This is a genomic window from Nocardioides taihuensis (genome assembly GCF_042657275.1).
In the GTDB taxonomy this organism is placed as follows: Bacteria; Actinomycetota; Actinomycetes; order Propionibacteriales; family Nocardioidaceae; genus Nocardioides; species Nocardioides taihuensis.
In genome coordinates, this window is sequence record NZ_JBHSKD010000018.1 from 223812 (window position 1) to 280131 (window position 56320).

At 73.4% G+C, this 56320-nt stretch carries 50 protein-coding genes, 1 tRNA gene and 1 pseudogene (1 of these 52 running past the window's edge); 43 read left to right on the forward strand and 9 right to left on the reverse strand.

Features of this window, described 5'->3' with window-relative positions; translation table 11 throughout:
* From ACFPGP_RS14960 to ACFPGP_RS14975, 4 genes are all read left to right on the forward strand, one after another.
* Positions 1–62: the 3' end of a 50S ribosomal protein L25/general stress protein Ctc gene (locus tag ACFPGP_RS14960; RefSeq protein ID WP_378591461.1), read on the forward strand. It extends 625 nt beyond the left edge of the window; only the last 62 of its 687 coding nucleotides appear in the window; its start codon lies off the left edge, out of view; its stop codon occupies positions 60–62.
* Positions 63–160: 98 nt separating this feature from the next.
* On the forward strand, positions 161–757 hold the full coding sequence (gene pth, locus ACFPGP_RS14965; RefSeq protein ID WP_378591463.1) for an aminoacyl-tRNA hydrolase: 597 nt from the start codon (positions 161–163) through the stop codon (positions 755–757).
* Positions 758–783: 26 nt separating this feature from the next.
* Positions 784–1560: a 3'(2'),5'-bisphosphate nucleotidase CysQ gene (locus tag ACFPGP_RS14970; protein WP_378591464.1), complete on the forward strand. Its 777-nt coding sequence runs from the start codon at positions 784–786 to the stop codon at positions 1558–1560.
* Positions 1561–1620: 60 nt separating this feature from the next.
* Positions 1621–2019, forward strand: a complete 399-nt coding sequence (locus tag ACFPGP_RS14975) for a VOC family protein (RefSeq protein WP_378591465.1) — start codon at positions 1621–1623, stop codon at positions 2017–2019.
* Between the two features lie 97 nt (positions 2020–2116).
* Here ACFPGP_RS14975 and ACFPGP_RS14980 read toward each other — a convergent pair whose 3' ends face one another.
* The 3 genes and pseudogenes from ACFPGP_RS14980 to ACFPGP_RS14990 all read right to left on the reverse strand — a co-directional run.
* Positions 2117–3316: a cation:proton antiporter gene (locus ACFPGP_RS14980; RefSeq protein WP_378591529.1), complete on the reverse strand. Its 1200-nt coding sequence runs from the start codon at positions 3314–3316 to the stop codon at positions 2117–2119.
* A gap of 6 nt (positions 3317–3322) precedes the next feature.
* On the reverse strand, positions 3323–4000 hold the full coding sequence (locus tag ACFPGP_RS14985) for a DUF2254 family protein (RefSeq protein WP_378591467.1): 678 nt from the start codon (positions 3998–4000) through the stop codon (positions 3323–3325).
* 115 nt (positions 4001–4115) lie between these two features.
* Positions 4116–4544 (reverse strand): annotated as a pseudogene (locus ACFPGP_RS14990) (DUF2254 family protein); the annotation flags it as partial.
* Positions 4545–4877: 333 nt separating this feature from the next.
* Between ACFPGP_RS14990 and ACFPGP_RS14995 the strand changes: the two are divergent.
* From ACFPGP_RS14995 to ACFPGP_RS15065, 15 genes are all read left to right on the forward strand, one after another.
* Complete coding sequence (locus ACFPGP_RS14995) at positions 4878–6350, forward strand: exopolysaccharide biosynthesis polyprenyl glycosylphosphotransferase (protein WP_378591468.1); 1473 nt, start codon at positions 4878–4880, stop codon at positions 6348–6350.
* Positions 6350–6805: a PssD/Cps14F family polysaccharide biosynthesis glycosyltransferase gene (pssD, locus tag ACFPGP_RS15000; protein WP_378591470.1), complete on the forward strand. Its 456-nt coding sequence runs from the start codon at positions 6350–6352 to the stop codon at positions 6803–6805. Before ACFPGP_RS14995 ends, pssD begins: the two co-directional genes overlap by 1 nt.
* Positions 6802–7473: a glycosyltransferase gene (locus tag ACFPGP_RS15005; RefSeq protein WP_378591472.1), complete on the forward strand. Its 672-nt coding sequence runs from the start codon at positions 6802–6804 to the stop codon at positions 7471–7473. Before pssD ends, ACFPGP_RS15005 begins: the two co-directional genes overlap by 4 nt.
* Positions 7474–7603: 130 nt before the next feature.
* The gene (locus tag ACFPGP_RS15010; RefSeq protein WP_378591473.1) at positions 7604–12235 is read left to right on the forward strand and encodes a PKD domain-containing protein; all 4632 of its coding nucleotides are present in this window, start codon (positions 7604–7606) and stop codon (positions 12233–12235) included.
* A 75-nt stretch (positions 12236–12310) separates the two neighbouring features.
* Positions 12311–14059 carry a Wzz/FepE/Etk N-terminal domain-containing protein gene (locus tag ACFPGP_RS15015; protein ID WP_378591475.1) on the forward strand — a complete coding sequence of 583 codons (1749 nt, stop codon included), beginning with the start codon at positions 12311–12313 and terminating at the stop codon, positions 14057–14059.
* Positions 14056–15867 carry a sulfotransferase family protein gene (locus ACFPGP_RS15020; protein WP_378591476.1) on the forward strand — a complete coding sequence of 604 codons (1812 nt, stop codon included), beginning with the start codon at positions 14056–14058 and terminating at the stop codon, positions 15865–15867. Before ACFPGP_RS15015 ends, ACFPGP_RS15020 begins: the two co-directional genes overlap by 4 nt.
* 18 nt (positions 15868–15885) lie before the next feature.
* Complete coding sequence (locus ACFPGP_RS15025; RefSeq protein ID WP_378591478.1) at positions 15886–17385, forward strand: hypothetical protein; 1500 nt, start codon at positions 15886–15888, stop codon at positions 17383–17385.
* The gene (locus ACFPGP_RS15030; RefSeq protein ID WP_378591479.1) at positions 17382–18590 is read left to right on the forward strand and encodes an aminoglycoside phosphotransferase/kinase family protein; all 1209 of its coding nucleotides are present in this window, start codon (positions 17382–17384) and stop codon (positions 18588–18590) included. Before ACFPGP_RS15025 ends, ACFPGP_RS15030 begins: the two co-directional genes overlap by 4 nt.
* Positions 18587–19477 carry a beta-1,6-N-acetylglucosaminyltransferase gene (locus ACFPGP_RS15035; RefSeq protein WP_378591480.1) on the forward strand — a complete coding sequence of 297 codons (891 nt, stop codon included), beginning with the start codon at positions 18587–18589 and terminating at the stop codon, positions 19475–19477. The genes ACFPGP_RS15030 and ACFPGP_RS15035 overlap by 4 nt, the downstream gene beginning before the upstream one ends.
* Positions 19464–20429, forward strand: coding sequence for a glycoside hydrolase family 26 protein (locus ACFPGP_RS15040; protein ID WP_378591482.1), 966 nt, complete (start codon positions 19464–19466; stop codon positions 20427–20429). The genes ACFPGP_RS15035 and ACFPGP_RS15040 overlap by 14 nt, the downstream gene beginning before the upstream one ends.
* Positions 20422–21381, forward strand: a complete 960-nt coding sequence (locus tag ACFPGP_RS15045; protein WP_378591483.1) for a sulfotransferase family protein — start codon at positions 20422–20424, stop codon at positions 21379–21381. The genes ACFPGP_RS15040 and ACFPGP_RS15045 overlap by 8 nt, the downstream gene beginning before the upstream one ends.
* Positions 21382–21472: 91 nt before the next feature.
* Positions 21473–22561 (forward strand): phytase, encoded by a 1089-nt coding sequence (locus ACFPGP_RS15050; RefSeq protein ID WP_378591484.1) that lies wholly within the window; start codon positions 21473–21475, stop codon positions 22559–22561.
* Between the two features lie 23 nt (positions 22562–22584).
* Complete coding sequence (locus tag ACFPGP_RS15055; protein ID WP_378591486.1) at positions 22585–23520, forward strand: sulfotransferase domain-containing protein; 936 nt, start codon at positions 22585–22587, stop codon at positions 23518–23520.
* Between the two features lie 144 nt (positions 23521–23664).
* Positions 23665–24651: a glycosyltransferase family 2 protein gene (locus ACFPGP_RS15060; RefSeq protein WP_378591487.1), complete on the forward strand. Its 987-nt coding sequence runs from the start codon at positions 23665–23667 to the stop codon at positions 24649–24651.
* 25 nt (positions 24652–24676) lie between these two features.
* On the forward strand, positions 24677–26278 hold the full coding sequence (locus ACFPGP_RS15065) for a lipopolysaccharide biosynthesis protein (protein WP_378591489.1): 1602 nt from the start codon (positions 24677–24679) through the stop codon (positions 26276–26278).
* A gap of 15 nt (positions 26279–26293) precedes the next feature.
* Here ACFPGP_RS15065 and ACFPGP_RS15070 read toward each other — a convergent pair whose 3' ends face one another.
* Positions 26294–27280 (reverse strand): sulfotransferase domain-containing protein, encoded by a 987-nt coding sequence (locus ACFPGP_RS15070; protein ID WP_378591490.1) that lies wholly within the window; start codon positions 27278–27280, stop codon positions 26294–26296.
* Positions 27281–27449: 169 nt separating this feature from the next.
* On the opposite strand from ACFPGP_RS15070, the gene ACFPGP_RS15075 reads away from it, so the two are divergent.
* Positions 27450–28190 (forward strand): LamG domain-containing protein, encoded by a 741-nt coding sequence (locus ACFPGP_RS15075; protein ID WP_378591491.1) that lies wholly within the window; start codon positions 27450–27452, stop codon positions 28188–28190.
* Positions 28190–29074 (forward strand): hypothetical protein, encoded by an 885-nt coding sequence (locus tag ACFPGP_RS15080; protein ID WP_378591492.1) that lies wholly within the window; start codon positions 28190–28192, stop codon positions 29072–29074. Before ACFPGP_RS15075 ends, ACFPGP_RS15080 begins: the two co-directional genes overlap by 1 nt.
* A gap of 173 nt (positions 29075–29247) precedes the next feature.
* On the opposite strand, the gene ACFPGP_RS15085 is transcribed toward ACFPGP_RS15080, so the two are convergent.
* Both ACFPGP_RS15085 and ACFPGP_RS15090 read right to left on the reverse strand, forming a co-directional pair.
* Entirely contained in the window at positions 29248–29937 is a 690-nt protein-coding gene (locus ACFPGP_RS15085) for a LuxR C-terminal-related transcriptional regulator (RefSeq protein WP_378591494.1), read from the reverse strand.
* The gene (locus tag ACFPGP_RS15090; protein ID WP_378591531.1) at positions 29934–31373 is read right to left on the reverse strand and encodes a sensor histidine kinase; all 1440 of its coding nucleotides are present in this window, start codon (positions 31371–31373) and stop codon (positions 29934–29936) included. Before ACFPGP_RS15090 ends, ACFPGP_RS15085 begins: the two co-directional genes overlap by 4 nt.
* Before the next feature lie 513 nt (positions 31374–31886).
* Between ACFPGP_RS15090 and ACFPGP_RS15095 the strand changes: the two genes are divergently transcribed.
* The 5 genes from ACFPGP_RS15095 (at position 31887) to ACFPGP_RS15115 (ending at position 38883) form a co-directional block, all read left to right on the forward strand.
* Complete coding sequence (locus tag ACFPGP_RS15095) at positions 31887–32645, forward strand: response regulator transcription factor (protein WP_378591495.1); 759 nt, start codon at positions 31887–31889, stop codon at positions 32643–32645.
* Between the two features lie 86 nt (positions 32646–32731).
* Positions 32732–36340, forward strand: coding sequence for a transcription-repair coupling factor (gene mfd, locus ACFPGP_RS15100; RefSeq protein ID WP_378591496.1), 3609 nt, complete (start codon positions 32732–32734; stop codon positions 36338–36340).
* On the forward strand, positions 36337–37044 hold the full coding sequence (locus ACFPGP_RS15105; RefSeq protein ID WP_378591497.1) for a putative periplasmic lipoprotein: 708 nt from the start codon (positions 36337–36339) through the stop codon (positions 37042–37044). Before mfd ends, ACFPGP_RS15105 begins: the two co-directional genes overlap by 4 nt.
* A 7-nt stretch (positions 37045–37051) precedes the next feature.
* On the forward strand, positions 37052–37657 hold the full coding sequence (locus ACFPGP_RS15110; protein ID WP_378591498.1) for a nucleoside triphosphate pyrophosphohydrolase: 606 nt from the start codon (positions 37052–37054) through the stop codon (positions 37655–37657).
* Positions 37654–38883, forward strand: a complete 1230-nt coding sequence (locus tag ACFPGP_RS15115; RefSeq protein WP_378591499.1) for an AGE family epimerase/isomerase — start codon at positions 37654–37656, stop codon at positions 38881–38883. The genes ACFPGP_RS15110 and ACFPGP_RS15115 overlap by 4 nt, the downstream gene beginning before the upstream one ends.
* 56 nt (positions 38884–38939) lie before the next feature.
* Here the strand turns inward: ACFPGP_RS15115 and ACFPGP_RS15120 are convergent, their stop codons facing one another.
* On the reverse strand, positions 38940–39776 hold the full coding sequence (locus ACFPGP_RS15120) for a class I SAM-dependent methyltransferase (protein ID WP_378591501.1): 837 nt from the start codon (positions 39774–39776) through the stop codon (positions 38940–38942).
* A 93-nt stretch (positions 39777–39869) separates the two neighbouring features.
* Here ACFPGP_RS15120 and eno point away from each other — a divergent pair, with 93 nt between their 5' ends.
* From eno to ACFPGP_RS15185, 13 genes are all read left to right on the forward strand, one after another.
* Complete coding sequence (eno, locus tag ACFPGP_RS15125; protein WP_378591502.1) at positions 39870–41147, forward strand: phosphopyruvate hydratase; 1278 nt, start codon at positions 39870–39872, stop codon at positions 41145–41147.
* Between the two features lie 3 nt (positions 41148–41150).
* Positions 41151–41762, forward strand: coding sequence for an FtsB family cell division protein (locus ACFPGP_RS15130; protein WP_378591504.1), 612 nt, complete (start codon positions 41151–41153; stop codon positions 41760–41762).
* A complete protein-coding gene (locus tag ACFPGP_RS15135; RefSeq protein WP_378591505.1) occupies positions 41759–42283 on the forward strand; it encodes a DUF501 domain-containing protein in 525 nt (174 codons plus the stop codon). The genes ACFPGP_RS15130 and ACFPGP_RS15135 overlap by 4 nt, the downstream gene beginning before the upstream one ends.
* On the forward strand, positions 42280–43200 hold the full coding sequence (locus ACFPGP_RS15140) for a Ppx/GppA phosphatase family protein (protein ID WP_378591506.1): 921 nt from the start codon (positions 42280–42282) through the stop codon (positions 43198–43200). The genes ACFPGP_RS15135 and ACFPGP_RS15140 overlap by 4 nt, the downstream gene beginning before the upstream one ends.
* A 45-nt stretch (positions 43201–43245) precedes the next feature.
* Positions 43246–43674 carry a phage holin family protein gene (locus tag ACFPGP_RS15145; protein ID WP_378591508.1) on the forward strand — a complete coding sequence of 143 codons (429 nt, stop codon included), beginning with the start codon at positions 43246–43248 and terminating at the stop codon, positions 43672–43674.
* Entirely contained in the window at positions 43671–43937 is a 267-nt protein-coding gene (locus ACFPGP_RS15150; RefSeq protein ID WP_378591509.1) for a DUF3618 domain-containing protein, read from the forward strand. Before ACFPGP_RS15145 ends, ACFPGP_RS15150 begins: the two co-directional genes overlap by 4 nt.
* Before the next feature lie 66 nt (positions 43938–44003).
* Entirely contained in the window at positions 44004–44279 is a 276-nt protein-coding gene (locus ACFPGP_RS15155) for a hypothetical protein (RefSeq protein WP_378591511.1), read from the forward strand.
* Between the two features lie 46 nt (positions 44280–44325).
* Positions 44326–45177: a uracil-DNA glycosylase gene (locus ACFPGP_RS15160; RefSeq protein WP_378591512.1), complete on the forward strand. Its 852-nt coding sequence runs from the start codon at positions 44326–44328 to the stop codon at positions 45175–45177.
* A 27-nt stretch (positions 45178–45204) separates the two neighbouring features.
* Positions 45205–45278: transfer RNA gene (locus ACFPGP_RS15165), tRNA-Leu, on the forward strand.
* A gap of 162 nt (positions 45279–45440) precedes the next feature.
* Positions 45441–46211 carry a LamG domain-containing protein gene (locus ACFPGP_RS15170; RefSeq protein WP_378591514.1) on the forward strand — a complete coding sequence of 257 codons (771 nt, stop codon included), beginning with the start codon at positions 45441–45443 and terminating at the stop codon, positions 46209–46211.
* Between the two features lie 108 nt (positions 46212–46319).
* On the forward strand, positions 46320–47411 hold the full coding sequence (locus ACFPGP_RS15175; RefSeq protein ID WP_378591515.1) for an SDR family oxidoreductase: 1092 nt from the start codon (positions 46320–46322) through the stop codon (positions 47409–47411).
* 28 nt (positions 47412–47439) lie between these two features.
* Entirely contained in the window at positions 47440–49536 is a 2097-nt protein-coding gene (locus ACFPGP_RS15180) for a dehydrogenase (RefSeq protein ID WP_378591517.1), read from the forward strand.
* A gap of 159 nt (positions 49537–49695) precedes the next feature.
* Positions 49696–50565 carry a Bax inhibitor-1/YccA family protein gene (locus ACFPGP_RS15185; RefSeq protein WP_378591518.1) on the forward strand — a complete coding sequence of 290 codons (870 nt, stop codon included), beginning with the start codon at positions 49696–49698 and terminating at the stop codon, positions 50563–50565.
* A gap of 19 nt (positions 50566–50584) precedes the next feature.
* Here the strand turns inward: ACFPGP_RS15185 and ACFPGP_RS15190 are convergent, their stop codons facing one another.
* On the reverse strand, positions 50585–51637 hold the full coding sequence (locus tag ACFPGP_RS15190) for an SGNH/GDSL hydrolase family protein (RefSeq protein WP_378591519.1): 1053 nt from the start codon (positions 51635–51637) through the stop codon (positions 50585–50587).
* A gap of 61 nt (positions 51638–51698) precedes the next feature.
* Here ACFPGP_RS15190 and ACFPGP_RS15195 point away from each other — a divergent pair, with 61 nt between their 5' ends.
* Complete coding sequence (locus tag ACFPGP_RS15195) at positions 51699–53093, forward strand: cystathionine beta-synthase (RefSeq protein WP_378591521.1); 1395 nt, start codon at positions 51699–51701, stop codon at positions 53091–53093.
* Between the two features lie 63 nt (positions 53094–53156).
* Here the strand turns inward: ACFPGP_RS15195 and ACFPGP_RS15200 are convergent, their stop codons facing one another.
* Complete coding sequence (locus tag ACFPGP_RS15200; protein WP_378591522.1) at positions 53157–53576, reverse strand: pyridoxamine 5'-phosphate oxidase family protein; 420 nt, start codon at positions 53574–53576, stop codon at positions 53157–53159.
* A 145-nt stretch (positions 53577–53721) separates the two neighbouring features.
* Between ACFPGP_RS15200 and ACFPGP_RS15205 the strand changes: the two genes are divergently transcribed.
* From ACFPGP_RS15205 to ACFPGP_RS15215, 3 genes are all read left to right on the forward strand, one after another.
* Positions 53722–54174 carry a Zn-ribbon domain-containing OB-fold protein gene (locus ACFPGP_RS15205; RefSeq protein ID WP_378591523.1) on the forward strand — a complete coding sequence of 151 codons (453 nt, stop codon included), beginning with the start codon at positions 53722–53724 and terminating at the stop codon, positions 54172–54174.
* Positions 54171–55385, forward strand: a complete 1215-nt coding sequence (locus ACFPGP_RS15210) for a lipid-transfer protein (protein WP_378591524.1) — start codon at positions 54171–54173, stop codon at positions 55383–55385. Before ACFPGP_RS15205 ends, ACFPGP_RS15210 begins: the two co-directional genes overlap by 4 nt.
* 137 nt (positions 55386–55522) lie before the next feature.
* On the forward strand, positions 55523–56101 hold the full coding sequence (locus ACFPGP_RS15215; RefSeq protein WP_378591525.1) for a hypothetical protein: 579 nt from the start codon (positions 55523–55525) through the stop codon (positions 56099–56101).
* The last annotated feature ends 219 nt before the right edge of the window (positions 56102–56320 follow it).

Consider the following 56320-nt stretch of genomic DNA (forward strand, 5'->3'; position numbering starts at 1 on the left):
CCGAGGCTGCCGCTCCGGCCGAGGGCGAGGCCGCGCCGGCCGAGGGCGGCTCCCAGGAGTGACCCGGCTGGGTCGTCGGCTGGCCCGGCTCTTCCGCGGACCGGCCGACGCCCCCCGCTCGCCCCACCCGGGCGGGTGGGGAGACGTGAGCGGAGACGACATGAGCGACGCGGAGGTCTGGCTCGTCGTCGGGCTGGGCAACCCCGGTCCGTCGTACGCCGGGCACCGGCACAACGTCGGCTACCTCGTCGTCGACGAGCTGGCCGAACGGATGGGTGCTGCGCTGCGCGCGCACAAGACCGGTCGCGCCGACGTGGTCGAGGGTCGCCTCGGCGGCGTCCCGGGCGCGCCGGGTCCGCGCGTGGTGCTGGCCCGCCCCCGCTGCTACATGAACGAGACAGGTGGGCCGGTGAAGGCGCTGGCCACCTTCTACAAGGTGCCGCCGGCCCGCGTCGTGGCCGTGCACGACGAGCTCGACCTCCCGTTCGGCTCCATGCGGGTCAAGCTGGGGGGCGGCGACAACGGCCACAACGGGCTGCGCTCCCTGCGCTCGTCGCTCGGCACCGGCGACTTCCACCGCGTCCGGGTCGGCATCGGCCGCCCGCAGGGCCGCCAGGACGTCGCGGACTTCGTCCTGTCCAACTACTCCGCGACCGAGCGCAAGGAGATCCCCTTCCAGGTGGTCGACGCGGCCGATGCGGTCGAGTGCCTGGTCACCGAGGGCCTCGAGAAGACCCAGCAGCGCTTCAACTCCTGACATCCCAGCAAGAGAAGGGCACCACCGTGACCGACGCACCCACCCTCCCCGCCGAGGCCGCCACCGACGACCACGTCTTCGCGACCTGGCTCGCCACCGTGGCGGGCGAGCGGCTGCTCGAGGTCCGCGGCCAGGGCCTCGAGGGCCGTGAGCTCAAGGACGCCGGCGACGCCGCCGCGCAGGCCCTCATCGCCGAGCTCCTCGCCGCCCACCGGCCCGACGACGCGGTGCTCTCGGAGGAGGCCGCCGACGACAAGTCGCGTCTCGACGCGCACCGGGTCTGGATCATCGACCCCCTCGACGGCACCCGCGAGTTCTCCGAGCCGCCGCGCGACGACTGGGCCGTGCACGTCGCGCTCTGGCAGGACGGCCTGCTCGTGGCGGGCGCCGTCGCCCAGCCCGCGCTCGGCGAGACCTTCAACACCGGCAACCCGCCCGTGCTGCCGCCGCGCACCTCGACCCGCCCGCGGATCGCGGTCTCCCGCACCCGCCCGCCGGCCTTCGTGCAGGCCCTCGCCGAGGAGATCGACGCCGAGCTGGTGCCGATGGGCTCCGCCGGCGTGAAGGTGATGTCGGTGGTCCGCGACGTCGCCGACGCCTACGTGCACGCCGGCGGGCAGTACGAGTGGGACAACGCCGCCCCCGTCGCCGTCGCCCGCGCCGCCGGGCTCTTCTGCTCGCGCGTGAACGGCGCCGAGCTCGTCTACAACCAGGACGACGTGTCGCTGCCCGACCTGATCGTCTGCCGCCCCGAGCTCGCCGACCAGATCATCGACTTCGTCCGGCGCCACGGCACCGACTGACGACGTCGCCTGCCGGGCAAATCGCTCGACAGGCGCGCCACCCGCCGCGAGGCTGCGGCCATGACGTCGTTCATCAGCCACACGACCATCGACTGCCACCACGCCTACGAGCTCTCCGGGTGGTGGAAGCCGGTGCTCGGCTACCGCGACCTCGAGGACGACCCCAACGAGCCCGGGCACGAGGAGTGCATGATCCGCGACCCCGAGACGGGGCACCAGCTCCTGTTCATCGAGGTGCCCGACGTCAAGCAGGTCAAGAACCGCCTCCACCTCGACCTGCGCCCCCGGGCGGGTACCCGCGACGAGGAGGTCGCCCGGCTGCTCGCCCACGGGGCCACCCAGGTCGCCGACCACCGCGACCAGCACGGCTCCGGCACCGGCTGGGTCGTGCTCGCGGACCCCGAGGGCAACGAGTTCTGCATCCTCCGCTCGGAGGCCGAACGCGCCGCCACCGCCTGACCCGTCCCGACCGCCGAGGTGGGAGAAATGGTCACCCGAGGTGGGAGAAATGGTCACCCGAGGTGGGAGAAAAGGTCACCCGAGGTGGGAGGAATGGTCACGGCGGATCGCCATTTCTCCCACCTGACGTCGCCATTTCTCCCACCTCGGCGTGACGGGCGTGGGAGGCGAGGGCGAGGGCCGGGAAGAGCAGGACAGAGAGGGCGCCGGCACCGACGAGGGCGGCGGCGTTCTCGGGGAGCATGGTGCCGTTGGCCAGGCCGATCTGGGTGATCGCCACCAGCAACGGGAGGGCGGTGGCCGCGAGCACGCCGAGCTCGACCCGGTCGCGCAGCGGGAACATGCCGCGGTAGGCGATGACCGTGGGCAGGCCGCGCACGACGAGCAGCAGGGTGAAGAAGAGCACGAGGCGCAGCGGGTTGTCGGCGATCGACTGGATGTCGAGGTTCATCCCGGAGACCACGAAGAAGACCGGGATGAAGAAGCCGTAGCCGACAGCGTCGAGCTTGTGCTCGAAGGCCGCGGGGTCGGTGGGCCCGAGCTGGCGCAGCACCATCCCGGCCAGGAACGCACCGAGCACGGCGTCGAGGCCGAACTCGGCGGCGATGGTCAAGAAGAGCACCAGCAGCAGCACGGTGGCGCGCACCGCGCTCTGGCGGGTGTCGTCCTGGGTCTGGGTGAAGGCCCGGTGCACCGCGGTCCCGGCGAACAGCCGCGGCACCGCGGCCAGGACGACGGCGAGCAGCGCGATCGCGGCGAGCGAGAGCAGCGCCACGAAGCTCCCGCGGGTGCCCAGGAAGATCGCGACGGCGAGCACCGGCAGCATCTCGCCGACCGCGCCCGTGGTGAGGACCGCGTCGCCGAACGGGGTCGCGAGCAGGCCGCGGTCGCGCAGCAGGGGCAGCAGCACCCCGAGCGCCGTGGTCGTCAGGGCGAGCGAGACCGCGACGTACGCGTGCACCAGACCTGAGGCCGCGAGGACGCCGACGACCGCCAGCGCGAGCAGCAGGGAGGCGCCCCAGGCGATGAAGGCGCGGGTGGCCACCGGCTCGCGCAGCAGCCGGGGCTCGACCTCGTAGCCCGCGATCAGGAACAGGAAGCCCAGGCCCACCTCGGCGATCAGCTCCACCAGGTCCGGCTCGGCGATCCCGAGCACCTGGGGCCCGATCAGGACGCCCCCGACCAGCAGCAGCACCACCTGGGGCACGTGGCCGCCGACCATCGTGGTCAGCAGGGGAGCGGCCGCGCTGACGAGGCAGACGAGCAGCAGGGTCTGCAGGGTGGTCGTCGTGTCGATGCGGGCTCACCCCATCCCGAGCGGGTCGGGGGCCAGCGCGAGCTGCGGGTCCACCCGCCCGGCGTGCGCGACCGCCGCCTCCAGCGCCGCGCGGCGGGGGGCGAGCGCGGCGGCGAGGTCGGGAGGGACCTCGCGCTCGAGCCGGTCGTACGCCGCGGCGAGGCGTCGCGTGACCTGGGGGGAGCCGGCCCCGTCGATCTCGATCTCGGTGAAGGAGAGGGACAGCAGCTGCGCCCAGTCGTCCCGGTGCTCGACGAGTCGCACGACGTCATCGTCGTCCACGAAGAGGCCCGTCGGCCAGGGTTGCCGGGCGAGCCGCAGGAGGATGTCGACGAGCCGGTCGACCACCTGCGTCGCGGTCCCGGCCTGGTTGAGCGCCGGTGAGAGGGCCTGGATGGCCACGTCGACCAGCTGCCGGATGCCGAAGGCCGGGTCCTGGTACATCGTGCGACCGCGGCCGAGGTGGAAGCAGCGGACGACCTCGTCGTTCGACGGCACGGTGCCGCCGTGCACGGCGGCGAGGGCGCCGCCGGACGGCACGTACTGCCCGTGCCTCACCAGGATGACGAGCACGCAGCCGTGCCGGCGCGCCACCTCGGCCAGGCGGTGCCGGTCGATCCCCAACACGACGCCGAAGCGGCCGCCACCCGGCGAGGCGGGGGCCGGCAGCGGCAGCTGGACCACCGGGGGGGTCGTCGACGAGCCGCGGCGCCTCCACCTCGACGTACGACGAGCGGTCCGGGAAGCTGTCGGCCAGCGTGCCCCGGGTCTCCTCGGCCACCGCGGTGATCACCCAGGAGACCTGCAGCAGCCGCACGGTCTGGGTGGCGTAGGCGATGAACACCACGACGCTGGCCATCACGAGCACGAAGGCCGCCGTCACCGCCCGTGACCGGGCATCGGCGTTCGCGGTGCCCTCCTCGAGCACCAGCACGACGACCGAGAAGCTGAACGTCGCCAAGAACGTGCCGAAGGCGACCTTGGTCAGCGTCGAGCGCGTGAACGTGCGCACCACCCGCGGCGAGAGCTGGGCGCTGGCCAGCTGGAGCGCGACGAGCGTCATCGTGAACACCACCCCGACGAAGGTCAGCATCGAGGTCGCCAGCACGCCGAGGATCGCCGAGGCGCCGGCCTGGTCGACCGGCAGCCCGCGCGACCAGCGATCCGGCACCCCCAGCTCCTCGGCGAAGGCGGTCAGCCAGGCCAGCACGACGCCTCCGAGCAGCATCGCCGACGGGATCACCCAGAAGTGCTCGCGCACCAGGTCGCGCAGCTCCACCCACCGGAAGGCCCGCGAGGAGCGGGGGCGCAGCGCGAGCACCGCCTCACCGTAGGGGCCGCTCGGCCCGCCCCTCTAGGGACGAAGGTCCCCCGGCCCCGGCCCACCCGGGTGGTGGGTCGGGCCGGGACCCGTCCCACGCGTCGGAGGGTCCCTCCCCAAATTCGACGAAATGGCTGTTCAGCCCCCGTGGCCACCCGGCCGGCCCCACGAGGGTGTGGGAGGCGGCCAGCAGTGTCGGTGGGTCGCCGAGAGTGGATCGTCTCGGGGGGTAGGGGCAGCGTGACCGCGGAAGTGTTCCTGGACGCGACGGAGACGGCTCCGTCCGTGGACGTCCCGCGCCCTGCCGCAGCGAGCCTCGTCGTCCCGCTCCCGCAGGTGGGGGAGCCCGCCGAGGTCCACGCTCCCGCCGGCGTGGCGCAGGTCGTCCAGCGGCAGGTGCCGTGGGTGCTCGCGCTCGGCGCCGGCACCGTGACGGCAGCGCTCCTGCGCCACGGCTACACGGTGGCCGCGACGACGCTCCTGCTGTGGCTCGCCGTCCACCTCGCCGTGCGCCGTCGCGGCATCCAGGGCCGGATGGGCAGCAGCCTGCCCCCGGTGTCCGGACTCGTCCGCCACCTCTCCGTGCCCTTCGCCGTCGTCGGCCTCGCCGTCGTGGCCGGAGCCCTCGACGTCCGCGCGCTCGGCAGCAGCCTGCTGCTCGCCGGCGTCGCCACTGCCGCGCTCGTCGTGGCCAGCCCCCTCGCCAGGACCGCGCGCCAGCCGCTGCGCGTCCTCGTGGTCGGTGACCGCGGGGGCGTGGGCCACGTCGCCTCGAGCTGGGCCCAGTGCCGCGACGTCCACCTGGTCGCCGCGGTGGTGGACGACCGCGACGACGAGCTCGACCTCGACCTCGAGACGTTCGGCCTCCCGCAGGGGCGCGGCCTCGAAGCCGTCGAGGAGCTCGCCGAGCTCCACGGCCCCGACACCGTCGTCGTGCTGCCCGGGACGACGCTCGGTCGCGACGACCTGCGGCGCCTCTGCTGGTCGCTCGAGGGCACCCGCACCTCGCTGGCGGTCCTGACCGGCCTCGACTCCGTCCCGCTGCGCCGCCTGTCGCTGGCCCACGTGGCCGGCCACTCGATCACCGAGATCGGCTCGAGCCGCCCGGGCGTGCACGTCCGCCTCGGCAAGGCCGTCGTCGACCGCGTCGGCGGCACCCTGCTGCTCCTGCTCGCCTCGCCGCTGCTGCTCACGCTCGCGATCGCGATCCGGATCGACTCGCACGGCGCGGCGTTCTTCCGCCAGGTCCGCGTCGGCCAGGGCGGGCAGCTGTTCACGATGTACAAGCTGCGCACGATGGTGGTCGACGCCGAGGTCCACAAGGCCGAGCTCGCGGCCGTCGACGAGGGCAACGGGGTCCTCTTCAAGATCCACCACGACCCGCGCATCACCCGCGTCGGCCACTTCCTGCGCCGCTCGTCGCTCGACGAGCTGCCGCAGCTGATCAACGTCGTGCGCGGCGAGATGTCGCTGGTGGGGCCGCGCCCGGCGCTGCCGCGCGAGGTCGAGCAGTACGACCTCGTGGCCCGCCGGCGACTGGCCGTCAAGCCCGGCATGACCGGTCTGTGGCAGGTGAGCGGACGCTCCGACCTCGACTGGGACACCAGCGTCGAGCTCGACGTCCACTACACCGACAACGTCACCATCGGCGACGACCTCCGGATCTGCCTGCAGACCGTGCGCGCCGTGACCGGCGGGAAGGGGGCCTACTGATGACCGGCCCCGTCCTGCTCGTGAGCAGCCAGGGAGGGCACCTCGCCCAGCTGCTCGTGCTGCGCTCCTGGTGGGAGGAGCACGACCGCGTCTGGGTCTGCCCCGACACCCCCGACGTGCGTGACCGCCTCGCCGACGAGCACGTGGTCACGTCCTACTCCCCGACCACCCGCAACGTGGTCAACCTCGTGCGCAACGCCGCGCTCGCCGTCCGGACGCTGCGCCGGCACCGCCCCTCGCTGGTGGTCAGCACCGGGGCCGGGGTCGCGGTGCCGTTCTTCGTGGCCGCCCGCGCGATGGGCATCCCCACCGCGTTCATCGAGGTCTACGACCGCGTCGACAGCCCGACGCTGACCGGCCGCCTCTGCGGTCCCTTCACCACGCGCCGGATCGTGCAGTGGGACCAGCAGCTCGACTTCTACCCGGACGCACACCTCGTGGGGCCGCTGCTGTGAACGCCACCGTCCTGGTGCTCGTGGGCACCGACCACCACCCCTTCGACCGTCTGGTCGCCTGGGCCGACGAGTGCGCGCAGCGCGACCCCGGGTCCCGCTGGGTCGTGCAGCACGGCAGCTCGCGCCCCCCGACCCACGCCGAGGCCCACGCCTTCCTGCCGCACGACGACCTCGTGACCATGCTGGCGGACGCCGACGCGGTGGTCTGCCACGGCGGTCCGGGCACGATCATGGATGCCCGCGGCCTCGGCCACGTCCCGGTCTGCGTGCCGCGCGACCCCGCCCTCGGCGAGCACGTCGACGGCCACCAGCAACGCTTTGCCTCCCTCGTGGACCGCGCAGGCGTCGTCGTCCGGGCCGACAGTGCCGGCGCCCTCGACGATGCGGTCCGGCAGGCGGCGTCCCGCCGGCGGGAGACGGCGGGCGCCGCCCACGCCCTGGCCGGGACCGGTGACGGCCCCGTGCTCGGCTCGGCGTACGGACCGGTCGCGCTCGGCCTCACCGGCCGCCCGCCCGGCCAGCACGACCCGACCGCGCTCGCGCGCGAGCTGCTCGCCCAGGAGCTCGACGAGCTGATCCGCGACCACGCCCCGCGTGCGCGGTCGTGGATCGCGCCGCGGCCCCGGTCGGGCCGTCGGCGCTCGCTGACGCGCAGCCAGCGCAACTGACGTTGGACCGGCTCGCACCCCTCTCACCCAAATGGGGGAGGTCACGCGGGCATCTGGCGCTGGAGGGTCCTCCCGGTGCCAGCATCGCAGCCGGGCCGCCCTGGCCCGTGCCGGAGGGAATGGGGTACCAGTGGGAACCATCGATCGTGCGCCCGCGCACCGAGCAGAGCCTCGACGTCGCCCTGCCCGCACCCTGGCCGCGGCGCTGACCGCGGTCGTGGTCGGGCTGGTCACGGCCGTCGGGGGCTCGCTCCTCGCGCCCCCGTCCGCCTCGGCCGCGCCCGCCACGCTCGGCCAGGTCGCCGCCGCCAGCACCGCCGGCAACCGCACCGCGCACACGGTCAACGTGCCGTCGTCGGTGCAGGCCGGCGACGTGATGGTGCTCGTGCTGACCTGGAACACCCAGACCACCGTCACCGGCCCCACCGGCTGGACGGCTCTCCAGACCCACGCCGGCAGCGGCATCACCGGCCGGGTCTGGACACGCGTCGCCACCGCCTCCGACGCCGGCTCGCAGGTCCGCGCGACCAGCGCCGCGTCCGCCAAGTCGGTCATGTCCCTCACCGCCTACCGCAGCTCCGGCCCCTCGCCCAGCGTGACGGCGTCGGCGCAGGGCGGCTCGGACAGCCCGGCGACCAGCCACACCACCCCGGCCGTGCCGGTCGCCGACGAGGGCTCCTGGCTCGTCAGCGCCTGGGCGGAGAAGTCCGGCACCGACACGACGTGGACGTTGCCGGCCGAGGTCACCCAGCGCACCACCGCGGCCGGCACCGGTACCGGCAAGGTGTCCCAGATCGTCGGCGACTCCGGGGGCCCGGTGGCCGCCGGCACGGCAGCCGGACGCACCGCCACCACCAGCACCTCGGTCAACCGCAGTGCGCTGTTCTCGGTCGTGGTGAGCCCCGGGGTCGCCGGCAACCGCCCGCCGGTCGCGGTGTTCGCCTTCAGCTGCGGCGGGCTCGCCTGCAACTTCGACGCCACGGGCTCGAGCGACCCCGACGGCGACCCCCTGACCTACGCCTGGAACTTCGGTGACAACAGCACCGGCTCGGGCGTCTCGCCCAGCCACACCTACGCCGGCGCCGGCACCCGCAACGTGACGCTGACGGTGAGCGACGGGACGACCACCAGCCAGTCCACCCAGTCGGTCACCGTGACGGCGCCCGTCGCGCAGGGCAACCAGCCCAAGCCCGGCCACACGACCCTGGTGCCGGAGAAGGCGCGGGCGGCGTTCCCGCGGATCACCGGCGGCGAGATCTGGGACATCGAGACCATCGGCAACAAGGCGTACGTCGCCGGCACGTTCAGCTCCGCGGTCAACGTGGCCGGCAACGGCGCCACGGTGACGCAGCCGAACCTGATGGCGATCAACCTCGACACCGGCCTGATCGACACCACCTTCCGGCCGACCTTCGGTGGCGGCGGGGTGAGCGCGGTCGAGGCGTCCCCGGACGGCACCAAGCTGTTCGTCACCGGCTCCTTCGACACGGTCAACGGCGTGGCCAAGGCCAAGATCGCCTCGCTCAGCCCCACCACCGGTGCACCGGTGGCCGGGTTCACGGCCAACGCCAACAGCCAGGGCAACGCCCTGGCGGTCAGCAACACGACCGTCTACGTCGGCGGCCGCTTCAGCAAGATCAACGGTGTGACCCGGGTCGGCCTCGCCGCGGTGAGCTCGAGCACCGGCGCCGTGGACCTCGCGTTCGACAACCAGCTCTCCGGCGGCATCGGCACCAACGGCACGCTGACGGTGCAGCAGCTCAAGCTCACCCATGACAGCAGCACGCTGGTCGTGGTGCACACGGCGCGGCGCATCGACGACCAGAACCGTTACGGCATCGGCCTCATCGACACCGCGAGCAAGCAGCTGCTGCCGTGGCGGACGCACCTGTGGGAGGACAACCTCCAGTACGTCGGCGGCATCCAGCGCATCTACGCGGGCGATGTTGCACCCGACGACTCCTACTTCGTCGTGGGCAGCGGGTCGGGCGGCGACCGCCCGCCGATCAACGACACCGCGGTCGCCTTCTCGTTCGACGGCGGCGACGGCGTCGAGCCCCTGTGGATCTCGCGTTGCTTCGACAGCGTCTACTCGGTCGCGATCACCGAGAAGGCCGTCTACATCGGCGGGCACTTCCAGTGGAACGAGTCGCCGACCGCTCCCGATCCGTGGCCGGGCCAGGACGACATCGGCTACGGCACCGGGCAGGGCCTCTCCGGCTACGGCCTGGGGGACCAGGTGGTCCGCCGCGACCACCTCGGCGCGCTCGACCCGGCCACCGGGAAGGCGCTCGAGTGGCACCCCGGCTCCAACTCCATCGAGGGCAACAAGGCGCTCCAGGCCACCTCGCAGGGCCTGCTCAGCGGCGGTGACGCCAAGCGGCAGGGCGGCGTCAGCACCGGCCGCGTGGCCTTCTTCCGCCTCGCGGACAACCCGGCCCCCAGCTCGCCCGACACCACCATCACCAGCCCGATCCAGGGTCGGGTCGTGCACGCCAACGAGCCGTTCACGATCCAGGGCGACGCGACCGTGACCACCGGCTCGGTGGCCCGGGTGCAGGTCGAGGTCCAGAGCGGCAGCGCCTACCTGCAGGACGACCTCACCACGTGGAGCAGCACCTTCAACACGATCGACGCCCAGCTCAGCACGCCTGCCGACGGGAAGACCTCGTGGTCGCTGCCGCTGACCGTGACGACCGCGCGGGAGATGACGATCCGGGCGCGGGCCGTGGCCTCCTCGGGTGCCCAGGACCCGGTCAAGGCCGAGAAGAAGATCGAGTCCTTCAGCTTCGACGACCTGCCGCCCAGCACACGCATCACCGGCCCGAGCGGCACCCTGCAGACCTCGACGACGTTCATCCTCCGCGGGACCGCGACCGACGACAATGGCGTCAGCTCGATCATCCTCTACGTCAAGGACATCGCGACCGGGCGCTACCTGACGCCGGACGGGTCGCTCGTCGACGGGTACACGACGTTCCGGATCGATCCCGACGTCCCGGACGCGACCTCGGCCACGTGGCAGTACGAGCTCAACCTGCCCAACGAGGGTGACTGGAAGGTCAGCGCCACGGCCGTGGACACCGCGGGCCAGTCCGACACACGCCAGGAGGTGGTGGACTACACCGTGGACACCAGCGGCCAGGCGCCGTCGGTCACGATCTCCACCCCGCTCGCCGTGACGCCGCCGACCCCGTCGCCGTCGCTGACCATGGCGCCCGGTGGGCGGATCACCTTCACCGGGACCGCGACCGACGACCAGGACCTCGCGACCGTCGAGGTGAGCCTGCGCAACACGGTGACCCGGGACAACCTCGGCGCCGACGGGTCGTGGGGCCCGGACGTGATCGCCGGCTTCCACAAGATCTCCCCGGCCAACTTCAGCGGCACGTCCTACGACTGGTCGTACACGATGCCCGAGGACCTCGAGCCCGGCACCTACACCTTCGCGGTGCGGGCCACGGACAAGCAGGACCTCACGACCTCGTCGTCCTACCAGGGCCGGCTCACGATCAACGTGGCCGTCCCGGGTGACGCGGCTCCCAACGGGCTGCTGTCCTTCAGCGGGACCGACCGCTCGCTCGAGGTCCTGCACCTCGACCTGGCCGGCACCGCGACCGACGACAAGGGCGTGGCCTCCGTCGGGCTGGTGCTGCGCGAGGCCGACACGGGCCGCTACCTGCAGCCGGACGGGACGCTGGGCACCGGCTACCAGGTGCTGCCGACCACCCTGGCCGCTCCGGGCGCCACGAGCACCGGCTTCAGCAGGTCCATCGACCTGCCCCGCGCCGGTGACTGGAACGTCACCGCCTTCGCGATCGACTCCGCCGGGCAGACCGACACCTCGACCACCGGCGCGACCGCGCGCTACCTGGTCTACCCCGGTGACGCGGATCCTGCCCTCAACCTCGACCTGGTCTCGCCGCCGGCGGGCACCGTCTTCGAGGACGGCCGGATCTTCGTCAGTGGCCGAGCGGAGGACGACGTCGCCATGGCGCGGGTCGAGGTGGCCGTGGTCAACTCCTCCGGCCTCTACATGACCAGCACCGGGACGTTCTCGGGCACGACCGAGCGCTGGATCTCGGCGTTCCTCAACTCGCCGGGCTCGCCGGGGTCCAACTACTCCTACACGACGCCGGCGATCCCCGCGGGCGCCTACACCGTGCGGACGCGACCCGTGGACAGCATCGGGCAGTTCCCCGCGTCGCGCGACGTCCCGGTGTCGGTGACGATTCCGGCCAGCAACGCCGCACCCGTAGCCAACGCCACCTTCAGCTGTGCGTCCAACGTGTGCACGTTCGACGGCCGGACCAGCATCGACGAGTCGCCGTCCAGCCTGTCGTGGTCGTGGAACTTCGGCAACGGGCGGACGGCCTCCGGGTCGGTCCCGACCGTGACCTACACCTCGGCCGGCACCTTCACGGTGACGCTGACGGTGAAGGACGAGTACGGCGTCACGGGGACGACGACCCTGCCGGTGACGATCACCGAGCCGGCCGGCAACGTCGCGCCCACCGCGACGATCTCGACGCCGACCTGCGTGGGCCTGGTCTGCGGGCTCAGCGGTGCGACGTCGACCGACCCCAACGCAGGTGACACCTTCACCTACCTGTGGAACTTCGGGGACGGCACGCCGACGAGCACGACGGCGAGCTCGACGCACACGTTCCCCGCCGCGGGGACCTACGTGGTGACCCTGACGGTCACCGACGGCTGGGGCAAGGCTTCCACCACCACGCGGAGTGTCACGGTGGCACCATGAGTCCGTGCTGCAGCACCTGTACCGACGAACCGGTGGCGGGCCTCCCGGCCCGCCACCGCCGAGGGGGACCTGACCATGGCTGAGCCGACTGCCGCGCACGCGCGCGAGCTCGGGGACTATCTGCTCATCGCCCGGCGCCGCTGGCGGTGGATCGTGGGCGGCGCGGCCGTCGGGCTGGCGCTGGCCCTGGTCTACCTGCAGTTCGCGCAGCTGACCTACGCGTCGACCGCCAAGGTGTCGGTGGCCGCGCTGCCGTCGGACAACCCTGCGGAGGGGGCCCGCACCAACGACGCGATCAACCTCGACACCGAGGCGCAGCTCGTGAAGTCCGACGACGTCGTCTCGAACGCCGCGCAGGACCTCGAGTCGACCGAGGGGCTGCGCCGCCTGGCGTCACGGGTCACGGTCACCGTGCCGGCCAACACCACCGTCCTCAACATCACCTTCCGGGCCCCCACGGCGGTCGCCGCGCAGACCGGTGCGCAGGCCTTCGCCCAGGCCTACCTCGCGAACCGGGAGCAGGAGGCGCTGCTGCAGCTGCAGAAGGAAGAGACCCGTCTCCAGGGCGAGATCGACACGCTCACGAAGAAGATCACGGACCTGGGCGCCGGGATCCAGCAGCTGACCGGCCCGGGGCAGAAGGTGGACCGGGCGTTCCTCATCGCCCAGCGCACCGCACTGAACTCCCAGCTCGAGCAGTACCAGGCCGACCTCGCGCCGGTGAAGGACGCCACGGTCTACCCGGGCTACATCAGCAACGACGCGACCCGGCCGAGCGCCCCCGTCGACCCCAACCCGCTGCTCGTGCTGCCCTCCGGCCTGATGGCGGGGCTGCTCGCCGGCGTGGTGCTGGCCGGCATCCGGGAGCGTCGCGACAAGCGGATCCACTCCGCGGTCGACATCGAGCGGATCTTCGGGCTCAAGCCGCTGGCGCGGATGCCGTGGGGTGACGGCAGCCTCGACGACCCCGCCGGGGTGCGCCTCGACGCCGAGGTGCGTGCCGTCTACCACTCGCTGCGCGCCAACGGACCGGCCGCCACCGAGTCGACCGTCGTGGTGGCGCCGGAGGCCGTGCTCGCCGGCGAGCGGCTCGCGTTCTCCCTCGCCGTGGCCGGGTCCCGGGCCGGCGCCTCGGCCGTGTACCTCACCCGTCCCGGCCACCTGACCGCTGCGGACCGCTCAGTGGCGGCGGGCACCCGGGGCCTGCTGAGCCTGCCCGACTACGAGTCGATCGACACCGTGGTCGCGGGCGAGGTGCACGCCTCAGCCCTCGCCAAGCGGCTGCGCGGCCTCCGGTCCAAGCACGACTTCCTGGTGCTCGGGCTCCCCAACGACGACCCGGTCGTCGACCTGCCGCTGCTCGGTCGCCAGGTCGACGTCGCGGTGGTGCTCGTCGCCCTGGGGCGCACCCTGCGGGGGTCGGTGGAGTCGGTGCTCACCAGCATCACGAAGTCGGGCATCGAGAACGTCGCCGTCGTCGTGCTCGAGAAGCCGCACCGCCGCGCGTTCCACCGCACCCAGCGCCTCAACGTGATCACCGCCGACTCCGAGCCGGCGCCCGGTGAGGTCGACTCCGGCGACAGCGACCTCGGCATCGACCGGTTCGCCCCGGAGCCGGGCGACGCGCCCGGTCCGATCCGTCGGCCGGCCGGTCCCGGAGGGACACCCCACCGCGCCGGCGACCAGCCCGGCAGCCACGCGAACGGCACCACGAACGGCGTCCACCGCAACGGGACACCGGTCAACGGCGGCGCCCCCCTCGCAGCCGGCGACGGCGAGATCCGTCCGGTCGACCGCCCGGCCGGTGGTGAGGCGAGACCGTGACCGCGCCGGAGGTCCGCGGCGACCACGCGAGCGTGGACGCCGTCGGCATCGACTCCCGACGCCTCGTCTTCGTCGCCGGGCTGCACCGCAGCGGGACCACCCCGCTCGCGCGTCTCCTGGCCGAGCACCCCGAGATCAGCGGCTTCCGCGACACCGGTGTCAAGGAGGACGAGGGCCAGCACCTGCAGGACGTCTACCCCGCCGCGCGGGAGTACGGCGGTGCCGGCCGCTTCGCCCACGACCCGCGGGCGCACCTCACCGAGGACTCGCCCCTGGCCACGCCCGCCAACGCCGAGCGGATGCTCGGCCAGTGGTCGCGGCACTGGGACCTCGACCGCCGGCTGCTCCTGGAGAAGTCGCCCCCCAACCTGGTGATGACCCGCTTCCTGCAGGCGCTCTACCCCGACGCGCGCTTCGTGGTCGTGGTGCGGCACCCGGTGGTGGTCGCCCTCTCGACCCTCAAGTGGTCCGGCCCCACCACGCGGACCGGCCGGCTCGTCGAGCACTGGCTCCGCGCCCACGAGACCTTCCTCGCCGACGCCGCCCGGCTGCGCAACGTCCACGTGGTCCGCTACGAGGACCTCGTCTCCGAGCCGCGCCGCACGCTCGACGCGCTGGGCGAGTTCCTCGGCCTGGAGGAGCCGCTCTCCGACGCGTCCTTCGACGGCAGGCGCAGCGACTCCTACGCCGACACCTGGCGGCGGTGGCGCAGCTCCTCCTCGCCGCTGACCAGGCTGCGGGTCGGCCTGCTGCGTCGCCGCTTCGCCGACCGTGTGGAGCGGTTCGGCTACGACTTCGAGGAGCTCGGGGTGGCCGGCCCGTTCCCGCTGCCGGCGCCGCGCTCCGTCGTACCCCTCGTCCCGCGGGCCGCCGACCGGCTGCGGGTGCTCTACGTCGGCGGCATGCCCCGCAGCGGTTCGACGCTGACCGACCTGATGCTGCACCAGCTCCCCGGGCACGTCGGGGTGGGCGAGCTGTTCTACCTGTGGCGCAACTGCTTGGCCCACGACGGCCTCTGCGCCTGCGGCGAGCCGTTCTCGCGCTGCCCCTTCTGGACCGAGGTCGGCGCGGTCGCGTTCGGCGGCTGGGACGCCGTCGACGCGGACCACGTGATGCGGCTCCAGGCGCGCGTCGACCGCACCGACCGGATCCCGCTGCTCCTCTCGTCGCGGCGGCCGCGGCGCTTCGAGGCCGACCTCGCGGAGTACACCGGCCTGCTGCGCCGGCTCTACGCCGCGGTCGCCGAGGTCTCCGGGCAGCAGGTCGTGGTCGACTCGTCCAAGCGACCGAGCCTGGCCTACGTGCTGCGGACCATGCCCGACGTCGACCTGCGCGTCGTCCAGGTCGTGCGCGACCCGCGGGGCGTGGCGTTCTCCTTCAACAAGCACGTGGCCCTCCCGGAGGGGGCGGCGCTGCGCGACGAGATGCCGCGCAGCAGCACCCGCAAGGTGAGCCGGCGCTGGGTGACCGTGAACCTCGCCGTCGCCGCGCTGGCCCGGTGCGGTGTCGCGGTGACGCGGGTCCGCTACGAGGACCTGGTCGCCGATCCCCGCGCCTCGCTGCGTCGCATCCTGGCCCTGACGGCCGAGCGTCCTGAGGACGCCGCTGCCGCCGACCTCGGCTGGGTCGACCCGGACAGCGTCACGGTCCCGCGCACGCACGTCGTCGCCGCCGGTCGGATCCGGCTCCACGACGGCAGCATGCCGTTGCGGCTCGACGAGCAGTGGCGCGCCGACATGCCCCGCGACGACCGGCGGCTGGTGGAGCTCGTGACCGCTCCGCTCCGCCGCTGGTACGGGTACTCGTGAGCCGGTCGTAGAGACGCCATGAGCATGCTGGAGTCCCGTGCCGGGACCGACGACGCAACGACTGAGTGGGTCCGCGACCCGCTCGGGTCGGACCTCGACGACCGTGTCGTCGTCCGGCTCCCCGTCGTACGCCGTCCCCGGTGGGTCGACCAGTCCAGCTGGCCCCTGCCCCGCAGCGACCGGCGCCTGCCGCCGGGCTGGCCGATCGCCGCCGCGGTGGCCGGCTGGCCGCTGTGGTGGGCGCTGGGCGTGACCATCCTGGTCTTCCCGCTGGCCGCGATCCCGCTCGCCTGGAGCCTGCACCGGCGGGGACGGGTGAAGACCCCTCCGGGCTTCCTGATCTGGGTGCTCTTCCTGGCGCTGGTGACCCTGAGCGTGTTCGCGCTCGACGTGGAGCTCGTCGGCACCGCCATGTCGAGCGGGATCGGGCGCTACTTCGCCTTCGGCTTCCGGTTGCTCAACTACCTCGCGCTGACGGTGATGCTGCTCTACCTCGGCAACACGACCGAGGCCGAGCTGCCGCGACGCCGGGTGATCTCGTGGTTCTGCGTGCTCGCGGTCTCGTGCATCGTGCTGGGGTCGCTGTCGGTCGTGATGCCGGACTTCACGTTCAAGGCCCCGGCGTCCTACCTGCTGCCCGGTGCGCTGCAGGACGAGGGCGGCGGCATGGTCCAGCTCGCCCAGGTGCAGCCGGTGCTCGGCGAGACCTCGCCGCGACCGGCGGCGCCGTTCCCCTTCACCAACGCGTGGGGCAACAACCTGTCGCTGCTGCTGGTCTGGCTGGTCGTCGGGTGGGGCGTGCTCGGCAGCCGCTCGCGCCGGACCGTGCTGCTCCTGGTCCTGACCGTCGCGCTCGTGCCGATCATCTACTCGCTCAACCGGGGCATGTGGATCGGCCTCGGACTCGCGGTGGCCGTGGCCGTGGTCCGGCTGGCGCTGTGGGGGCGGATCAAGGCCCTGCTCGTGGTGCTCGCCGTGCTGACCGTCGCCGGCAGCGTGCTGGCTGCCTCGCCGCTCGAGAACCTGATCTCGGCGCGCGCGGAGACCGGGCACAGCAATGAGGTGCGCGGCTCCCTGCTCGGCACGGCGATCGGGGCCGCCGCGAGCTCGCCCGTGGTGGGCTTCGGGTCCACCCGCAAGACGCTGGGCAGCGACGAGTCCATCGCGATCGGCCCCTCCGAGGCCTGCCCCAAGTGCGGTGCCCGCAACATCGGCAGCACCGGCCAGCTGACCCTGCTCCTGGTCTCCCAGGGGTTCCTGGGGGTGGTCCTCTACCTCGGGTTCCTCTTCTGGGCGTTGTTCTCGTTCCTGCGCGACCGATCCCCGTTGGGACTCGCCGGCACGACCGTGGTCGGCATGGAGATCTTCTACTGCCTCGTCTACTCGGCGCTGACCATGCCGCTCGCGATCACCTTCCTGTCCATCGGGCTGCTCTGGCGCAACGCCCGCCTGCGCCGCGGGGACGACGTCGTCGGTGACGGCGTGCCCCCCGAGGTCGTGGAGGTCGGGCGCCGATGACCAGCACCACGCAGCGTCCCTCCACCTCCGGCGCGGTGGCCCTGCTCACCACGCTCTACCCGCCGCCGCTCGAGGTGCGCACGGGCTCGGTCAGGACCCCGCGTGCCTGGGCCGCCGTCCCCTCCCCGGCGTCGCCGCGGCTGCTGGTGCCGCTCGGCAGCCGGCGGACCATGGCGCGCGTCGTCCGGCGCCAGCTCACCGGGCAGCGGCCGCGCACCCGGGTCGTCCGCCAGCTGCTCACGTTGGCCGCCGCGACCGGCGTGCTGCGGCTGCCCGCCTTCCGGGTGGGGGTCGTCGGCGGCGACGGTCACCCGGTCGGGGTCGAGGAGGTCCTCGGTGACGTCCTCGGCCGTGACGACCTCGCGCTGACCCTGCCCGTCGGGCCGCCGCGCGCCAACCGCAAGCCGGTGCTCCAGGTGACCGACGCCGAGGGACAGGTGCTCGCCTTCGCCAAGGTCGGCGACCAGGCCCTCACGCGCGCGCTGGTACGACGCGAGGCCGGGGCTCTGGCCGCCCTCGAGGAGCACGACCTGCCCCACGTCCTGGCGCCGCGGCTGCTCGGCCTGCGGGAATGGGACGGCAACGCCGTGCTGGTCCAGGAGGCGCTCGACATCCCGACCGACCGGCTCACGGGCGAGGAGGCCCATCACCGGCTGCTGGCCGTGGTGCGCGACGTGGCCGGCACCGCGGCCGGGGCGCCGGTGGCGTGGGTCGACCACCCCTACCGGGCCGAGCTCGAGACCAGGATCACCGACCTCGAGAGCACCCGGGGCGGGGACGCCGTGGCCGGGCTGCGCGCCCACGCCGACGCCCTGCCGCCCCGTCTGCCGCTGGGGGTCGCCGCCTGGCACGGGGACCTCAACCCGGGCAACGTCGCGCTCGTCGACGGGCCGTGCCTGGTCTGGGACTGGGAGCGCTACGAGACCGGTGTGGTGCCGGGGCTCGACCTGCTCCACCACGAGCTGCACGCGGCGATCACCGTCCACGGCGTCACACCGCGCGAGGCGGCGAGCGCCCTGCTCGACCGCGCGCCCGCCACGCTGTCCCCGCTGGGCCTGCACCCCGTGGCGGCCGATGTCGTGGCGCGGCTGCACCTGCTGACGCTGGGCTCGCGCTACCTCGCCGACGACCAGGAGGCCGCCGGCGGTGACCTGGGCCGGATCGGGGAGTGGCTGCTGCCGGCGCTGGCGGAGGGCGGACGATGAGTCCGGTGCCGTCGCCCGGCCCGTCGGGCCCCGTCGTGGTCGGGATCCTCTCCCACCGCGACCCCGCCCTGCTGCGCCGCCTCGTCGACCGCGTGCTCGAGGGGGAGCACACGATCGCGCTGGTGCACCACGACCCGCGCGGCGTGCCGCACGGGCTGGTGCCGCACGACCGGCTGCTGCTCGTCGACGACCCGCAGCCGTGCGACTGGGGCCGGATGAACCTCGCCACCGCGATGCTGCGGCTGCTCGAGACGGGTGTCGCGCGCGTCCCCGACCTCGCGTGGCTCCTGCTCGTCTCGGGCCAGGACTACCCCGCCCAGCACCTGCACCTCACCGAGCAGGCCCTCGCCCGCAGCGACGCCGACGCGATGCTGCGGTGGTTCGACGTGCCCGACGACCCGCACGACGACGTGCACCCCTGGCAGACGCGCTGCCGCACCCGCTACCTGCACCGGGTGCGGGTCCCGGGCAACCGGCGCTCGGTGCCGTGCCCGCGACCCCTGCACCCCTTCCGCGGCGGCACGCGCCTGTTCATCGGCGACATGTGGGCCAACCTGCGGGCCCCGGCGGTGCACCACGTGCTGGAGCAGCGCGAGCGCCTCGCCCGCGTGGAGCGCTACCTCTCGCGCTGCTCGGTGCCCGACGAGGCGCTGCTGCCGACGCTGCTGCTCAACGACGCCGACCACCTGCGGATCAGCGGGGAGCGCAAGCGGTGGATCCGCTGGGTCGAGGGCAGCCCGCACCCCGAGCTGCTCCGCCCGGAGGACGTGCCCGCCGTGACCGCCTCGGGCGACTTCTTCGCGCGCAAGGTCGACGGCACGGCCACCGCCGCGGTGCTCGACCGCCTCGACGAGCTCGCCCGGGAGGCCGACCGTGCCCACCCGTGACCGGATCCGTCGCCGTGTGGGGCTCGCCGTCGTCGCTGCGCTGCTGCTCGCGGCCACCGTGGCGTGTGCCGACAGCTCCGGCGACCACCCGGGCGCGAGGCGGCCCGCGGTCGAGGCGGTGCCTCCGCCCGAGCACCCCCTGCCGACGCTCGCCGGCAGCACCATCCACCGCGAGAACGGCGAGACCGCAGCCCAGGCGCTCGCCCGCATCGACGCGTCGTACGGCCCGATCCGCGTCGCGCGCATCTTCTCCCCGGGCCTGCCGGTCTCGTGGAAGTACCTCGACGGCCTGCTCGGCGACCGACCGGCCGTGGTGTCGTTCCGCGCCACGCCCCGGTCGGTCCTCAGCGGGCGCTACGACCGGGCGCTGCGGGCGTGGTTCCGCGACGCCCCGACCGACCGCGACACCTGGTGGGCCTACCTCCACGAGCCCGAGGACGACGTGGAGCGGGGGTACTTCACCGCGCGCGCCTTCAAGCGGGCCTGGAAGCACGTCGACCGGATCGCCGCCCGGGTGGGCAACCCCCGGCTGCACGCGACCATGATCCTCATGTGCTGGACGCCCCAGCGGGGCTCCGACCGCGACTGGCGCGACTACGTGCCCCGCCACGATCGGGTCGACGTCCTCTCCTTCGACTGCTACGCCAAGGGGCGCGGCGCCGAGGAGTACGCCGACCCGGAGCGCCTGTTCGCGGCCGGCTACCGCGCCGCGCAGGCCGCGGGCGCCGAGTGGGCGGTCTCCGAGCTCGGCGCGGTCCGCGACCCCACGGACGACGGCACCGCCCGCGCGGCGTGGATCTCCGAGGCGGCTGCCTGGGTCGTCGGGCGCGCCCGCTTCGTGACCTACTTCGACGCCGACGTGGGCGGCGGGTTCCAGCTCACCGACGAGCCCTCCCGCGCCGCCTGGGCCGCGGTGGTCGCGGCCAGCCCGACGGGAGCCGACGGTGGCTGACCGGCGACGCGGCGGCGCGGGCCGCGCCGGCCGACCCCGCGTGCTCGTCGTGCTCGGGTCGGGACGCAGCGGGTCCACGCTCCTCGAGGCCGCCCTCGGCGACGTGCCCGGGGTGGAGGCCCTCGGCGAGGTGGTGCACCTCCCCGAGCGCGCGCTGCGGGACGACGAGCTGTGCGCCTGCGGCCTGGCCTTCTCCGACTGCCCCTTCTGGGTGGCGGTCGGGAAGAACGCCTTCGACGGCTGGGACCGGGTGGACGCCGACGAGCTCATCGCCCTGCGCCACGAGGTGGTGCGCACACGTCACCTGCCGCGGCTGCTGGCCGGCAGCCCGACCTCCGGTGGCCGCCTGCGCCGCGACGCGCTGGTCGAGCGCCTCGACGCCCTCTACCGCGCGGCGGCCGAGGAGTCGGGGGCGCGGCTGCTGGTCGACTCCAGCAAGATGCCCGCCTGGGCGGCCCTGGTGGCGTACGCCGACGTCGACGTGCACTTCCTGCACGTCGTGCGCGACCCCCGCGGGGTGGCCTACTCGCTCGGCAAGGAGGTGGTGCGGCCCGAGGCGGCCGGCACCGACCTCATGCACCGCACGACGCCGAGGGAGGCCGCCCTGTGGTGGTCGGCCTTCGAGCTGGCGGCCTCGGCGCTCCGGGCGCGTCACCCGGGCCGGGTCACCACCGTGCGCTACGAGGACTTCGTGGCCGACCCGCGCGGCACCGTCCGCACCGCGGTCGAGGCTGCGGGCGTGGCCGTGACGGAGGCCGACCTCGCCCACGTGTCGCGCGACGGCGTCGTGCTCGGGACGCACCACCAGGTGGCCGGCAACCCCGTCCGCTTCACCACCGGGCCCGTGCCGATCCGCCCCGACCAGACGTGGCGGCGGTCCTTGCCGGTGCGCGACCGGCGGACCGTGGAACTGCTGACGACCGGCATCCGACGGCTGCGGGGGTACCGGTGAGTTCACCCATATCGATGACCCGGGCCTCGTCCGGCCGTGGGTACGGTCGAGCAGGTGCAGTCGGGCACCGGGGGATGCGGAGGCGGACGGCATGCGCGTGAGGACCTGGACGACGACACTGGCGGCCGCCACCACACTGGTCGCGGGAGCGGCCGTGGTCGGCCCGGCGGAGTCGGTGGCGCCGCCGGGCGTGGTGAGCGTGGCGGCCGACGACGAGACCACCCCCGTGCCCGAGACGGGAGACGCGGCGGACGACCCGGCGATCTGGGTCGACCACGACGATCCCGCGAGCTCGCTGGTGATCGGCAACGACAAGAAGGGCGCCCTCGAGGTCTACGACCTCGACGGCACCCGGGTGCAACGGATCACCACCGCCACGTCGTTCTGGGGCAACGTCGACGTCCGCCAGGACGCGACCGTCGGCAACCGCACCCTCGACCTGGTCGTCGGCTACAACGCCGGGATCCGCTCGTACACCGTCGACCCCGCCACGCACCGGCTGGTCCCGGTCGGGGACGGCACCGGCGCGATCGGCACCGGGGGTGGTGAGGGCCTCTGCGCCTACACCAGCGACACCACCGGCCAGACGTCGGTCTTCGTGATCACCCGCGCCGGGCGGGTGCGGCAGTACCGCCTCGTCGACACCGACAACGACGGCCTCGTCCAGGGGACCCTCGTCCGGGAATTCCAGGTCGGCTCCGAGGCCGAGGGCTGCGTCGCCGACGACGAGACGGGCCGGTTGTACATCGGCGAGGAGAAGGTCGGCCTGTGGCGCTACGGCGCGGAGCCGGGGGACGGGTCCTCGCGCGTGCTGGTGGACTCCGTCGGGTCCGGCGGGCACCTCGTGTACGACGTCGAGGGCATCACGCTGGCGGACACCGGCGACGGCACCGGCTACCTGATCGCCTCGGCCCAGAACGGCGCCAGGCCCAAGCAGTCCTACTTCGCCGTCTACGACCGCACCACCAACGACTACGTCAAGGCGTTCCGGATCACCGACGGCACCCTCGCGGACGGGTGCCAGCGCACCGACGGGATCGCGGCCTACGCGGGCAACCTCGGCCCGGCCTTCCCCTCCGGTCTCTTCGTCTGCCAGGACAACAGCAACACCACACCGGGCTCCTCGGGGTCCCAGGACTTCAAGCTCACCCGCCTCGAGCGGATCCTCCCCACCGGCTGACCAGCACCCCCACGGAACAGGACATGACGATCGCTACCGAGCCCTCCCCTCCCGGACCCCGCTTCACCCGCCACGAGTCCGGCGACCGCCGCGAGCACAGCGAGCTGTCGCGGACCGCCCGACGCTGGGTGCGTCGGGGCTCCGACGCGACGACCGAGCTCACCGGTGCCGCCCGGATGCGTCCCGACTTCCTCATCGTCGGCGCCCAGCGCTGCGGGACCACCACGATGTTCAAGGCGCTCGTGCAGCACCCCCAGGTGCTGCGCCCGTTCCTGCGCAAGGGCATCCACTACTTCGACAAGAGGTACGACCGGGGCGAGCGCTGGTACCGCGGCCACTTCCCGCTGCTGGCCACCGAGCGCCTCGCGTCGCGACGCCAGGGCGGGTTGCCGGTGCTGACCGGTGAGTCGAGCCCCTACTACATGTTCCACCCGCTGGCGCCCCAACGGATCGCCGGCGAGCTGCCCGAGGTCAAGCTGGTGGTGCTGCTGCGCGACCCGGTGATCCGCGCCTACTCCGCGCACAGCCACGAGCGTGGGCGCGGCTTCGAGGACCTCGAGTTCGCCGATGCCGTGGCTGCCGAGCCGGAGCGGATCGCGGGGGAGCGCGAGCGGCTCATGGCCGAGCCCGGGTCCGACAGCCTGCACTGGCAGCACCACGCCTACCTGACCCGCGGCCAGTACGTCGAGCAGCTGCGGGTGCTCGAGCAGGCCGTGGGACGTGACCGCCTGTGCGTCGTCGACAGCGGCAGGCTCTTCTCCGACCCCCGACCGGTCGTCGACGAGGTGGTCGCCTTCCTCGGGCTCGAGCCCGGCGCGCCGATCGAGCTGGAGCAGCACAACGCCCGCTCCCGGTCCCCGCTGCCCGACGACCTGCGCCTGCGCCTCGAGCGCCACTTCGAGCCGTACGACGAGCAGCTCGCCTCCTGGTGGGGCCGCACCCCCTCCTGGCGCGAGTAGCCGGGCCCGGGGGCCGGGACGGTCCAGACCATCCACCAGATCAGGTATATCCCGAAGCCCGGGGCTGTCCGCGTCACCCGGTTCCCTAGCGTCGGGTCGGAGGGCGGCCGTGCCGGGCGGTCGATCGTGAGCTGAGGAGTCCTCGTGCGACAGGCAGCGACCGACGTCAACGACCCCGAGGTCGCTGCCGGGCCGGCGGACCAGGTGTCCGCGGACGTGCCGGCGACGGCTCCCGGGGTCAGCGTGGTCATCGCCACCCGCAACCGCCCCGAGCTGCTCGCCAAGGCCGTGCAGGCCGCGCTGGGTCAGGACTACGACGGCCCGGTCGAGGTGATCGCGGTCTTCGACCAGGCGGAGCCCAGCCCCGACCTGGCCCGCGACGACGAGCACCGCAGCGTCCGCGTGACCCGCAACTCCCGCACGCCGGGGCTGGCCGGCGCCCGCAACACCGGGCTCGGCCTGGCGCGACACCCCGTCGTGGCGTTCTGCGACGACGACGACTTCTGGACGCCGGCCAAGCTGCGGGCCCAGGTGGCGGCGATGGCGGCGACCGGGGCGCGTGCGAGCGTGACCGGCATCAGGATCCACTACGGCACCCAGGTGCGGCGACGCACGATCGACGCCCGGGTGCTGCGTCACGACGACCTGGTCCGCAGCCGGGTCACCGCCGCCCACCCGTCGAGCTACGTGGTCGAGCGGGCGGTGGCCGAGCAGGCCGGTCCGGTCGACGAGGTGCTCCCAGGCGGCTACGGCGAGGACTACGACTGGCTGCTGCGGGTCTCCGCGATCACCGACATCGCCTGCGTGTCCGAGCCCATGGTGGAGGTGCTCTGGCATCCCGGCTCCTACTTCACCCGGCAGTGGGACACGATCGAGGAGGCGCTCGGCTACCTGCTCCGCAAGCACCCCGACATCGCGGCCGACGGACGGGGCGCGGCCCGCATCCACGGCCAGCAGGCCTTCGCCCTCGCCGCCCTCGGTCGGCGGCGGGACTCGTGGTCGCGGCTCGTGACGACCCTGCGCGAGAACCCGCGCGAGCGACGCGCCTGGGCCACGATGCTGGTGCTGGCCCGGGTCACGACCGCCGACCGGGTCCTGCACGCGGCGAACAAGGTCGGGCGGGGCATCTGAGCCCCCTGGCACCCGACGAGGCACGATGACCACCGTGTCGCGCGATCCCGTCCCCCCGGTACCGCCCGGGGGCGCGCCGGAACGCTCGGCGAACGACCGGGAGCTGCGCCGGCTGGCACGCGGCAGCACGCTGAACCTCGCCGGCAGCTTCGTGACGGTCGTGCTGAACATCGTCCTGCCGGTCATCATCACCCGCAACTACGTGCAGGGCGAGGCCGGTCTCTTCTTCCAGGGCGCGGCGCTCTTCACGATCCTGATCAACGTCGGCACGGTGGGCGCGGACACCGGCGTCCTCCGGTTCCTGCCACGAGCGGTGGCCCTCGACCGGCGCGCCGACCTGCGGCGGTCCCTGGTCATCGCCCTGGCGCCCGCGGTGGTCTTCAGCCTGCTCGTGGGCGGCCTGGTCCTCCTGCTGGCCGGGACGCTGGCCGACCTGCTGACGGACACCGCGGCTGCCAGCGACCAGTTCGCCGGCGTGCTGCGGGTGCTGGCGCTCTTCCTGCCCGTGGCCGTCGTGTACGTCGTGCTGATCGCGTCCAGCCGGGGGCTCGGCTCGGTGCGCCCGCTCGTGTTCGTGGAGAAGATCGGACGCAACTCGGCCGAGACCGTCTCGGCCGGCACCGCCGCCACCCTGGGGGCGCCCATCATCCTGATCACCGTCGCGTGGGTCGCGCCCTACCTCGCGGCGCTGCTGGTGATCGCCCTGTGGGTCGCGGGCCGTCTGCGCCGCATGGCCGCGCTGGCAGCCGACGGTGCGGCGCCCCGCCCGTGGCGCGAGATGACCGGTGAGTTCTGGCGGTTCTCCGCCCCGCGCGCCGTCTCGAGGATCTTCACGATCGCGCTGCAGCGCTTCGACGTCCTGCTGGTGGCGGCGCTGCGCGGGCCGGCCGACGCGGCCGTGTACGCCGTGGCCACCCGCTTCCTCGTGCTCGGCCTGATGTTCGTGCAGGCGATCCAGCAGGTGATGGCCCCGCGCATCGCTTCCAGCCTCGCCGTCGACGACGTGGGTGTCGCCAAGACGCTCTACCGCACCACGACGACGTGGCTGACGCTCGTGTCGTGGCCCATCTACCTCGTGGTGATGCTGTTCGCGCCGCTGCTGCTGAGCATCTTCGGGTCGTCCTACGAGCGCGGTTCCCTGGCCGTCGTGGTCCTGTGCGCCGCGATGCTCGTGGCCACGGTCTGCGGCCCGGTCGACTCCATGCTGCTGATGGCGGGGCGCAGCGTGCAGAGCCTCGTCAACACCGGCCTGGCGCTCGCCCTCAACGTGAGCCTCGACCTCGTGCTCGTGCCCTGGCTCGGTGTCTCCGGAGCCGCCCTCGGCTGGGCCGCCGCGATCCTGCTCAACAACCTGCTGGCGCTGTGGCAGGTGCACCGCGCCACCGGCCTGCACCCGTTCGGGCCGGGCACGCGGTCGGCGATGCTGATCTGCGTCGTCTCCTGGTTCCTCGTCGTCGGCGCGGTGCGACTGGTGACCGGGCCCACCCTCGTGGGCCTGCTCGTCGGCGGCGCCGCGGGCGCCGCGTGCTTCGCCGTGCTGGCGGGTCGCCGCCGTGGCGTCCTCGAGCTGGCCGCCCTGGCGTCGGTCGCCGAGCCGCTCACCCGGCGCCTGCGCCGGGCCCGTTGAGCCGGTCGCGCCGGCTCAGTCGCGGTAGCCGTAGCGCAGCAGGCCCGGCCACGTCAGCGCCGTGACCACCCGGCGGTCGCGCGCAGAGAGGCCCTCGCGCCAGGCCTCGTCGGGACGCAGCGGGATGGCGCCGGTCTGCAGCCGCATCGGGTTGCCCCACACGCTGTGGTCGGTGGCCAGGCGCACCGACGTCGGCCCCTCGAAGGGCAGCTCCTCCTCGGTGACGGTGAGATCGAGGAAGGCGGCGATGTCACGGGTAGCGTCGCGCGGCGCGCGGACGAAGTCCTCGTAGCGCACCAGCAGTCGCGGCGACCCCGTGCGACCCATCGTCTCGAACAGCGCGTTGTCGCTCAGCCAGCCGGCACAGACCTTCGCCGGCGACTTGCGCAGCATCTCGCGCCCGTCCTTGTCCGCGCGTGCGACGTGCTTGGTCCACGAGTAGGCCACCCCGTGGCTGCGGCGCACGAGGTGCAGGACCCGCAGGTCGACTCCGCTCGCCTGCCGGGCCACCAGCGCCACCTCGGGCTGCTTGGAGTTGTCGATGACCACGGCCCCGCCGCTCTCGGCGGAGATCGCGCGGTAGAGCGGTCCGAGCAGGCCGACGTACTCGTCGACGTCGTGCGCGAACCTGCCGACGGGACGCACCAGCAGCTCGGGGGTGTGCCGGTGCCGGGTGACGCTGCGGCGCAGGTCGTTGGCCCGACCGGCGTCCACGCCGTCCCACCCGCCGAAGGCCCGCTGTCCGACACCGGTCCAGAAGGGGCACTCGAGGAAGGGCTGCCCGCACCCGCAGGTGCGGTTGCGCAGCACGCCGTAGGTCCAGATCCAGCAGAGCTCGCCCACCGACACCGCGCCGGGCAGGCTGCCGAGCACCCGGGAGACCAGGGTGCTGCCGCTGCGACCGATGGCCCCGAGGTAGCAGACGGTCGCGGGTGCCGTGTCGCCGTCCGCACCGGCCTGGGAGTCCGGCCCGGTCGCGGGCGCGCGTGGAGGAGTCGGCACCACTCCATCGTGCCGCGCGGACCGTGCGGTCACCGGTCAGGCCGGGCGGTGTTTCACCAAAACGGGTGAACTTCGAGCCCGCCACCGGGAGCGGATCCGGGTGGCGGCTTTGATCGGTGTCAGGCGCGGGTGGCCGGACGGGACCGCTCGGGGGGACAGAGGTGGACTGATGGCACGAGTTCGGCAGCGGGTACGGCGCGCAGGCGCGACGGTGGCAGTGGCGGTGGCCCTGGCCCTGGCCGCCCCGGCAGCGGCGTTCGCGGGCGTCGTCGGCGACTGGAGCATGGACGAGACGGCCGGGTCGACGCTCATGGTCGACTCCTCCGGCAACGGGCTCGACGGCACCATCGGCTCCGACGTGGTGCTCAACGAGCCCACCGGCGACGGCGGCTACGCCTACCGGTTCAAGGGTGACTGGCGCATCGTCAACGACAACCGTCTGGTCAACTGGCCCGACGACGAACGGCTCGACCCCGGCACCTCGACGTTCGCGGTGACGATCCGCGTCAAGACCGGCGCGCTGGACCCCAACATCATCCAGAAGGGCCAGGCCAACCAGGCCGGCGGCTACTGGAAGTTCGTGCTCAAGAAGGGATGGCCGCGGTGCCACTTCCGCGACGAGTTCGGCAACACCAAGGCCATCGGGTTCGTCAACAGCACGCTCCCGGGCTCCAAGGTCGCCGACAACCAGTGGCACACGCTGCGCTGCGAGCGCACCACGACCGGCGTGAAGATGACGATCAACTACGGGGAGCCCAACGAGATGAGCAAGTTCATCCGCGGCACGATCGGCACCATCGACAACAGTCGGCCGATGTCGCTGGGTGGCAAGCTCGACTGCGACGGGCTGGAGGTCACCTGCGACTACTTCGCCGGCGCGGTCGACTGGGTGAGGATCGAGAAGGGCTAGTGAGGTCCGACGCGCGGTCTCTCGGGGGGCTGCGGGTCGCAGCCCTGGCCGCGCTGCTGCTCGCCCTGCTGCCGTGGCTCACCGCATGCACCGGCGACGACCTCGACGCTGTCGACCCGCCCGTCGTGCTCCAGGACCCCTCGGACGCCAGCGAGGGATCCCGGGACGACGCGCCGGCCTCCGCGACGCGGGAGCGGGACTCGCTGGTGCTCGAGTTCCCGGGGGGCAGCACCGAGGAGCTGCTGACCAATTCCGGTGACCGGCACCTGCTGGTCTCGCACGTGAGCTCGGCGGACGGGGAGATCGCCAGCGTCAGCGACGCGCCCGACGGTCAGGCGCTGCGCTTCCCGCGCTACGACCCGAAGGGCGAGGACTTCGCGATCCTCAAGGTCCGCAGCCGCGGGCTCGACGACCTGCTGAGCCCCGGACGGAGGAGCTTCGTCTTCGGCGCCGACGTCGCCATGGACGACGTGACCACCGGGACGGCGTCCGACAACGGCGACAACCTCGTGCAGCGCGGGCTCTACGAGAGCTCCAGCCAGTACAAGATCCAGGTCGACGACGGAGCGGTGTCCTGCCGGGTCGCCGGCCTCCTGGGCGAGGTGCTCGTCTACGGGCCCTACCGGCTCCAGCCCGACGACTGGTACCGGATCCGGTGCCATCGCGAGGGTGACAGCGTCACGCTCGCCGTGGCCCCGCTGTCCGCCCGCGGCCCGGGCCGCTGGGAGAGCCGCAGCGAGACCGGCAGGATCGGGCCGGTGCTGATGGCCGCTGACATGCCGATGTCGGTGGGCGGCAAGCTGTCGTGGTCGGGTGAGCTGCTGCCGTCGTCCACCGACCAGTTCAACGGTCGCGTCGACCGCGTCTACTACCACCGCGACTGAGCCCCCTGCGGGGGGGCGACGCCCCTCCCCGAGTGGGGGAGCCACGGAGGAGGGACGCCGCATTGCGAGCCCGACCTCGCGGCCGACGTACGGGTCGTGGGCCGTCGGACCCGTCCCCAGCGTTGCGCGCCGGAGGTCGCCCTCCATCCCCCCATCTGGGGAAAACGGCCCGCTCAGGTGTCCTGCTGGTGCCAGCCGACCGCGTGGGCGATGCCGACCGCCGCCAGCTGGGAGGAGACCTCGAGCTTGGAGAGGATCGACTTCACCTGGGTGCGCACCGTGGCCTCGGAGACCACGCTCGCCTTGGCGATGTCGCGCACGGTGTGACCCTCCGTGAGCTGGCCGAGCACCTCGCGCTCGCGGGGCGTCAGCCGGTGCAGCCGGTCGCGCATCTCGTGGTGCTCCTGGCGGTCGCGGTGGAACTCCGCCAGCAGCTCCTCGCGCGTCTCGCGGTCGAGGACCGAGAGGCCCTGGTTGAGCCGGCGCACCGTGGAGAGGATCTCCTGGAGTGGCTGCGACTTGGTGAGCACCCGCCGGGCGCCGTGGAAGTAGCACTCGCCCCAGCGCGAGCGGTCCCGCGAGGCGGTGACCACCACGACCTGCGCGCCGGTGCGGGCCAGCGGCGCGATCATCCGGGCGCCGTCGATGTGCGGCCCGAGGTCGAGGTCGAGGAGCACGATCCGGGGGCGCAGCCGGGTCGCCTGGGCGAGCAGCGGGCCGGGCGAGCTGTCGTTCTCCGGCACGCTGATCCGGCGGACGTCGTAGCCCTCGACGGAGAGCGCCAGGTCGAGCGACTCGGCGAAGAGCGCGTGGTCCTCGATGATCAGGATGCGCAGGCTGCTGCGGGGCAGGGGTGCGCTCACCGCTTGGTCGTCCCGCCGGGCGGTCGCGACCCGGCCAACGCCGTACGCCGCGCTCCGCGGCGGTCCCGGCGCCCGGCGCCCGCGGCCGGGAGGCCGATCACGAATTCCGCACCCTGGCTCGCCGGGGTGTCGGCCAGCCGGAGGTAGCCGCCCTGCTCGTGGACCAGCCGCTGGGCCACCTGCAGGCCGTGGACGGGGTAGGGCGCCGGGCCCCGGTCGGCGCCGTCGAAGATCCCCTCGCGCGCCTCGGCGGGCACGCCGGGGCCGCGGTCGGCGACGTGGATCTCCACGCTCTCGTCGGCCCGGCGGACGTCGATGACCGCCTCGGAGCCGGGTGCGTGGCGCGCGACGTTGTCGATGAGGACGTTGACCGCCCGGGACACGTCGTCGGCACGCACCTGGGCGCTCAGCCCGCTCGGGCGCCACTCGACCGGGTTGCCCCGGGCCTGCAGCGCGACGACGAGCGGGTAGATGGCCTCGTCGAGGTCGACGGCGGCACCGGCGTCGGCCCGCTCGTCGTGGCGCGCGGCCATGGTCTCCTGCAGGCGGGTGATCTCGGCGTCGACGAGCTGGTCGAGCTGCTCGCGCCGGCTGGCGGAGATGTTGGCGTCACCGCGCAGCAGCCGGGTGGCGGACACGATGCCCGCGACCGTGCCGGCGAGCTCGTGCATCGACTCGCGCTCGCGACGCTGGCGCGCCTCGGCCTCGAGCAGCCGGCCCTGCAGCCACCGCATCTCGCGCCGCTGCGCGCGGACGGTCTGGAGGACGAGGGCGACGGTCACGCCGGTCAGCAGCAGGCCGCCGGCGAGGTTGGTCACGATGGTGATCGCGGCCCGCGCGTCCCCGAGCGGGTAGTGGTAGGCCAGCACCTGGCCGAGGCTGAGCAGCACCAGGGACGCGGCCACACCGGCACGTGCCCACTCCGCGACGCCCGGGACCCGGAGCAGCGCGAGCGCGACCAGGCCCGCCAGCACGAGGAGGGTCACGCCGGCGATCACGTCGGCCTCGCCCGGCAGGCCGACCGGCGGCGCCACCAGGGCCAGGGTCACCCTGGCCACCGAGATCAGCACCCCGAGCGCGAGGCCCGCAGGGAGGGGGTCGCGGGTCAGCAGCACGCGCTGGGCCACCAGCAGGAGGGCGACGGCGCCGACGGCGACGACGACGTCGAAGGTCAGCAGCCACGCCGCCCGGTCGTCGTACGCCTCGGGCTGGAGGGCGCGCAGCCCGCTGCGCGTCGTGGCGTCGACCGCCCACGCGGTCAGCACGAGCAGCAGCCACCCCTGGCGCGGGTCACCGGCGATGCGCCAGCGCAGGTACAACAGGCCCGACGCGCCCACGACCATGGCGGAGGCGAGCAGGCCGCTCAGCAGCCCGGCCGCTGCCCACCCGCCTTCGCGCGCGGTCAGGGCGACGGCAGCCGCGTACGGCACCGCCACGATCAACAGGAGAAGTGTGGTGCGGCGCCACGACCACACACCCCTCGGCACTCCCAGCATTTCCGTCCCGCTCCCCAGCACACGCCGACCGTGGGAGCCACCCGTTTGACTCCCAGGACCGACAGCCTCAAGACGGAGGCATCCGAGCCTGCCCCCAGAGTCTTGGCACACGCTGCCAAGACAGGTGTCCACTCTTACCCTCTCCGTGGCGACATACCACCTTTTGGGGAGGATCTTTCGTTGCCGGGAGGTAAAAAGAATCGCGCCGGGGTAGACCGGGGGCCGCCGGCCGACAAGGGTTCGTCAAGTTCCGCGGTAGATCCGGGCAATCGCCGGTCCATCCCCAAATTCAGGGTGATGGACGACGTGCCGACCATCACACCCTCCGCCCCGGACACCATGACGAGTGAACGACGCGGGGGGTCGTCGTTGCCCGGGTCCAGGGCCGGTCGGACTCCGGGTCCTTACTGACCCCGGCTGGGAAGCGGCCGGACGACGAGGACTGAGGACTCCGTGAACGTGCAGACGGTGGAGACTCACCACGACCCCGCGGTCGGCACCGGCCCCGCGGCGGCCGGCGCAGCGGTCGCACAGCTGTCCGTGCGGCTCGCCGTCGTCGAACGCGAGCCGCTCGTGGCCTCGACGGTGCGACGCGCGCTCGAGACCCGAGGCGTGGACGTGACCCTGGTCCCGTGGAGCGGGGGAGGCGACGAGGCCCAGGTACGCCGCGGGGTAGCCGCCGCCCACGCCGACCGCGTGCTCCTTATGACCCCCCTGTCCCCGTGGCCGCTCCTGCGGGAGGCGCAGGCCCTCGTGCTCGGCGCGACGGAGCGCTGGCTGCTGCTCACCGTGACGCCGCCGGGTCCGGCCTGGGGCGCCATGCTCGACGCCGGGGTGGAGGCCGTCCTGCCGAGCTCGACGGGTCTCGACGCCACCGTGACCGCGCTCGAGCGGTCGACGTCGGGGCTCGCCGTGATGGACCCCGCGCTCGAGGCGCGGTTGCGCCAGGACTGGCAGGGCATGACCACCGAGCTCGCGCTCATGCGCCTGCGCCTCGACCGGCTGAGCCCGCGCGAGACCCAGGTGCTCGAGCGCCTCTACGACGGCGACGTCGTCCGGCAGGTCGCCGACAACCTCGGGGTCACCCAGCACACGGTGCGCACCCAGGTGAAGTCGGTGATGAGGAAGCTGGAGGTCAACACCCAGCTCGCGGCGGTGGCCGTCTTCGGGTGGGTCAAGGAGCACCCGCTCGCCCCCGGGGACGTCCGGTAGGAACGCGACTCCGGCCGACCTAGACTGGCCGCCCACCCCCTGCCGTCGCGGTCGGGGGCCTTCCGTGCTGTCCCGCAGGAGCTCTCGTGCACCTCTCCGGCCTGGCCGACGCCGTCCTCGCCGACCCGACCCTCGCCGCCGCCCTCGCCGACGCACGCGAGGGCGTCACGGCCGCCCTCGACCTGACCGGCCCCACGCCGCTGCGGCCCTTCGTGGTCAAGGGCCTCGTCGACGCGGGGCGCACCGTGCTCGTGGTGACCCCGACCGCCCGTGAGGCCGAGGACCTCGAGGCCGAGCTGCGCGACCTCCTCGACCCCGCCGTCGTCGCCGTCTACCCCAACTGGGAGACGCTGCCCCACGAGCGCCTCAGCCCGCGCAGTGACACCGTCGGCCGGAGGCTTGCCGTGCTCCGCCGCCTGTGCCACCCCGGCGTCGACGCCGCCAACGGCCCGCTGCGGGTGGTCGTCGCCCCCGTGCGCTCGGTGCTGCAGCCGCAGGTCAAGGGTCTCGGCGACCTCGAGCCGGTCGAGCTGGCGCCGGGCGACACCGCTCCGCTCGACGAGCTCGTGCGGCGCCTGGCCGACGCGGCGTACTCTCGTGTCGACCTGGTGGAGAAGCGTGGCGAGTTCGCGGTCCGCGGCGGCATCGTCGACGTCTTCCCGCCGACCGAGGAGCACCCGCTGCGTGTCGAGCTCTGGGGCGACGAGGTCGAGGAGATCCGCAGCTTCGCGGTCGCCGACCAGCGCACCCTCGAGGCGGTCGACCGCCTCTGGGCGCCGCCGTGCCGTGAGCTGCTGCTGACCGAGGCGGTGCGCGAGCGCGCCCGCGCGCTGGGCGAGACCCACCCCCAGCTGCTCGAGCTCACCGACAAGATCGCCGCCGGCATCGCCGTCGAGGGCATGGAGTCGCTCGCGCCGGCCCTCGTCGACGAGATGGAGCTGCTCGTCGACCTGCTGCCCGACGACACCCACGTGCTCGTGGTCGACCCCGAGCGTGCGCGCTCCCGGGCCCACGACCTCGTCGCCACCAGCGAGGAGTTCCTCGGCGCCTCGTGGGCCGCGGCCGCCGGCGGGGGATCGGCCCCGATCGACCTCGGTGCGGCGTCCTACCGCAGCCTCGGTGACGTGCGCGAGCACACCCTCGACCGGTCGTTGCCGTGGTGGACGATGAGCCCCTTCGGCATCGAGACGCCCGACGAGGCGCCCCTGCGCGACGCCCTCGGGAAGGTCGTCTCCTCCGGCGTCGACCCCGAGGTCGGCGCGGTCGAGAGCCGGGCGCTCCCGGCGCGTCCCGCGGAGTCCTACCGCGGCGACCTCGAGCAGGCGGTCAAGGACCTCGACCAGTGGCGCGCCGACGGCCACCGCGTCGTCGTCCTGCACCCCGGCCACGGCCCGGCCCAGCGGATGGTCGAGCTGCTCGCCGAGCACGACGTGCCCGCCCGCCTCGTCGACGAGATCGCGAGCGGCGACCTCGACGGCACGACCGGCGTGGTGACCGTGAGCTGCGGGTCGCTCTCCCACGGCTTCGTCGACCACGTGAACCGCCTCGTGGTGCTCACGGGGGAGGACCTCTCGGGCCAGAAGGCCTCGACCCGCGACATGCGCCGGATGCCGGCGCGGCGCAAGAAGCAGATCGACCCGCTCGAGCTCTCGGCCGGCGACTACGTCGTCCACGAGCAGCACGGCGTCGGTCGCTTCGTGGAGATGAAGCAGCGCGAGGTCGGCGGCGCGGTGCGCGAGTACCTCGTCCTCGAGTACGGCGCGTCCAAGCGCGGCGGCCCGCCCGACCGGCTCTACGTGCCCGCCGACGCCCTCGACCAGGTCACCCGCTACGTCGGCGGGGAGCAGCCCAGTCTCGACCGGCTCGGCGGCGGCGACTGGGCCAAGCGGAAGGGGCGCGCCCGCAAGGCGGTGCGCGAGATCGCGGCCGAGCTGATCAAGCTCTACGCCGCCCGCCAGGCCACGCAGGGCTTCGCCTTCGGCCCCGACACCCCGTGGCAGCGCGAGCTCGAGGACGCCTTCCCCTTCCAGGAGACCCCCGACCAGCTCAGCACCGTCGACGAGGTCAAGGGCGACATGCGCCGCACGGTGCCGATGGACCGCCTCGTGTGCGGCGACGTCGGCTACGGCAAGACCGAGATCGCCGTGCGCGCGGCGTTCAAGGCGGTGCAGGAGGGCAAGCAGGTCGCGGTGCTCGTGCCGACCACGCTGCTGGTCACCCAGCACCTCTCGACGTTCCAGGAGCGGATGAGCGGCTTCCCGGTCGTGATCAAGGGCCTCTCGCGGTTCCAGACCGACAAGGAGGCGCGCGAGGTGGTCGCTGGCCTCGCCGAGGGCCGCGTCGACATCGTGGTCGGCACCCACCGGCTGCTCAACCCCGACATCCGCATGAAGGACCTCGGGCTGATCGTCGTCGACGAGGAGCAGCGCTTCGGCGTCGAGCACAAGGAGCAGATGAAGCGGCTGCGCACCAGCGTCGACGTGCTGTCGATGAGCGCGACCCCGATCCCGCGCACGCTCGAGATGGCGATCACCGGCATCCGCGAGATGTCGACCATCACCACCCCGCCGGAGGAGCGGCACCCGGTGCTCACCTACGTCGGCGCCTACGAGGACCGCCAGGTGGTGGCCGCCGTACGCCGTGAGCTGCTGCGCGAGGGCCAGGTCTTCTACATCCACAACCGGGTCAACTCGATCGAGAAGGCCGCGGCCCGGATCCGCGAGCTGGTGCCCGAGGCGCGGGTCGCGGTCGCGCACGGGCAGATGGGCGAGCACCAGCTCGAGCAGGTGATGCTGGAGTTCTGGGAGAAGCGCTTCGACGTCCTCGTCTGCACCACGATCGTCGAGTCGGGCCTCGACGTCTCCAACGCCAACACGATGATCATCGAGCGGGCCGACACCCTCGGCCTCTCCCAGCTGCACCAGCTGCGCGGCCGCGTCGGGCGCAGCCGCGAGCGCGCCTACGCCTACTTCCTCTACCCGGCCGAGAAGCCGCTCACCGAGACCGCCCACGAGCGGCTGGCCACGCTGGCCCAGCACTCCGACCTCGGCGGCGGCATGGCGATCGCGATGAAGGACCTCGAGATCCGCGGCGCCGGCAACCTGCTCGGCGGTGAGCAGTCCGGCCACATCGCCGACGTGGGATTCGACCTCTACGTGCGGCTGGTCGGCGAGGCCGTGCACGAGTTCAAGGGGGAGGCCGAGCCGGAGCTGCGCGAGGCCCGCATCGAGCTGCCGGTGGACGCCCACCTGCCGCACGACTACATCCCGAGCGAGCGCCTGCGCCTCGAGATGTACAAGCGCCTGGCCGAGGTGCGTTCCGACGAGGACGTCGACCTGCTGAACGAGGAGCTCCTCGACCGCTACGGCGAGCCGCCGCAGGTGGTCACCTCGCTGCTGCTCGTCGCCCGGTTCCGGGCGCGGGCCCGGGCCGCGGGCGTCGGCGAGGTCACGATCGCCGGCCGCAACGTCCGCTTCGCCCCGGTGTCGCTGCCGGAGTCGCGGGTGGTGCGGCTGCAGCGCCTCCACCCGAGGAGCATCTACAAGGCGCCGGTCGGGACACTGCTCGTGCCGCGTCCGCAGACCGCGGTGGTCGGGGGCCGCCCGATCGACGGGGTCGCCCTGCTTGAATGGGCCCGGTCGGTGATCGACTCCGTGATCGATCCCCGTGAGCAGCAGCAGAAGGAGAACCCGTGAGCACCACCCTCCGGTCCCTCAGCCGTTCCGTGGGCCGGTCGCGCCTGCGCCTCGGCGCCGGCCTCGCGCTGGCCGTCGTCCTGCTCACCGGGTGTGCCGGTCTGCAGCCCGGCGTGGCGATCGTCGTCGGCGACGAGCAGATCTCGGTGAACGAGGTCGACGACCTCGCGAGCAGCATCTGCGACCTCGAGGAGGCCAACCCCACGCAGGGCCAGGACTCCGGCACGCAGGTGGTCGGCTCGCAGGTGCGCAACTCCGCCATGCAGGCGCTCGCGCTGCGCTCGATCGCCGACCAGCTCGCGGCCGACTACGGCATCGAGGCGGGCCAGGACTACCAGGCCGCCGCCGACCAGGTTCGGCTCCAGTACGGCGGCGTCGACTCCGACCTCGTCGACGCGGCGATGCCGGCGTACACCTCGGGCGCCTACTTCGTGAGCATCCTGCGCCAGATCGGGGCGCAGGAGAGCGGCGCCGACCAGGACAGCGACGAGGCGCTGGCCGCGGGCATCAAGGTCGCCCAGCAGTGGGAGGACGACCACGAGATCGAGACCAACCCCTCCTTCGACAGCTTCAGCATCGGCGACTCCTCCATCGAGAGCGAGCGCTCCGACCTGGCCCGGGCGGCCGGCGACACGGCGAAGAAGGCCGCCACGGCCGACGCTGCCTACATCGCCACGCTGCCCTCGACCCAGCGCTGCGGCTGACGCTCCCGTGACCGCGTCGGGCGAACCCCTCCTGGAGTTCCTCGACGTGATGCGCCGGCTGCGCGCCGAGTGCAGCTGGAAGGCCTCGCAGACCCACCGCTCGCTGGCGCGCTACCTGCTCGAGGAGACCCACGAGACCCTCGAGGCGATCGACACCGGTGACGCCGAGCACCTCCGCGAGGAGCTCGGCGACCTCCTGCTGCAGGTCTACTTCCACGCGGTGATCGCCGAGGAGTCGGGCGAGTTCACGCTCGACGACGTGGCCGCCGACGTCGTGGCCAAGATGCACCGCCGCAACCCCCACGTCTTCGCGCCGGAGGGGGAGGAGCGGGCCGAGGGCGGCGACCCCGCCGCGATCAACGAGGCCTGGGAGGCCATCAAGGCCGCCGAGAAGTCGCGCTCCTCGATCACCGACGGCCTCCCGCCCGGCCTCCCGGCGCTGCTCCACGCCGACAAGGTGCTCGACCGAGCGGCCCGCGCCGGCACGCCGCTCGACCCGGCCGGCGACGACCTCGGCTCCCGCCTGCTCGCCCTCGTCGCCGAGGCCCGCGCGGCCGGGATCGACCCCGAGCAGGCCCTCCGCGACGCCGTCCGCGCCCGCCTGTCGCCATGACCACCTGGCTCACCTCCCCGGCCCACCGCCGCTGGCTCGAGGCCGAGGGCGACCGGCTGCTCGCGTTCGCCCGCGCCTCCCGCCACCCCGACGGTGGCTTCGCCTGGCTCGACGACGCCGGGCGCCCCGAGCCCGACCGACCCGTCGAGCTCTGGATCACCTGCCGGATGACCCACGTCTTCGCGCTGGGCGAGCTGCTCGGCCGACCGGGCTGCGGGCCGTTGGTGGAGCATGGGCTCGCGGCGGTCCGGGGCCGCTTCCACGACGCCGTCCACGGCGGCTGGTACGCCGCGGTCGACGGCTCCGGCCCGGTCGGCACCGCGAAGACCGCCTACCCCCACGCGTTCGTGGTGGTCGCGGCGTCCAGCGCCGCGGCCGCCGGGCACACGGAGGGCGAAGCGCTGCTCGCCGAGGCGCTCGAGGTGCTGCTCGGACGGTTCTGGGACGACGAGCACGGCATGGTCGTCGAGGAGTGGGACGAGGGGTTCACGGCCCTCGACCCCTACCGCGGCGTCAACGCGAACATGCACGCGGTCGAGGCGCTGCTGGCCGCGGCCGACGTCACCGGCGACCGGTCCCTGCTCGAGCGCGCGCAGCGGATCACCACCCGCGTGGTGCACGACCTCGCCCCGGCCCACGACTGGCGGATCCCGGAGCACTTCGACGAGGCGTGGCGGCCGCTGCTCGACTACAACCGGGAGTCGCCCGCCGACCCCTTCCGCCCCTACGGCGCCACGATCGGCCACTGGCTGGAGTGGTCGCGGCTCTCGCTCGACCTCGCCGCCGCACTGGGAGCCGAGGCGCCGTCGTGGCTGGGCGAGCACGCGCGGGCCCTCTTCGACGCCGCCGTCGCGGAGGGCTGGGCCGTCGACGGCGCCGACGGCTTCGTCTACACCGTCGACTGGTCGGGGGAGCCGGTGGTCCGCGAGCGGATGCACTGGGTCGCCGCCGAGGCCACGGCCACCGCCGCAGCCCTCGCGGCCGCGACCGGCGACCCGGCGTACGACGCGTGGTACCGCACCTGGTGGGACCACGTCGCCGCGGTCTTCCTCGACCGCGAGCGGGGCTCGTGGCACCACGAGCTCGACCCCTCGCTGCAGCCCAGCGCGGTGGTGTGGCGCGGCAAGCCCGACGCCTACCACGCCTTCCAGGCCACGCTCTTCCCGCGCCTGCCGCTCTCGCCCACCCTCGCCACCGCCCTGCGGGAGGGCCTCCTCGACCGCTGACCCGCCGTTAACTAACGGCGGGTCAGCGTGGGGTCCCAGCGGAGGTTGTGGAGAAGTCAGGCACGCCGGCCCAGCGTGTAGCGGATGTCGACGTGCAGCCGGCTGCGGCCGTCGGGGCCGCGGTCGGCGTCGAGCAGGTCGGCGACGCGGGCGAGGATCTCCTCGTGCTTCTCCTCGGGGGCGCGCATCCACAGCCCGCGCATCGCGGTGCCGAGCGACCAGACGCGCCACTGCTCGACGTCGTCGAAGGGCACCGCGACCCGCAGCGCGTCGGTGCGGACGTCGGCGGCGCCGGCGTCGCGGAGCAGACCCTCGACCCCCTCGTCGGTCGCGTAGACGTCGGGCATCGAGGTCGTGGCCGGGCGTCCGGTGTCGTGGTCGTACTCGGCGAAGAGGTCCTCGATCGCCTTCCAGGTGCCGCTCCAGGGGCGGAACGTCGCGACCCCCAGACGCCCGCCCTCGTCGAGCAGGTCGAGCCAGCGCGGCAGCGCGTCCTCGGGCTGCGGCAGGAAGAAGAGCACCAGCGACGACGCCACCACGTCGTACGACGCGGGCGGCAGCGACGGGTCACTGGCGTCGCCGTGGAGCACGCGCACGTGGTCGAGGCCGCGCGCGGCAACGGCTTCGGAGGTCAGCCGCACCATGCCCGGCGCGACGTCGAGCGCGTCGACCCGGCCCTCGGGCCCCACCGCCTCGGCGAGCGGGAACGTCGCGGCGCCGCGGCCGGCGCCGAGGTCGGCGGCGCGTTCACCGGGTCGCGGCGCGAGACGCTCCACGAGCCCCTGCGCGATCGTGGTGAAGAACGGCACGCCGGACTGGTCGTAGGAGGCCGAGAGGGTGTCGAACATCCCGGCCCACTGGTGCACCTGCTCCTGCGGGGTGGCGGCACTCATGCATCGAGGCTAGGTGCGGCTCACCCCGAGCACCACCCGCCCGCACCGCGGGTGCTGCGCGGATCGTCCCGCGCCCGCGGTTAGGCTGCCGTCGTGGCCAGTATCGAAGCAGTCGGCGCCCGCGAGATCCTCGACTCGCGCGGCAACCCCACCGTCGAGGTCGAGGTGCTCCTCGACGACGGAGCGTTCGCGAGGGCGATGGTGCCGAGCGGCGCCTCGACCGGCGCGTTCGAGGCGGTGGAGCTGCGCGACGGCGGCGACCGCTACGGCGGCAAGGGGGTGCAGCAGGCCGTCGACGCCGTGATCCAGAAGATCGGCCCGGCCGTCGAGGGCCTCGCGGCCGACGACCAGCGGCTCGTCGACCAGACGATGCTCGAGCTCGACGCGACGCCCAACAAGGCCGACCTCGGTGCCAACGCGATCCTCGGCACCTCGCTGGCCGTGGCCCGCGCGGCCGCGGAGTCCGCCGGCCTCCCGCTCTACCGCTACGTCGGCGGCCCCAACGCGCACCTGCTGCCCGTGCCGATGATGAACATCCTCAACGGCGGCTCCCACGCCGACTCCAACGTCGACGTGCAGGAGTTCATGATCGCGCCGATCGGCGCCCCCACCTTCCGCGAGGCGCTGCGCAGCGGCGCCGAGGTCTACCACGCGCTCAAGTCGGTGCTGAAGAAGCGCGGCCTGGCCACCGGCCTCGGCGACGAGGGCGGCTTCGCGCCCGACCTCGGGTCCAACCGCGAGGCGCTCGACCTGATCGGGGAGGCCGTGTCCGCGGCCGGCCTGACGCTCGGCACCGACATCGCCCTGGCGATGGACGTCGCCGCCTCGGAGTTCTTCGGGGACGGCTCGTACGCCTTCGAGGGCGGCTCGAAGTCGGCCGACGAGATGGCGGCCTACTACGCCGACCTCGTCGCGGCGTACCCCATCGTCTCGATCGAGGACCCGCTCGACGAGGAGGACTGGGACGGCTGGAAGGCCATCACCGACCTGCTCGGCGACAAGATCCAGATCGTCGGCGACGACCTCTTCGTCACCAACGTCGAGCGCCTCCAGCGCGGCATCACCGGCGGCCAGGCCAACGCCCTGCTGGTGAAGGTCAACCAGATCGGCTCGCTGACCGAGACCCTCGACTCCGTCGAGCTCGCGCACCGCAACGGCTACCGCTGCATGATGAGCCACCGCTCGGGCGAGACCGAGGACACCACGATCGCCGACCTCGCCGTGGCGACCAACTGCGGCCAGATCAAGACCGGCGCCCCGGCGCGCTCCGAGCGCGTGGCCAAGTACAACCAGCTGCTCCGCATCGAGGACGAGCTCGGCGACGCGGCGCGCTACGCCGGCGCCGGCGCGTTCCCCCGCTACCAGGTCTGACCCGTGCCCGACAGCCGTCGCTCGCCGCGCGCCTCGCGCCCGCGCTCCCGCTCCGGTCCGGGGCGGGTCCCGGGGGCCACGAGCGGCGGGGCGATGCGCGGCGGGCGGTCGGCGGGCGCACCGGTACGCGGCGCGGCCGGTCGTGAGGAGCCGCAGCGGCCCCGCTTCACCGGCCGGATGCTGGTGCTCGTGCTGGTCGTCGCGGTGCTGGCGGTCTCCTACGCCTCGTCGCTGCGCGCCTACCTCCAGCAGCGCGCGCACATCGAGGCCCTCAAGGCCGACATCTCCGAGCGGCAGGCCAGCATCAACGACCTCGAGCGCGAGAAGCGCCGCTGGAACGACGACGCGTACGTCGAGGCCCAGGCCCGCGAGCGCTTCGGGTTCCTGATGCCGGGGGAGACGTCCTACGTCGTGCTCGGCGAGGACGGCAAGCCGCTCGAGAGCCAGACCGAGCTGCCCGACGCCAGCGACGTCGGCCAGCAGCCGCCCGAGGCGTGGTGGGGCAAGGCGTGGGACTCCGTCGTGCTGGCCGGTGAGCCCCCGCGCGCCACGCCACCCCCCGCCACCGAGATCGACGCGCCGGCCGGCGAGCGCGGCAGCGGGGCCGGGGAGTGATCGACGCGGCCGACGAGGCCGCGGTCGACGCCCAGCTCGGCCGCGAGCCGCGCGGCGTGCACGGCGTCGGCCACCGGTGCCCGTGCGGGCTCCCCGACGTCGTCACCACCGAGCCGCGGCTGCCGCAGGGCACGCCGTTCCCGACGACCTTCTACCTGACCTGCCCGCGCGCCGCCTCACGGATCGGCACCCTCGAGGGATCGGGGCTGATGAAGGAGATGCAGGACCGGCTCGGCGCCGACCCCGACCTGGCGGCGGCCTACCGCGCCGCGCACGAGCGCTACCTCGAGGCACGCGCCGAGGTGGGCGCCGCCGCCGGGCTCGACGTCCCCGAGATCGAGGGCATCTCCGCGGGCGGGATGCCCGACCGGGTCAAGTGCCTCCACGTGCTGGCGGGGCAGTCGCTGGCCCAGGGTCGCGGCGTGAACCCGCTCGGTGACGAGGTGCTCGACCTGCTCGGGTCGTGGTGGGACGACGGGCCGTGCGTCGAGGTCACCGACCCCGCGGGCGGCGGCTCGTGAGCACGATCGCCGCGATCGACTGCGGCACCAACACGATCAAGCTCCTCATCGGCGACCTGCCCGAGGTGGCCGTGCGCGAGACCCGGATGGTGCGGCTCGGCCAGGGCGTCGACCGCACCGGGCGGCTGGCCGACGAGGCGCTGGAGCGGGCGTTCGCCGCGCTCGACGAGTACGCCGCGATCCTCGCGCGCCACGACGTGGCGCGGATCCGGTTCTGCGCGACCTCGGCGACCCGCGACGCGGCGAACGCCGCGGACTTCACCGCCGGCGTGGTGGCACGGCTCGGGGTCGAGCCCGAGGTCCTGTCGGGGGAGGAGGAGGCGGCGCTCGCCTTCGCGGGTGCCGTGCGGCACCTGCGCGTGCCCCCGGAGCCGCCGGTGCTCGTCGTCGACATCGGCGGCGGGTCGACCGAGCTGATCCTCGGCTCACCCGGCGCCCCCGCCCCCGACGCCGCGCACTCGATGGACATCGGGTCGGTGCGGCTGCACGAGCGGCACCTCCACTCCGACCCGCCGACGGCCGCCGAGGTCGCGGCCTGCGTGGCCGACATCGACGCCACCCTCGACGACTCGCTCCGGACGGGGGGAGTCGACCCCGGCGCCGCGGCCACCGTCGTCGGCGTGGCCGGGACGGTGTGCTCGGTGGTGGCCGGCGTGCTCGACCTGCCGGCGTACGACCGCGACGCGATCGACCAGGCCGTGGTCGCCGACGCCGACGTGCACGCCTTCACCCACCGCTTCGTGGCGATGGCCCTCGACGACCGTCTGGCCCTCCCGTGGCTGCACCCCGGCCGCGCCGACGTCCTCGACGCCGGCGCCCTCGTCCTCTCCCGGATCCTGCGCCGCACCCGCCCGACCCACCTGGTCGCGTCCGAGGCCGACATCCTCGACGGGATCGCCTGGTCGCTGGCCGACTGAGCCCTCGCGACGTTTCACCCGGGGCGGGGTGGGCACGGGGGCTGCATGAGCAACCAGACGGACACCTCGACGCGCCGGGCGGCGCCCACCGGCGACGAGCCGGTCGGCGCGCTCGTGCACCGGCTGAGCGAGCAGCTGCCCGAGCTGGTCCGCAGCGAGCTGCGACTGGCCCAGGCCGAGCTCACCGAGAAGGGGAAGCGGGCCGGCCTCGGCGTCGGCCTGTTCAGCGTGGCGGGGCTGCTGGCCTTCCTCGCCCTCGGCACGACGGTCGCGGGCGCGGTGCTCGCGCTCGACCTGGTGCTGCCGGCATGGTCCGCGGCGCTGCTCGTGGCGGCCGTGCTGCTGGTCGCCGCCGGCATCGCCGCACTGGTCGGCAAGAAGGAGGTCACCGAGGCCACCCCGCCGGTCCCGGAGCACGCCATCGCCGGCGTCAGGCAGGACGTCGCCACCGTGAAGGGCGGTCACACGTCATGAGCCACACCCGCAACGGCACCACCCCGAGCACCCCCGAGGAGCTCGAGGCCGACATCGCGCGGCAGCGCGACGAGCTCGCCGACACCGTCGACGCGCTCCACCACAAGCTCGACGTCAAGAGCCGGGCGCAGGACAAGGTCGCCGACCTGCGGGCGCGGGCCACCACCGACACCGGGAAGCCGCGGCCGGCAGCGGTCGCCGTGGCCGTCGGCGTGGTCGCGCTCGCGGTCGGCGGCCTCGTCCTGCGCCGTCGGCGTGCCTGACGCACGCCCGACGGCGGCGGAACCCCGCCAGAACGATCCGGAAGCACCGACAGAGGAGAACCCCTGATGAGCAAGCTCACCCTGCTGGCCGCCGGCGCCGCCGGCTACGTGCTCGGCGCCCGTGCCGGACGCCAGCGCTACGACCAGATCGCCCAGACCGCCCGCTCGGTGATGGGCAACCCGAAGGTGCAGGCCGCCCGGCAGCAGGCCCAGGACGTCGCCGCCGAGCAGGCCGCCAACCTCGGCGAGAAGGCCAAGGAGACCGCGTCGACCTTCGCCTCGACCGCGGCCGACAAGGTCCGACGCGACGAGGGCGCCCACGCCGGCACCACGACCCCGTAGCCCACCCCGCACCACGAGGAACGACCGTCGGCGGCAGGATGTCCGGGTGACCGACCCGGGCGTCCTGCTGCCGCACCCGCTCACCGGGCGGCCGTTCGCCTCGCCCGTGCCCCCGGGCACCGGGTGGCCCGGTGACCCCGCCGACACGACCACGCCGGTCGCCGCCACCGCCGCGGACGTGCACCGCCTCGCCGCGGACGCCGACCTCGCGACCCTCGACGCGGCCGTCAGCACCTGCCGGGCGTGTCCGCGCCTGGTCGCCTGGCGGGAGGAGGTCGCGACGACCAAGCGGGCGTCGTACGCGGGGGAGCCCTACTGGGGCCGACCCGCCCCGGGCTTCGGCCCCTCCGACGCCCGGGTGCTCGTGGTCGGCCTCGCGCCGGCGGCGAACGGCGCCAACCGCACCGGCCGCGTCTTCACCGGCGACCGTTCGGGCGACTGGTTGTACGCCGGGCTGCACCGCGCCGGCCTCGCCAACCAGCCGACCGCCACCCACGCCGGCGACGGCCTCGAGCTGCTCGGCACCCGCGTGGTCGCGACCGTCCGCTGCGCGCCGCCCGCGAACAAGCCGACCCCCGCCGAGCGCGACACCTGCGCCCCGTGGCTGCACCGCGAGCTCACGCTGCTCACCGAGGTCCGCGTGGTCGTCGCCCTCGGCTCGTTCGGCTGGGACGCCGCCCTGCGCACCTGTGCCGCGCTCGGCTGGGCCGTGCCCCGGCCGCGCCCGCGCTTCGGCCACGGCGCCGAGGCCGTGCTCACGCGCGCCGCGGCGGGGGGTGCCAGCGAGGAGGTCACCCTGCTCGGCTGCTACCACCCCAGCCAGCAGAACACCTTCACCGGCAAGCTCACCGAGCCGATGCTCGACGCGGTGCTCGGCCGCGCCGCGTCGTTCGCCTGACCCGTCGACCGGGGATACTCGGTCCCTGCCCCCGTATCCCAACCGGCAGAGGAAGCCGCCTTAAAAGCGGCTCAGTCTGGGTTCGAGTCCCAGCGGGGGCACCGGCCGCGCCGTGCTGATACCCCCGGTTTTGGCGATTCGCAGGCCGCCCCGGAGGGGGATCGTGGAACGAAGTCGTCTCGGGATGGGGGTCGTCCCTTGCCAGTGCAAGGGACAACGGGACAGAGGAGTTGGTCAGGGTGCGCAGACTGTGTCTAGCGGCGGTGGTGGGGCTCGCGATGCTGGCAGCCGGGGTGCAGGGGGGCGCAGCGGCGTCGGCGGCCGCGCGCCAGCCGGCGGCGCCGTCGGCCACCTACCAGGCCACGGTGATGGCTGACTGGCAGATGAACGAGTCACCACCGACCATGGTCGACGACTCGGGCAACGGCCTCGACGGCTACATCGGCACGAGCGTGGTCACCAACTGGGCGACCGGCGACGGCGGCACCGGCTACCACTTCGCCGGCCCGTTGAACGTGCAGAACCGCGAACGCCTCGTCCTGGTCGACGACACCCCGATGCTCGACCCGGGGACCGACACCTACTCGGTCATCGTGCGCTTCCGGACCTTCGGTTCGCGCCCCAACATCCTGCAGAAGGGGCAGTCGGAGGACGCCGGCGGCTACTGGAAGCTGGTCATCCACACCGGCTGGCCGCGGTGCCACTACCGCGACGAGAACTACAACACCAAGGCGATCGGCTTCGTGAGGTCTCCCGACCCCAACGCCAAGGTCAACGACGGTGACTGGCACACGCTGCGCTGCGAGCGCAACGCGAACTCGGTCTGCGTCTACCTCGACGAGGGCACCCCGACCGCCATGTCGAACTGCATCCAGGGCAGCATCGGCCTCATCGACAACAAGTGGCCGCTGTCGATCGGCGGGAAGATGCGCTGCGACCCGCTGAGGGCCAGCACCACCTGCGACTACTTCAACGGCGACATCGACTGGGTGAGGATCGAGCGACCGGTGGCACCGTTCGGGTCCTCGGGCTGAGGGCGACCCGTCGCCGACCCGGCGGCCGGCGCTGAGGGGACACTCGCCCCGGCCGGCCGGGTCCTTCGGCCCTGTGCCGGACCGTCGCAACCGGAGCATCGTGCTGGCGTGAGCACCCTGCTGATGACCGGCTTCCCGGGGTTCCTCGGCTCCGCCCTGCTCCCGCGCCTGCTCGCACGGCGCGAGGGCAGCACGGCGGTCTGCCTGGTGCAGCCCCGCCACCTCGACACCGCCCGGGCCCGGGTGGGGGAGATCGAGCGCGAGCACCCCGACACCCGCGGCCGGGTCACGCTCGTCACCGGCGACCTCACGCGCCGCGGTCTCGGCCTCGACGACGACGGCCGCGCGGCCGTCGAGGGCGTCACGGAGGTCTGGCACCTCGCCGCGGTCTACGACCTCGCCGTCGCGCCCGCGCTCGCCCACGCCGTGAACGTCGACGGCACCGCCGCCGTGATCGACCTGTGCCGCACGCTGCCGGGGCTGACCCGCCTGCAGTACGTCAGCACCTGCTACGTCAGCGGCCGCTACGAGGGCGAGTTCCCCGAGGACGGGCTCGACGAGGGCCAGGAGTTCCGCAACCACTACGAGTCCACGAAGTACGAGGCCGAGATGCTGGTGCGCAAGGCGATGGCCGACGGCCTGCCCGCGACCATCTACCGCCCCGGCATCGTGGTCGGTGACTCCACGACCGGCGCCACCCAGAAGTACGACGGGCCGTACTTCCTGGCCACCTTCCTGCGCCGCCAGCCCAAGGTCGCGCTGGTGCCCGCGCTCGGCGACCGCGACCGGGTGAAGGTCTGCGTCGTCCCGCGCGACTTCGTGGTCGACGCCATGGACGTGCTCTCGGTGCTCGACCGCTCCCTGGGCCGCACCTACGCCCTGACCGACCCCGAGCCGCCGTCGGTCCGCGAGCTGGTCACGGCCTTCGCCGGCCACCTCGGCAAGCGTCTGGTGTGGGTGCCGCTGCCCCTGCGGCCGGTGCACCTGCTCGTCGGGTCGGTGCCGGGCATGGAGCGGCTGATGGGGCTGCCGGCCGAGGCCCTCGACTACTTCGCCTCGCCCACGACGTACGCCACCACGCAGACCACCACTGACCTCGAGGGCACGGGCGTGACCTGCCCGCCGTTCTCGTCGTACGCCGACCGCCTGCTCGACTACATGCTCGCCCACCCCGAGGTCGACGCCCACGCCATGGCCTGAGCCGACCCGGAGCCGACCTGGAGGACCTGTGACCCCGACGACCGCCACGACCAGCCCGACCGACGCCCCGCTCCTGGTGGTGAACGTCAGCCTGACCGGGTCCGAGCGCGACTACGACGCCCGGGTGACCTTCCTCGACCGGCGCTTCCGCATCGTCCGCCAGGGCACCGACGGTGACGTCGGGGCGGCCCGCGACCTGGTGCGCCACTGGGCCGGTCGCGCTGACGCCATCGCCGTCACCGGGGTGCGCGAGGCGCGCGCCGCCGGGCTGTACGACGGCGACCTCGACGCCGTGGAGAAGGTGATGGCGGCCGCCGGCGACGAGGTCCCCGTCACCGACGGCCACGCCCTGCACGACGTCCTGCAGGAGTGGGCGATCCGCCACCTGCGCACGACGCAGCCGGGCTACTTCGACAACGCCCGCACGGTCGTGCTCGGCGGGACGAACCACGACCGCACGGTGCGGGTGCTGCGGGAGTCGACCCGCAACCTCGAGTTCGCCGACCCGCTGCTGCGCCTCGACCTCCCGGCCACGCTGCACTCGGTCCCCCTGCTCGGCATCGCCGGCGACGCGGCGGCGTGGCCGCTTCACCACCTGCCCGGCGTCGTGCGCGGCCGGCTGCGCGCACCCGGGCAGGCCTGGAGCCACGCCCTGGCCCGCAAGGCCGCGCGCGACTGCGACGTCGTGGTGGCGACCTACGACGAGCTGGCGGGCTTCGGCCTCGAGGACCTCGCCGGCAAGACGCTCATCACCTCCGCGATCTCCGACGAGCGGCTCGAGGAGCTGGCCGGTCGCGGCGTCGACCTGGTGCTCGACGCCACGCCGCAGCCCTTCGTCGACCACGGTGTCACCGTCACCTCGGCCGTGCTCGCGGCGATGATGCACGCCAGCGTCGCCGCCTCCCACGCGCTCACCGACGACGACCTGCTCGACCTGATCGTCGCCGCCGGCCTCGAGCCGCGGGTGCTGCAGCCCAACGGCCCGAGGCGCAAGAGCCGCTTCGCCTTCGTGATCCACCCGCTGTCGCAGCAGTTCTTCCAGCGCGTCGAGCCGCTGCGCACCATCTCCAAGGTCGCTCCCTCCCCGGTCATGGACGTCGTCGAGAAGGCGGTCGCCTACGCCCCGCCGTTCGTCTACAGCCACGTCACCGGCATCACCTCGCCCACGGGGGCCGAGGCCGAGGGCTGGCTGATCAGCGTGGGCGGCACGCCCAAGGAGCTGATGGCGCACAGCCCGGAGTTCACCTACGCCCGGCTGCTGCAGGCCGCCGAGATCGCCCGCAAGCTGGGGGCCCAGGTGATGGGGCTCGGTGCCTTCACCAAGGTCGTCGGCGACGCCGGCGTCACCGTCGCCAAGCAGGCGCCGCTCCCGGTCACCACCGGCAACAGCTACAGCGCCTCGGGTGCGTTGTGGGCGGCCCACGAGGCGGTCGAGCGGCTGGGGCTGCTCGAGGTCGACGAGAAGGGCCGGATCCACGGCCGGGTGATGGTGGTCGGGGCGACGGGCGCCATCGGCTCGGTGTGCGCGCGGCTGCTGGCCCTGGCCAGTGACGAGCTGTGGCTGGTCTCGCCCGAGACCGCCAAGCTGCTCGCGCTCAAGCACGAGATCGAGCTCGAGCACCCGCGCGCCACGGTCCACGTGGCCGCGACGCCCGGCGACCACCTCGGCGACATGGACGTGATCGTCACCGCCACCTCGGGCGCCGGCAAGCGGGTGCTCGACATCATGGCGGTCAAGCCCGGCTGCGTGATCACCGACGTGGCCCGCCCCCTCGACCTCTCCGCCGAGGACGTCGCGCGGCGTCCCGACGTGCTGGTCGTCGAGTCCGGCGAGATCGAGCTCCCCGGCGACGTGCACATGAAGGACATCGGCCTCCCGCCCGGGGTGGTGTACGCGTGCCTGGCCGAGACCGTCGTCCTCGCGCTCGAGGGGCGCTACGAGACGTTCACCGTGGGTCGCAACATCGAGTGGGAGAAGGTCAAGGAGATCTACCGGCTCGGCCTCAAGCACGGCATGCGGCTGGCCACCATCTCCGGCGTCAACGGCGTCTTCACCGACGAGCACCTCGCCCGCACCCGCGAGCTCGCGCTCGAGGCGCGGGCCGCGGCGGCCGCCGCCGGCTGAGCGCGGACCAGGGTCTCTCGGGGTGGTCTGAGGAGGCCGCCGCAGCGGGAACAGGCGGCCCGACTCGCTCGTTGGACCAGGCAGGACCTGCCTAGACTGGGTCCAGCCACGGAGCGCGTCAGAGCAGACGCGCCCGCGACGGCCTCCAAGGAGGAGACCATGCAGAGCAACAACCCGGTGTTCCGACGCTCCGAGGCGTTCAACGGGCAGTCAGCGAACGTCTACGGCAACCAGACGTATGCCGGCAACGGCCAGACCTACGGCGGCTACGGCTCGGGCCCGGCGGGCTACGAGCAGCCGGGCGCCCCGGTCACCACCGGTCGCCCGATGACCATCGACTCCGTCGTGCAGAAGACCGCGATCTCGTTGTTCGTGGTCATCCTCACCGCTGCCGCGACGTGGATCCTCACCCCCGACATGACCGACTCGACGGCCGACATCGGCCCGCTGGTCGCTGCGCTGACGCTGGGCTCGCTCGGCGCCTTCGCGCTGTCGATGGTGAACTCCTTCAAGCGCGTGATCAGCCCCGCGCTGGTGCTCGCGTTCTGCGCCTTCGAGGGCGTGGCGCTCGGAGCGTTCAGCAAGTTCATCGACGCGACCTTCGTCAGCGACTCGACCAACCTGAGCGACAACATCGTCGTCCAGGCGGTCATCGGCACCTTCGCCGCCTTCGCCGGCACCCTCGCGGCGTACAAGTTCTTCGACATCCAGGTCGGCAACAAGTTCCGCACCTTCGTCATCGGCGCGATGTTCGGCATGGTCGCCCTCGGCCTGCTCGAGGTCGTGCTCAGCATGTTCGGCAGCGGCCTCGGCCTCTTCGGCTTCGGCGGCATGGGCTTCATCTTCGCCCTCGCCGGCCTGGTGCTCGGTGTCTTCATGCTGATCCTCGACTTCGACTTCGTCGAGCAGGGCGTCCGCGCCGGCATCGACGAGCGTGAGTCGTGGCGTGCGGCGTTCGCGCTGACCGTCAGCCTGGTCTGGATCTACACCAACCTGCTGCGGATCCTGGCGATCCTCAACTCCGACTGACCCTCGACCAGCAGCAACCTCACGCTGACCCGTCGCTCGTGAGCGACGGGTCAGTGTCATGTCCGGGCTCCTCGTCGGGGGTCGGGCCCTGGGGCGGGCCCTGCGCCTCGCGGCGGCGGTGGCGCAGCTCCACCCACAGGCCGCGGACTCCGCGCCGCGAGCCGAGCACCTCGGTGCCCCCGAGCTCGGTGCCCGGCTCCTCGACGGCCTGGACGGCCGCGGCCGCCACGGGCAGCACGCCCTCGCCGCGCAGGCGGTCGGGGTGGGCGTCCTCCTCGCGCCCGAAGCCCAGGGCGACCAGCACGGTCGGCAGCAGCACCCCGGCCAGCGAGCGGTAGCCCTGCGCGGAGGGGTGGAAGCGGTCGGGGCCGAAGAGCAGGGCGGGCGCGGCCGCGAACTCCGGCCCGAGGATCGAGCCCAGCGACACGGTCCGGCCGCCCTGCTCGACGACGGCGATGGTCTGCGCGGCGGCGAGGCGGCGCGACCAGGTGCGGGCCAGCTGCCGCAGCGGCGGCGCCACCGGCTGGAGGGTGCCGAGGTCGGGGCAGGTGCCGACGACCACCTCGACACCGGCCTCGCGCAGGCGGGTGACCCCCTCGACGAGGTGGCGCACCGACGCGGCCGGCAGCACCTGGTGGGTGACGTCGTTGACGCCGATCAGGATCACCGCGACGTCGGGCTCGGTGGGCAGCGCGCGGTCGACCTGGCCCGCGAGGTCGGAGGAGCGGGCGCCGACCTTGGCGAAGGCGCGCAGGTGGACCCGCCGGTCGGCGCGTTCCGCGACGCCCGAGGCCAGCACCGCGCCGGGGGTCTGCTCGACGCGGGCAACGCCGTACCCCGCGGCGCTCGAGTCGCCGAGCAGCGCGACCTTGATCGCCGGCCCCGGGCGCCCGCGGCCGTACCAGCCGGTGGCGTCGGGCGGCGGCTCGTCGCTGGCCTCGCCGATGGCCCGCCGGGCCAGCTGGGCCTCGACGTTGAGCACGCCGTAGAGGGCCGCGCCCAGCACCGACACGCCCCCACCGCCGTACGCCGCTGCGGACGCGAGCCTCCGTGCCGCTGCTGCTTTCCCCACACCCCGATCCTACGGATCCGCGGGTTGGGACTTTGGCAGAACCCGTCGCTAGGTTGGATCGGTGCAGTACGCGAACTCGGTCCTCGACCTGATCGGCAACACCCCGCTCGTGCGGCTCTCGCGCACGCTCGACATCGACGACCCCGAGCAGGGGCCCCTGGTGCTGGCCAAGATCGAGTACCTCAACCCGGGTGGCTCGGTAAAGGACCGCATCGCGACCCGGATGATCGAGGCCGCCGAGGCCTCCGGCGAGCTCCAGCCCGGTGGCACGATCGTCGAGCCGACCTCCGGCAACACCGGCGTCGGGCTGGCGATGGTGGCCCAGCAGAAGGGCTACCGCTGCATCTTCGTGTGCCCCGACAAGGTCAGCGAGGACAAGCGCAACGTGCTCAAGGCCTACGGCGCCGAGGTCGTGGTCTGCCCGACCGCGGTGGCTCCCGAGCACCCCGACTCCTACTACAACGTCTCCGACCGGCTCTCGTCGCAGCCCGGGGCGTGGAAGCCCGACCAGTACTCCAACCCGCACAACCCGCGGTCGCACTACGAGACGACGGGTCCGGAGATCTGGGAGCAGACCGACGGCCGGATCACCCACTTCGTCTGCGGCGTCGGCACCGGCGGCACCATCACCGGCATCGGCCGCTACCTCAAGGAGCAGAACCCCGAGGTCCGGGTGATCGGCGCCGACCCGGCGGGGTCGGTCTACTCCGGCGGCACGGGCCGCCCCTACCTCGTCGAGGGCGTGGGCGAGGACTTCTGGCCCGCCTGCTACGACCCCGACATCGCCGACCGGATCATCGAGGTCTCCGACGCCGACTCCTTCGCCTTCACCCGCCGGCTCGCCCGCGAGGAGGCGCTGCTCGTCGGCGGCTCGTCCGGCATGGCGGCGTACGCCGCGAAGCAGCTCGCCGCCGAGCTGCGGGCCGAGGGCCGCGACGACGCCGTGGTCGTGGTGCTGCTGCCCGACTCGGGCCGCGGTTACCTGACCAAGGTCTTCAACGACGAGTGGCTGGGGCAGTACGGCTTCACGGTCGAGTCCGCCCGCGGCGAGGAGCAGACCGTCGGCGAGGTGCTGCGCGGCAAGTCGGGCGTGCTGCCCGACCTCGTGCACACCCACCCCGCGGAGACGGTCGCCGAGGCGGTCGCGATCCTGCAGGAGTACAGCGTCTCGCAGATGCCCGTCGTCCGCGCCGAGCCGCCGATCGTCGCGGCCGAGGTCGCGGGCTCGGTCTCCGAGCGCACCCTGCTCGACGCGCTCTACGCCGGCAAGGCCCGGCTCACCGACCCGGTCGAGGACCACATGTCCGAGCCGCTGCCCACGATCGGCTCGACCGAGCCGGCCCGGGCCGCGGTCGCGCTGCTGGAGAAGGCCGACGCGGTGCTCGTGCACGAGGACGGCAAGCCGGTCGGCGTGCTCACGCGCCAGGACCTGCTCGCGTTTCTTGCAGCTGGCTGAACACGCCGTCCGGCCGCCTGGGACTACCGTTCCGTCCCCTGTCCGACGCCCCCGTCGGAGTCCTCAGCTGGAGAGCAGGCGGCGCCCGGTCACCTCGGCGGGCACGATCCGGACGACGAGGGGCCGGTCCTGCTCGGGCCAGGTGCTGGGGGAGTCCCACCCGGAGGGGCACTCGTCGTGCGGGGCCTCCTCGGCCCGGCCACGCACCAGCACGCTCCAGCCGGCCTGGTTGAAGTCGTCGACGTCGTCGACCTGGAAGCTGATGGGGCCGCGCAGGACGTTGCGGCCGATCCGCGACTCCGGCTTGGTCCGGAAGTAGACGTAGCCGTCACCCACGACGTAGTTCACCGGCACGATCGCCGGGCCGTTGTCCTCCTGCCACGCCAGGCGCCCGACCATCCGCGCGTCGAGGAGCTCCCAGCACTCGTCCGTGGGCATCTCCAGCACCTTGCCCGACCACCAGCGGTCCGTCCTCGTCGCCACGGAGCACCTCCTCTTCCTGGCCTCCAGCCTGAGTCCGGTCCAGCCCGGTGGGGAGGGTCCTAGGTCCTCCGGGCCGCCGGTCGCAGGTCCTGTGACCGGTCGCGGGCCGCTAGGCTGAAACCTGTTCTAGTTCGAGAGGGGTCCCATGGCCACGGCACCGACGCCCGCCGTCGACGGCTGGTTCACCACCGGCGACGCGCCCGCGCTGCTGGGCTCGCGCTGCACCGCGTGCGCGGCCACGTTCTTCCCGCCGACCGCCGGGTTCTGCCGCCGTCCCGGGTGTCCGGGCGAGGAGTTCGAGACCGTGCCCCTCTCGCGCCGCGGGACCGTCTGGTCCTACACCGACGCGCGCTACCAGCCGCCGCCGCCCTACGTCCCGGCTACCGATCCCTACCAGCCGTTCGCGCTGGCCGCGGTCGAGCTCGCCGAGGGGCTGGTGGTGCTCGGCCAGGTCGCCGAGGGGTACGGCGTGGGCGACCTCCACGTCGGGGCCGAGGTCGAGCTCGTCGTCGAGACGCTGTACGCCGACGAGTCCGGCGACCGCACCACCTGGCGCTGGAAGCCGGTGGTGGAGCTCGGCGAGGAGGCCAGCCAGTGACCGGCGGGGCCGTGCGGGTCGTGGGCGTCGGGATGCACCCCTGGGGCAAGTGGGGTCGCTCCTTCGTGACCTACGGCGTGCACGCGGCCCGCGCCGCCCTCGACGACGCGGGCGTACCGTGGCGCGACGTCGACCTCGTCGTCGGCGGCGAGACCGTGCGCAACGGCTACGCCGGCTACGTCGCCGGCGCCACCTTCGCCCAGGCCCTCGGCTGGAACGGCGCGCGCGTCGCGACGTCGTACGCCGCCTGTGCGACCGGCGCCCAGGCGCTCGACACCGCGCGCGCCCGGATCCTGGCCGGCCTCAGCGAGGTCGCGCTCGTCGTCGGCGCCGACACCACGCCGAAGGGCTTCCTCGCCCCCAACGCCGGAGAGCGCTGGGACGACCCCGACTGGCTGCGCTTCCGGCTGCTCGGCATGACCAACCCGGCGTACTTCGCGCTCTACGCCCGCCGCCGGATGGACCTCTACGGCGCGACCCCCGAGGACTTCGCGGCCGTGAAGGTCAAGAACGCCCGGCACGGCCTGGCCAACCCCCACGCGCGCTACCGCGCCGAGGTGACCGCTGCGGACGTGCTCGGTTCGCCCGTGGTCAGCGACCCGCTGCACCTGCTCGACATCTGCGCCACCTCCGACGGCGCGGCGGCGGTGGTGCTCGCCAGCGACGAGTACGTCCGTCGCACCGGGGCGACCGGGTCCGTGCGGATCCGCGCGGTGTCGACGGTGACGCCGAGCTTCCCCCACACCGTGCTCGACATGCCGCAGCTGGCGACCGACCCCGCGCTGCCGCCGTTCGACGACCACGGCGGCGACGACGGCCCGCGCCGCACCTTCAAGCAGTCGATCGCCGACGCGGCGTACGACGAGGCCGGGCTCGGCCCCGACGACGTCGACCTGGCCGAGGTCTACGACCTCTCCACCGCGCTCGAGCTGGACTGGATGGAGGACCTCGCGCTGTGCGGCCCGGGCGAGGCCGAGGCCCTGCTGCGCGCGGGGGAGACGACCGTCGGCGGGCGGATCCCGGTCAACCCCTCGGGCGGGCTGGCCTGCTTCGGCGAGGCCGTGCCGGCCCAGGCGCTCGCGCAGGTGTGCGAGGTGACGTGGCAGCTGCGCGGGCAGGCCGCCGGCCGCCAGGTCGACGGCGCGCGGGTCGGGATCACCGCCAACCAGGGCCTGTTCGGCCACGGCTCCTCGGTCGTGCTCAGCACCTGAGGTCCGCTCTCGTGGCCTGGGGGTCCCGCCCAAGCGGGGGAGTAGGTCCCTCCGGAGCGGGACCTACAGCCCTGCCCCCGGAGGGGCAGTCTGGACCACCCTGCTTGTTGAAGGATCAACAAGAGAGAGGTCCCGTCATGGCCACCACGCATTCCGCCAAGAACGTGCCGATCGGAGCCGACGCCACGATCGAGACGCCCAGCACGACCACCATGAAGGTCGCCGCCGTCCTGCGCATCGCCTTCGGGCTCACGTTCCTGTGGGCGTTCTTCGACAAGCTGTTCGCGCTCGGTTACCACACCGGCTACAACGACGCCGGCGTGCTCGACCGCTTCGGCGACGCCGCCTGGATCAACGGCGGCAGCCCCACCGAGGGCTTCCTGCTCTACGGCGCCGACGGCCCGTTCAAGAGCTTCTACAACGACATCGCCGGCGCCACCTGGGCCGACTGGCTGTTCATGCTCGGCCTGCTCGGCATCGGCCTGGCCCTCACCTTCGGTGCGGGCATGAAGATCGCCACCGTGTGCGGCGTCGTGCTCTACGTGCTCATGTGGACCGTCGTCCTGCCTCCGGAGAACCACCCGTTCCTCGACGACCACATCCTGGGCGCGCTGACCCTGATCCTGCTGGCCGGCCTGCACGCAGGCGACACCTGGGGCCTGGGCCGCTGGTGGAAGAACGTCGACTTCGTCCAGAAGCACCCCGTCTTCCGCTGACCCGCCACCCATCCGTCCGGCCGCCCCGCTCCGCCAGGAGCTGGGCGGCCGTTCCCATGCGTCACTTCAGCCACACAAAACGCGGGTTGACCCGTGAATTGGTCACTGTCGGATGGTTGTCTCGGTGCGACAGTGACCAAATCGCGAGTTAACCCGGGCGGATTCGGGCGGTCAGCGCAACAGGAGGTCTTCGATGACCTCTGAGGGCTTAGCGTAGGC

Excerpts from the sequence above, each read along its gene's own strand:
- ACFPGP_RS15155 (WP_378591511.1), top strand. The coding sequence starts at position 44,004 with ATGAGCAAGCTCACCCTGCTGGCCGCCGGCGCCGCCGGCTACGTGCTC.
- pssD (WP_378591470.1), top strand. The coding sequence starts at position 6,350 with ATGACCGGCCCCGTCCTGCTCGTGAGCAGCCAGGGAGGGCACCTCGCC.
- ACFPGP_RS15025 (WP_378591478.1), top strand. The coding sequence starts at position 15,886 with ATGAGCATGCTGGAGTCCCGTGCCGGGACCGACGACGCAACGACTGAG.
- ACFPGP_RS15035 (WP_378591480.1), top strand. The coding sequence starts at position 18,587 with ATGAGTCCGGTGCCGTCGCCCGGCCCGTCGGGCCCCGTCGTGGTCGGG.
- ACFPGP_RS15050 (WP_378591484.1), top strand. The coding sequence starts at position 21,473 with ATGCGCGTGAGGACCTGGACGACGACACTGGCGGCCGCCACCACACTG.
- ACFPGP_RS15205 (WP_378591523.1), top strand. The coding sequence starts at position 53,722 with ATGGCCACGGCACCGACGCCCGCCGTCGACGGCTGGTTCACCACCGGC.
- ACFPGP_RS15075 (WP_378591491.1), top strand. The coding sequence starts at position 27,450 with ATGGCACGAGTTCGGCAGCGGGTACGGCGCGCAGGCGCGACGGTGGCA.
- ACFPGP_RS15015 (WP_378591475.1), top strand. The coding sequence starts at position 12,311 with ATGGCTGAGCCGACTGCCGCGCACGCGCGCGAGCTCGGGGACTATCTG.
- ACFPGP_RS14975 (WP_378591465.1), top strand. The coding sequence starts at position 1,621 with ATGACGTCGTTCATCAGCCACACGACCATCGACTGCCACCACGCCTAC.
- ACFPGP_RS15030 (WP_378591479.1), top strand. The coding sequence starts at position 17,382 with ATGACCAGCACCACGCAGCGTCCCTCCACCTCCGGCGCGGTGGCCCTG.
- ACFPGP_RS15145 (WP_378591508.1), top strand. The coding sequence starts at position 43,246 with ATGAGCAACCAGACGGACACCTCGACGCGCCGGGCGGCGCCCACCGGC.
- ACFPGP_RS15150 (WP_378591509.1), top strand. The coding sequence starts at position 43,671 with ATGAGCCACACCCGCAACGGCACCACCCCGAGCACCCCCGAGGAGCTC.
- ACFPGP_RS15185 (WP_378591518.1), top strand. The coding sequence starts at position 49,696 with ATGCAGAGCAACAACCCGGTGTTCCGACGCTCCGAGGCGTTCAACGGG.
- ACFPGP_RS15115 (WP_378591499.1), top strand. The coding sequence starts at position 37,654 with ATGACCACCTGGCTCACCTCCCCGGCCCACCGCCGCTGGCTCGAGGCC.
- ACFPGP_RS15215 (WP_378591525.1), top strand. The coding sequence starts at position 55,523 with ATGGCCACCACGCATTCCGCCAAGAACGTGCCGATCGGAGCCGACGCC.
- ACFPGP_RS15055 (WP_378591486.1), top strand. The coding sequence starts at position 22,585 with ATGACGATCGCTACCGAGCCCTCCCCTCCCGGACCCCGCTTCACCCGC.
- pth (WP_378591463.1), top strand. The coding sequence starts at position 161 with ATGAGCGACGCGGAGGTCTGGCTCGTCGTCGGGCTGGGCAACCCCGGT.
- ACFPGP_RS15120 (WP_378591501.1), bottom strand. The coding sequence starts at position 39,776 with ATGAGTGCCGCCACCCCGCAGGAGCAGGTGCACCAGTGGGCCGGGATG.
- ACFPGP_RS15065 (WP_378591489.1), top strand. The coding sequence starts at position 24,677 with ATGACCACCGTGTCGCGCGATCCCGTCCCCCCGGTACCGCCCGGGGGC.